The following is a 55129-nucleotide window of genomic DNA, read 5'->3' as shown; positions in this document are numbered from 1 at the left end:
CCCGGGCGTTGGAACTCGCACGGTCGATCGCCGCCCGCCCGCCCCTGACCCGTCGCTACGCGCGCGAGGTCCTCACGCAGCCCATCAAGCGCCGCCTGCTCGACGAACTGTCGCACGGCCTCGCGCTGGAGGGTCTGGCGGGAGGTGACTCCTGGCCGGCGGGGCACCGCGTCTCGCCCCCGGCGTAGCGGGCGTGGGACCGGGGCGGCCGTCGTGGCCGGCCGCCCCGCCCTTCGTCAGGCCGCCGAACGCGCGGAGAAGAACGTCGCGTTCAGTCCCGCGTAGTGCCGCCACTCCGCGGGGAGATCATCGGCGGTGAAGACCGCTCCGACGGGACAGGCGATGGCACACGCGTCACACCCGATGCACTCGACCGGATCGATGTACAACATCGTGTGCTCGCCGTAGTCGGGATCATCCCGGGTCGGGTGGATGCAGTCGACCGGGCAGACGTCGACGCAGGACTGATCCTTCGTGTCGACGCACGGCTCGGCGATGACGTAGACGGCCATCAGAACTCCAACGGCAGCGAGGTCAGGGAGCGGACGATGTTCTGTTCGTACTGCGGGACGAACCCCTCCGCGACCCGATAGTCCGGGATGCGGGCCAGGAACGCCTGGAGGCCGATGCGCATCTCGAGGCGGGCGAGGTGCGCGCCGATGCACCGATGCACGCCGGACCCGAAGGCGACGTGGCGATTCGGCGACCGCTTGATGTCGAGCGTGCCGGGATTCGGGCACACGAGCGGATCCCGGCTCGCGGCGCCCCAGCCCAGGACGACGAAGTCCCCCTCTTCGATCTTCGTCCCGGCGACCTCGGTGTCCGTCGTCGCACGGCGCCCGTTGTGCGGCGAGGCCGCGTACATGCGCACGAACTCCTCGACCGCCCGGGGGTAGGCGGCGGCGTCCGCTATCAGCGCCTGCTTGTCCTCCTCGTGCTCGGAGAGGTGCCAGAGCGCGGAGGCCATCACGTGCCCCGTCGTCGCGATCCCGGCCGCGACGGTCTGCGCCAGGGTCCCCGTGCGCATGCTCCAGTCGTACCCCTCGAGGTCGAGCGCAAGGATCTCGTCCACGACGTCACCGCGGGGCTCCTCCGTGCTGCGCTTCTTCAGGAACGCCTCGAAGTACTCGAACGACTTGACGATCTCCGCCGCGCGACCCTCACGAGGTCCGGTGAGGCCGGCGCTGAGGGTCTCGTGCAGCCACGGCATGTCCTCGAGCGGCATGCCGCACATCGTTCCGCAGAACACGTACCCGGGGAGGGCGTTGGTGTACTGCTTGACCACGTCGACTCGGCCGTCGCCGACGAAACCGTCGAGCAGGAGATCGGCGTGGGCGCGGATCTCGTCCTCGATGGTCCCGACGGCCCTCGGGGCGAAGTGGCCGTCCATGACCTTCCGCAGCTCCGAGTGCAGCGGCGGATCGCACTCGACCGGGTACCAGAACGGCTGGCCCTCGGGGCGGTTCGGCGTGAAGCCGCTCGTGCTCGAGAACGTCTTCCAGTCCTTCGCGGCCTTGGTGACGTCCTCGTAGCGGTTGATCACCCAGTAGCCCTCGCCCACGTCGCTGCGGGCCACGGGGCACCCCTGGTGCAGGCCGGCCAGGACCTCGTCCCAGTGGTCAGCCAGATCGGGGTCGTCGATGTCGTAGCTGTTCCAGAACCGCTTGGCCAGCGGGCTCACGCCCGGTGTGTCCGTGGCCGTTCCCGAGCCGTGGTCGAACGGGCAGGTCTCGTCGCTCATGGGTGTCCTTCGTGTCGTCGTCGTGTGGTGGGTCAGCGCACCAGCGCGCCGGCCTCGATGGGGATCGCCGTCCCCGTGACGAACGCGGACTCGTCCGATGCGAGCCACGCGACCGCCGCGCTGATGTCGTCGGTGCTGAGGAAGCCGGACTCCGGGAGTGGCAGCAGCGGCACGTAGGAGGCGTTGAAGAAGGTGGAGTCCGCGTCACCGTTGCCGAAGAGGTCCAGGAGGCTCCGGTCTTCGGTCATGGGCGACTCGACGCCGCCGGGGTTCAGGGTGTTGACCCGGATGCCGTGCTCGCCGAGCTCTTGGGCGAGTGCGCGCATCAGCCCTTGGATGCCGTGCTTCGAGGCGACGTACGGTCCGCAGAACGGGATCGACTTCAGGCCCGCGACGGAGCTCATGACGATGACCGAGCCACCGTTGCCCGCGCTGACCATCCGCGGGACGAACGCCTGGATGACGTTGAACGTCCCGGTCAGGTTGATGTCGATGATGGCCTGCCACTGCTCCGGGGGGCAGTCGAGGATCCGGGTGTGGCGCTGGATCCCGGCGTTGGCGACGAGCACGTCGAGCCGCGGGAACGCCTCGGCAGTCGCGGCCATGGCGGCGGCCAACGCGTCCCGATCACGGACGTCCGCCACTGCGGCGTGCGCTCGCCGGCCCTCCGCCTCGACGAGGCGGACGGTCTCGTCGAGCTCGGCCGAGGTGCCGAGCGGGTAGCCGACATCCGCCGCCTGGGCGCAGACGTCGGTGACGATCACGTCCGCACCCTCACGGGCGAGCCGGATCGCAAACGCCCGTCCCTGCCCGTGTGCCGCGCCCGTGACGAGCGCCGTCTTTCCCGAGAGTCGTCCCACTGTTGCCTCGTTCCTCGTGCGTACGTGACTGGCGTCACTCGCGCTGTAGAGGCAACTTACGAGCCGTCCCCGCGGCCCGCAATCGCTGTGGCTCGACACTTTCCGCACCGCGAGAAACGCGTATGCGGAGGATCGCCGCCGGCGTGCCGCCGGCGTCGGTCTCGCGGCCGGAACGCTCAGTCCGCGGCGGCGCGGACCCGTCCCGGCATGTTCACGACGATGTACTCGTCCTCGATCGCGATCGGGAACGTCTGAGCCTCGAACGGCCCGGGTCGCAGGCCGGGGGCCGAGAGGCCCGTACCCGCCGTCGCATCGCTGCCCGCGCAGGAGGTCGGAGCCGCGACACCCGAGTCGACGTCGGTCACGACGTCGGATCCCTGGGCGACCGCGACGGGGTAGGACCGGACAGCCGATCGCGTGTACGACTTCCCGGAGACGATGTCGAACTCCCACCCGTGCCACGGGCACTGGATGAGGTGCTGCTTCTCCTGCCAGTCGATCTCCCCGGGCGTGTCGGCCTCGATCCGACCGAGGACCGATCCGCGACACAGCTCGGCACCGCGGTGCGGACACCGGTTGAGCAGCGCGTAGTAGGACCCGCCGACGTTGAAGATCCCGACGGACCGTCCTTGGAGGGTGACGATCACCCGTCCGCCGTCGGGGATCTCGCCCACACGGGCCACGACATGTTTCGACACTTGGGTTCCTTTCGAAGGCTGATGGCGCCCCGGGGTCGACGGCCACGACGACCGTACCTCGGAGCGGCGTCTCAGGTGATGGGTTCAGGCTGCAGCACGATCGGCATAGCAGCGGCTCACGAGCCCCGCGACGGAGATGTCGGGCGCGAGGACCTCGCCGGTCAGTCGTCCCTCGCGCATCACCAGGACCCGGGAGCACGTCTCGACGAGCTCCTCGAACTCCGACGATACGAAGATGACCCCGTGCCCCTGGGCCGCGAGCTTCTCCATGCGGGCGTACAGCTCGCGCTTGCCCGACACGTCGACGCCGAGCGTCGGCTCGTCGAAGATGAAGACGCGCGCGCCGTGAATCAGCCACTTCGCGAGGACGACCTTCTGCTGGTTGCCTCCCGAGAGCGTGCCGACGACGGTCTCCGGGGACGGTGCTCGCACCGCGAGGTCGGACATCTGTTCGACCGCCGCACGCCGTTCGCGGGCGAGGCTCGGCACCGGGAGGCCCGGTACCCGCCGGAACCGGCGGATCGCCGGGAGCGTCATGTTCTGCCTGATGGACTGCTCGAGGATGAGCCCGTGGCGCCGGCGGTCCTCCGGCAGCAGGACGATCCCGGCCCGCAGTGCGTCCCGCGGCGACTTGATGGTGACGGCCTCGCCGTCGACCAGGATCTCGCCCCCGGTCGCCCGGTCCGCGCCGTAGATGAGCCGCATGAGCTCCGAGCGCCCGGCGCCGACCATGCCGGCGAGACCCAGGACCTCACCGGCGGCGAGCGAGAACGAGGCGTCCTCGACGATCCCAGCGCGGGAGAGGCCCCGGACGTCCAGGAGCTTCGTACTGTCCGCGCTCGCCATGGCCTGACGTTGCGTCTCGAGGGACGCGCGGGTCACCCCGACCCGTGCGGCCTCGGGGACGCCAGTGATGTGCTCGATCAGCTTCGTGGTGGACGCGCCGGCCGTCGGGAAGGCGCCCGTGACCCTGCCGCCGCGCATGACGACGACGCGATCGGTGAGCGCGGTGATCTCGTCGAGCCGATGGGAGACGTAGACAACGGCCGTGCCCTGTGCCGCCAGTCGCCGCAGCACGTCGTGCAGCATCTCGATCTCGTCGGCGGTCAGGGAAGCGGACGGCTCGTCCAGGACGATCATCTGCGCGTCCGCCGCGATGCCGCGGGCAATCGTGAGGAGCCGCTGGTCGACGACCGAGAGGCTCGAGGCAAGCGCCTCCGGATCCATCCTCGCCCCCAGCCGGTCGAGCACCGCGACCGCGTTGCGCTTCAGCGCGCCGCGGTCGATCCTGCCCTGGCGCTTGGGGAACCCCAGACCGAGCTGCACGTTCTCCGCGACCGAGAGGTTGGGGACGTCCGACCGCTCCTGGTGGACGAACGCCAGTCCCAGTCCCGTCGCGATGCTCGGGCGGTCGATGACGACGGGGGCGCCGGAGACGCTGATGGTGCCCTCGTCGGGGATGACCGCCCCCGCGAGCATCTTGATGAGCGTGCTCTTCCCGGCGCCGTTGGGACCGACGAGCCCGACGATCTCCCCGCGGGACACCGCGAAGTCGACGCCCTGCGCCGCCTGGACGCCGGGGTAGGCCTTCGAGAGCCCCCGCGCCTCGACGAACAGCGATGCCTGCGACACGTCGTCCCCGGTCATGCGGTGCGCTGCCCGAGGCGGCTCAGCAGGACGGCGGCGATGAGGATCGCTCCCTGCACCAGGTTGATCACGAAGGTGTCGAGGTTGAGCATGCTCAGGCCGGTGTTGATCACCTGCAGGAAGAGCACGCCCACGATCGCGCCGGGGATCGTGAACTGCCCGGGCCGGAACGCCGCGGACCCGAGGAAGACGGCCGCATAGGTCGGTAGGAGGTACGCGGACCCGACGCCCGGGGCGTAGGAGCCGGACTGGGACGCCAGGAGCACCCCGGCGATCGCGGCGGTGAAGCCGACCGCCGCGAAGCCGATGAGCCGCAGCCGCAGGATCGGGACGCCGGCGAGTCGTGCGGCCTCCGAGTTCCCGCCAATCGCGTACATGAAGCGCCCGGACTCGGTCTTGTCGAGCGCGAACCAGCCGATCGCGCAGACGATGACCGCGATCCAGAACACGTTGCTCAGCCCCAGGATCGGGGCGTTCTGGCCGATGCTGGTGAAGGCTGCGGGCAGCTCGGCGATGATGTTCTGCTGGTCGGTGACGGCGAACTCCACGCCGACGACGACGGTGCTCATCGCGAGCGTGATGATGAACGACGCCGCGCCGAGCCGGGCGATGAGGAAGCCATTGGCGAGTCCCACGGCCACGCCGGCCGCCAGGCCGACGAGAAGCGCGGGGACCCACGGAACGCCCGACTTCACGATCATCGCGATCACGAGGCCCATCGCGAGGTTCGTGGTCGCGCCGAACGAGAGGTCGAAGTCCTGCATCACGAGGACCGTGGTCAGACCGACCGCCAGGATCATCGCCGGCGCGGCCTGGGCGAGGATCGCCTGGAGGTTGCTGACCGTCGCGAAGCTGTCGGGCCGCGCGACGCAGAACGCCACGATCATCAGCACGAGGGCGATGACGACGCCGTAGCGCAGGGAGACGGACTGGATCAGCTCCCGGCTGCCCGGCCGGGCCGAGGAGGGACCGTCCGGCGCGCCCATGGGCCCGACGGACGGCACGTCCGTGGCGCTCACGTTCGCCACCTCACTCACCGTATTCCGTTCGCCACATCGCGTTGAAGAACGAGACGAAGTCGTTGTCCGGGTTCGGCTTGCCATCCGTCACGGCGGTCGCGATGTTGGCCTTGTCCAGGACCTTGTAGGTGTAGACCGGGAAGCCCTCGAGCTCGTAGGAACCGGCGAGCGACGGGTTCGCCTGCTCGCCGGTCAGCACGCGCGCGGCGGAGTCGAGGGCGACGTAGGCGCCGCCTTCGATGTTGGTCCAGGAGGAGGCCTGGAACTTGCCCGAACGGATGTCCTGCTGGTTCTCGAGCGCGCCGCCGAAGGTGATCGCCGCGGGACGATCGGGGTACTGCTTGGAGCCGAACTTCTGGTCCGTCGCCTGGATCTGGCCCGCTAGCGTCGCCTCGTACGAGTTGTAGATCACGTCGGCGTTCGGGTGCTGCTGAAGAAGCGTCGCGGTGTTCGTCTTCGCGCTGCCCAGCAGGTCCTTCGTGTCGATGTTCTTCGAAGCCGTCCAGGAGGCTCCGGGGACGCCGGCGTCTGCCAGGCCCTCGAGGAAGCCGGAGTCACGGTCGACGTAGGCGGGGCCGGGGAACGTCAAGCGGAGGAGGGTCTTGGCCTTGGCGCCGTACTCCTTGCCCGCCCACTTGCCGAGGGCGACGCCCGCCGCTTTGAAGCTCGGGGCGTAGACGCCGGTGAAGAGCGGGCTCTCCGCGACCGGTGCGCCGTAGCTGAAGACCGGGATGCCCTTCTGCTTGGCGAGCTTGAGGCCGGCGCCGATGATCGAGGGCTCGATCGCGAGGGTGAAGGCGGCCTTGACGTTCTGGCTCGTGAGGGACACGAGGCAGGTGTTCATCTTGACGGGGTCGCCCTGGCCGTCGCAGACCTTGGTCGTCCATCCGAGTTGCTTGGCGGCCAGGACGAGCGAGTTCTCGGCGTTCTTCGCGACCTCCGACTGGCCGGCGACCTGGACCAGGCCGATCGTGACCTTCGGGAGCTTGTGGGTCCCGCGCCTCTTGCCGGCTGCCTCGCCGAGCGCGGACGCCTTCTGGGCGGCGGTCCCGCTCTGGGCGACGATGATGGCGCTGCCCTTGGACGCCGACTCCGACCCGCCGGACCCGCAGCCGATGAGCCCACCGGCGGCCAGCGTTGCTGCCGACATTGAAACGGCAAACCGCGATCTCGTGAACACGAAACTCTCCACTCGTTGCACTTCAGCGCCGCATGTGCGGGCCGTTGGTCGTTGTCGTTCGGACGAACATCACACTCCAGTCCGACGGGACGTGAACGTACAACCGGTAGATCTTCGAAGGCAAAGGCGGACTTCCGCACAGTGAAACTCACGAGTCTTCGCGGATGCCTACCTCGGCATAGTGACGAACGACGGGTGCAGCCACCAAATATCTGGCGACGTGCGAGCGCCATTCGGCCAGAAGCGGCGAGGACGCGAAGTCAACGGTGTGGCGCTCCAGCGTTGTCCATTCGACCTCGACCACGTAGTCGCCCGGGGACTCGATGCACTCCAGTACCCGGACGCCGAGGCAGCCGCCCGCACGAAGGAGGACGCGACGGCCGGCTGCCAACGCACCCTTGAAGTCGGCCGCGTCCCGGGGGCGAACCCTGAGCACCGCGTGCTCGACGACCGGTGCCGGGCCACCGGCGGGCGCGGGCGTGCTCACAGGTCGAGGACGAGGCGATCGGAGTGGGCGCGGGAGCAGCAGACCATCATGGTCTCTCCGGCGTCCTGCTCGTCGGCGGTCAGGTACGAGTCCCGGTGATCGATGTCGCCGAATAGCACGCCGGTCTCGCAGGTCCCGCAGGTCCCCTCCCGGCACGACGTCGGGACGTCGATCCCGATCCTCTCGAGCGCGTCGACGACCGCCTCGTCGGGCCCCACCCGGACCGTCGCGCCGCTCGATTCGACGACGATCTCGAAGCTGCGACGCTCGCCGGCGAGCGCGCCCGGGCGCGGGTGGAACCGCTCGACGTTGAGTGTTCCGCGGTTTCCGGTTGCGCAATGCCTCTCGATCGCCTCGAGCAGCGGCTCGGGTCCGCAGGCGTAGATCGCCAGATCGCCGCCGCCCTCCGGGAGGGCACCGGCGAGGTCGAGGAGCCCGTGGGAGTCGGCCGGCCAGAACGTGACGCGGTCGCCGTGTCGAACGAGCTCGGACCCGAACGCCATCGACCCCAGGGTCCTGCCGCCGTAGAGCAGCCGCCAATCGGCGGACCGGGCATCGACCGCGGCGATCATCGGGAGCAGCGGCGTGATGCCGATCCCCCCGGCGACGAAGAGGTACCGCTCCGCCTCGACGAGGGGGAAATGGTGGCGAGGCCCGCGGATCGCGACGGCGTCGCCGACGTGAAGCCCGTCGTGGACCCACTCGGACCCACCGCGGCTCGCCGGCTCGCGCAAGACCGCGATCCTCCACGTGTACGGATCGTCGAGATCGCCGCAGAGCGAGTACTGCCGCTCGAGTTCCGTGCCGGCGCCCAGGTCGATGTGCGCGCCGGGCTCCCAACGGGGGAAGGCGGATCCGTCGGGACGGCGCAGCTCGACGGCGACGACGCCGCGAGCGACGACGGTCTTCGTGGCCACCACCGTGGCCATCACAATCAGGTCGTCCATGACACCCCAAACTTCAGACTGGTTCACCACAGGTAAACCAACATTGCAGTGCCGGTAATTCTCTCACGAGAGGCATCGAATCACGGGCCCCGTGTTCCACACGGCGGAAAGGCTCATCAACCGCAAACGAATGCAGTTCAGCGGCCACTCAGTTCGACACCGACTCACTCGGCGCCTCGCGTATGACCGCTCGGCGATCCGGTTCACTCTCAACAGGCGCACTGGCCATCGAGCGGCGCCCGACGGCGATCGCGAGGAACACCGCCCCCAAGGACGCGGCCACACCGACCCAGAGCGCTGCGGCGTAGCCGCCCACCGCTGGGAAGCGGCCGCCTGCCGCGGTCGCGTGCCCGAGGATCGCGCCGGCCAGTGCGCTTCCCGACGTGAAGCCGATGTACCGGACGACTTGGTAGAAGCCGAGCACGCTCCCGATCTCGCGCTTCGGCACGAGCTTGGTGAGGAACATCGGCAGCGCCGCGAACGACCAGCCGAATCCCAAGCCGATCAGGCCCATCGCCACGAAGGCGTGCCAGAGCGCCGAGTGCACCTCGACGTAGAAGATCCCGCCGAGGGTGATGACGGCCGACCCGGCCGCGAGCAGCGCGGGCGTCCCGACGCGAGGGATCAGCGGCCGCACCGTGCGGCTCGCCAGGACGCTGAACACCGAGAACGGGACGAGGCACAGGCCGGCCACCAACGGCGACACCTGGATTGCGCTGCCGTCCGAGCCCTGGACGAACTCGGTGACGAGGGTGAGGAACATGTACATCGCGAACCCGAGGACGAGCGCCGTCACGATCGTCAGGACTACGGCACGTTCGCGCATCTGGCGCAGGTCGACCAGCGGGTGGTCTACCGCGAGCTGGTGGCGGACCCACACCGAGAGAGCGAGACCGGAGACGACGACGAACGCCACGATCCAAGCGGTGCTCACCCCTTGCGCTCCCGCCTGCGTGATCGCGAGCAGCAGTGCCGAGAGCCCGATCGCGAGAACCAAGGCACCCATGAGGTCGAGCGGCGCCCGTTGCGCCCCGGAGCTGCGGGGGATCACGAGGACCCCGGCGATCAGCGCCGCTCCGCTGACGAGGCCGCCGAAGGCGAAGGCCGTGTGGACGTCCGCACGCTCGGCGATCAGACCGCTGATCGGGTAGCCGGCGCCCACTCCGGCCGCGGCCGTGACGGACAGCACCCCGATCACCTCGCCGGCGCGGTCCTCGGGCAGGTGATGCCGCGCGATCGCCATCGCGAGCGGCGCGAGTCCCAGTCCGATGCCCTGCATGGCTCGGCCGAGGAGGAGGAGCGGCATGGTCGAACCGAGCCCGGCGAGGACGCTTCCGGCGAACACGATGCCGAGCCCGCCGATGATCGCCGTGCGTCGGTGGGGACCGTCTCCGAGGCGTCCCAGGACGGGCGCGGCCACGGTCGCCGAGAGCAGGGCGATCGTGAGCGACCACTGTGCGTCTCGCAGCGGGACGTCGAACGCCTTCGCAACCGTGGGGATCAGCGGGGCGCCCAGGCTGCTGACGATCGAGACGATCGCCGTGATCCCGATGAGAACCGGCACGAGCAGCCGATGGGGCTGCTCGTCGTCGACCGGTTGCCCGGTCACGAGCGTCCCTGGCGACCGGGCACCCGCACCACGACGAGGTGGCTGGGAGTCTTGGGCCGTCCTCCGCCGGATCCCGGGCCGGCGCTCATTCCGTGCCGCTGAGCAGCTGGAACCGGACGCCGAGCGCGGAGGCTGCGCGCAGGAAGATCGTGCTCCGGTCGCCGAGGTCGATCGGCGACTCCGTTTCGCTCTCGGCGCCGAGCGCGCGGAGCGTCGCGAGCACGTCGTCGAGGTCCGAGACCTCGAAAGCGAGGTGGTCCAGCCGCGCCGGTGCGCCGTCGAGGGCGACTCGCCTGGCCTCGGCGTCCCCGCGTTCCACGATCTCGACCTGGACGCTGCCGACGGAGAGCATCACCGCACGCATGCCCGCGGCCTCGTCGATGATGGTCTCCACCACCTGCAGGCCGAACGCCTGCTCGAGGAACGTCACGACCGGCTCGGCATCCTGGACGACGAGGCCGACGTGGTGGAGCTGCGCCGCGACGTCCGCTCGATCCGTGGCTGGGGTCCCTGACACCGTTGACATGCCGCGATCGTAGGGCGAGGCCCGGGCCCCGACGACCCGGCCGTTCCGCATCGTGGATTCGGCCCAAGAGGAGGGACCTAGACCCCCCGCGGCGCGCTAGGCGGTGGCGTACGCCCAGTGCGACGGGCCCTCGTATCCGAGGGCCGCGGAGGCCTCCGCGGCGGCGCAGCTGATCAGCTCGCCGAACTCCTCCGCGATGTCGCGGGCGAGCCGCTCGGGCACCGCCGTGAGCACGGAGATCCCGAGCGCGCCCACGACGCCACCGGAGGCGTCGAACAACGGCGAGGCGATGCCGTGGGTCAGCTGTCCATACTCGCAGTCGCTCGTCGCGAAGCCGCGCTGCCGGATCACCGCGACCTCCGCCAGGAGGTCGTCGACGTTCGTGATGGTGTTCGGGGTGTACCGCTCGAACGCGTCGGTCCGCCGCAGCTTCGCGACCGTCTTCCGGCCGGCGTACGCCAGGCTCAGCTTGCCCGAGGCCGTCGCGTGGGACGGAAGTCGCGCTCCGACTTCCACGTTGAACGACCCCACGTCGGCGTCGCCGATCTGGTCGATCAACAACGCCGAGATGTCGTCGACGGCGAACAGGTTCGTCGTCTGCCGCGAGACACGGTGCACGCGGCCGACGAACGGCGCGACGGTCTCGGTGAACTGGGCGACTCCCGCGGCGGCACGATCCCCGAGCCGCGCGGCCCGGACACCCATCCCGTACTCGCCACTGGCCAGACGGCGCACGTGGCCGGACCTGGCGAGCGTGTCCAGGAGCCGGTGGGTCGTGCTCGGGCGCAACCCGGTGTCTCGAGCGAGGTCCGAGAGACGCCGCGGACCGTCGCTGAGGTGCTCGAGGATGTCCAGAGCACGGGCGACGGACTCGACCCCCCGATTGTCGGACCTGTCCTTCGCGTCCATTGCGCAGCCTTCCATCGGTGCAGAGCGCGAGCACCCTCTCACGCCGCATGCCGGGCGTCAACGGCCCCGGACGTCCGTCCGCTCCGGTGGGCCGCGGTTTCCCGCCAGGAGGAAACGACGGGTTCTCGTTGGCGGAGTTCGGACCTAGGGTGCGCCGAGCACATCGGAAAAGGACGACGCATGAACCCCGCAATCATCACCGCAGCCCTGACGGGACCGATCGCGACCACACGTGACAACCCGAACCTGCCGGTGACGCCCGAGCAGATCGCGGCGGAGGCGAAGGCCGCCTACGACGCCGGAGCGGCGGTCGTCCACGTCCACGTCCGCGACGAGGACGGCAACCCGACCGCCGACGTCGCCGTCGCCGAGCGCACGACCCGGTTGATCGAGGAGGCGTGCCCGGTCCACGTGCAGCTGTCGACAGGAGTGGGTCTGTCGGTGCCGTTCGAGGACCGGGCCGGGATCGTCGAGGCGCGTCCCCGGATGGCGACGCTCAACGTCTGCTCGATGACGTTCGGTGGCGGCGAGTTCCGCAACCCGCCCGAGGGCGTCCGACGCCTCGCCGCTCGCATGCGAGAGCTCGACGTCATCCCCGAGCTGGAGCTCTACGACACGGGCCACCTGGACATGGCGCTCAGCCTGCTCGAGGAGGGTCTGCTCGTCGAGCCGCTCAACGTCTCCCTCGTGCTCGGCGTGCGTCACGGCGGAATGGCGGCGACGCCCGAGAACATGCTCAAGGTCGTCCGAGAGCTCCCCGCGGGGACCGCGTGGCAGGTCATCGCCATCGGCCGCACGAACCTGCAGATGACGGCCATGGGCCTCGCGCTCGGCGGCAACGCCCGTACAGGGATGGAGGACACCCTGACGTTGCGCAGGGGTGTCCCGGTCTCGAACAACGCGGAGCTCGTGCGGCGGCTGGTCGGCGTCGCTCGCGCGCTCGAGCGGGAGCCGGCGACCGTCGAGGAGGTCGGGACACTCCTCGGATCGCATTCCGAGCGCCTCGCCGCGGGGGCGTAGCCGACGCCCTCCCAGCGCGTCGGGCCGAAGGTCGTGGCCGGCCCCGACGCGGCGCTGGCGGACGTCCCGTCGGGTGCGTCGATCGGGGTCGGTGGGTTCGGCCTGTCGGGCAATCCCGAGACCGCCATCGCGGCGCTCCGCGACGTCGGCGCGGACGACCTCACGATCGTCTCCAACAACTGCGGCGTCGACGACCAGGCCTCGGGATCCTCCTGGCCGACCGGCAGCACACGACTCGCGACGGGCGGCCACGGATCAAGGCCGAGTGCGACCTGCCGCTCACCGGCAAGGGCGTCGTCGACCGCCTCATCTCCGACCTCGCCGTCTTCGACCGCAACTCGATGGGCTGCTCCTGCTGGAGGCCCTCGGAGGCGCCACCGTCGACGAGATCCGCGAGAAGACCGAAGCCGCGCCCGGGGCCGCATCCCGTCGCGCCGGTCCCGTCGCAGAGACCGCGGGTGCTGCGTGGTGAGGGCGCCGGACCCGAGCCCGGACGACGTGGACACCGAGCGCCCCGGCCCCGCGGATCCGGGACGGCGTCGCCCGATGCGCCAGCTCAGACCGATGGTCGTCCCGGTGTGACGGGACGTGGTCGACCATTCCTCGGCAGGGCTCAGGGAATCACGACCACGTCCCTTCCAGACGGACCGACCTTGCCTATCAGACCACCAGCCCGTGGCGGACCGTGTTCTCCGTCACCGTTCGCGCCTCGACGAACTGCAGCAGGTAGTCCGGGCCGCCGGCCTTCGGACCGGTGCCGGACATCCGACCGCCGCCGAACGGCTGACGTCCGACCATCGCCCCGGTGATGTCGCGGTTGACGTAGAGGTTGCCGACCGGGGTCCGCCGGATCACCGCGGCGATGGTACGCGGGCTCCGCGAGTAGATGCCGCCGGTGAGGGCGAAGCGCGATGCGTCGACGACGTCGCACGCCGCGTGAACGGACGGCACCCGCTCGACGGAGAGCACCGGGCCGAAGATCTCGTCGGTGACGACCGGCGAGTCCCCCGGGAGGTCGACGAAGAGCGTCGGGGCGGCGTAGTAGCCGTCCCCGGGCACGTCGACCGTCGCCGCCGGCGTGCCTCCGAGCTCGATGTACCGGCGGATGCGCGACTGCGATTCGAGGTCGATGACCGGCGGGACGTCCGTCCCGAAGTCCTCCGCCGGGCCGACCTGCAGCGTGCCGAGCGCCCCCACGAGGCGTTCGATCAGGTCATCGGCGACGGCCTCGTGCACGAGGACCCGGGACGCGGCCGAGCACTTCTGGCCGGCGAACGCGAAGGCGGACTTCAGGACGCCCGGGACGACGTCGTCGAGATCCGCGTCGGAGTCGACGATGATGCAGTTCTTGCCGCCCATCTCGGCGACCACCTTCTTGATGTGGGTCTGGTCGGGTCCGACGCGCGCCGCCTGCTCCAGGATCTGGAGGCCCGCCGCACAGGATCCGGTGAACGCGATCGTGTGGACGCCGGGGTGCGCGACCAGCGCCTTGCCGATCGCGTCGCCGCCCGGGAGGAACTGGACGACGTCTCGCGGGACGCCCGCACCGTGCAGCGCGTCGACGAGCAGCCGGGCGCACGCCGGCGCCTGCTCTGCCGGCTTGAGGATCACCGTGTTGCCGGCAGCGAGGGCGGCCGACGCCATCCCGGCCGCGATGGCGAGCGGGAAGTTCCACGGAGCGATGACGGCAGCGACGCCGCGGCCGACGTACCTCAGGGTGTTGCGCTCGCCGGGCATCTGGGTCAGCGGCCGCCCGTCGTCGAGCGCCGCCGCTCCGAGCGCGTAGTACTCCAGGAAGTCGATGGCCTCGCAGACGTCGCCGTCGGCCTCCTGCCACGGCTTGCCGCATTCGCGGAGCGCCACGGCGGCGGCCTCGAGGCGGCGCTCGCGCAGGATCGCGGCGGCGCGCTGCAGGAGGACACCGCGCTCCTGCCCGCTCCGGGCCGACCACCCGGCGTACGCACGCCCGGCCTCGGCGACGGCGACCGCCGCCTGATGGACCGTCGCCTCCTGGACCTCGGCGACGACGCGATCCGGTCGACCGGGGTCCACCGAAGCGGTCGTGTCGCCACCGGGGCCTTCCCCGGCGACCGCGGAACGGACCAGCAGGGGGAGCCGCGCGTCCAGCTCGGCGAGTGCGGCGACCACGCGGGCCCGGACCTCGGGACGCCGGAACTCGAGAGCGGGCTCGTTGATGAAGGTCATGGCGTCTCCAGGAGGGTGTGGGTGTCGGCGCCCTTGGCCTGGGCACCGAGGAACGAGTCGTTGCTGGTGTTCTCGAGCAGGCGGCGGACGAGATAGGCCATGCCGGCGACGAGGTCGCCGACCGGGCAGTAGCAGCGCACGCGGTGCCCGGTCCTCACGAGCGCCCGCATCGTGTCGTCGCCCAGCCCGCGCAGGACCTGCAGCTCGATGTCCGCGGAACGGCGCTCCGCGTAGCTGACCGCGTGGGCGATCGAGCGCAGGTTGTGGGACGCGATCGCCGCGCGGACGCGACCGGAGGTCGACGCGTCGACGAGGCGTCGGGTCAGTGTCTCGAAGTTGCGATCGCAGGCCCGGCGGTCCTGGAACACGGGGACCGGCCACCCGTGCTGGGTGGCCTGGATCACCTCGTGGTCCCAGTAGGCGCCCTTGACCAGGCGGACCGTGAACGGCACGGTCCGCGGGACTCGTCCGACCCAGTCGAGGAGCCGGTCCAGATGGGCCGGCGACTCCGTCAAGTACGCCTGCAGGACGATGCCCGCGCTGGGCCCGTCCGCGAACTCGTCCTCGGACAGCAGGGCCAGGAGCAGGTCGGTGATCGACTCGCGCGTGTCGAGCGACTCCATGTCGACGTGGACGTGCGCCCCGACGTCGCGGGCGACACGCAGCAACCGCCGAAGGCGTTCCTCGGCGCCCCGGACGCCCCGGTGGGGGGCGTGCGCGCGGATCGCGGGTGTCAGGGCCGACACCTTCACGGAGAGGTTGACGCGCGGGATGGCACCTCCGGCGTCGTGCTCCAGCCGCGGACGGGCCGGCCACGATCGCGCGGCGCCGTCGAGCGCACGGAGCGTGCTCTCGCAGCGCCGGGCGTAGGACTCGGCCTCCGCCTCCGTCACGGTCGTTTCCCCCAGGAGGTCGACGGTCGCGGATGCTCCGCCGTCCCAGAGCGCGCCGATGCCGGGTAGCGCGGCGGTCGCGTCGGCCCCGATGATGAAGCGGTGCGCCATCTGCCGGACGCCCGCGGCCGCGACGGCCGCCGTCGCCGTCCGCGTCGGCGATCGACCGGCGAGGCCCGCGCCGAGACCCGCGAGGCGCGACCCCTGGGCGGCGTCGAGCAGCTCGGCGAGATGGTCCGCGAGGTCCGCGCGCGTCCGGCAGGCGGGCCGGACGTCCACGAAGCGAAAGACGGCCGCACGCAGCTCCTCGTCGTCCATCATGGCGCCCATGACGCGCCGCTCCACGATCGCCTTCGGTGCGTGGCTCCTCCGCGGAAGGGCGGCGGCGATCCGCTCCCCGTGGCGCAGGATCGCGAGCTCCGAGGCGTCGGTGTCGCTGGTGATCGACGGCATGGGACGATCATGGTCCCGCGGCCGCCTGGGCACCACCCGCGATCGTCTGGCGTCATGCGACGCTCCGCGGCCCTCCGGCCCGGCACGCTGGTCCACGTGCGGGGCCGGACTCGGACCGGTCAACGGATGTCCGATCGCGCGACGGCCGATCAAGGCTTGACACGGAGCGACTGAGATTTCTACCGTTGCTGTTGCACGAACTGTTCTTCGAACTACGGAGGTTTGAGTCATGGCCATCGTTCGTTGGGAGCCCGCGCGCGACGTCGCTTCGCTTCAGCAGGACGTCAACCGGGTGTTCGCGTCGTTCGTCGGCCCGAGCGCCTCGAGCACCAGCACGGCCCGCTGGATCCCGCCGGTGGACCTGGAGGAGATGGACGAGTCGTTCCTGCTCGTCGCCGACCTGCCCGGCGTCGCGGCGGACGACGTGGCGATCGACGTCGAGGGCGACGTCCTGACCCTCAGCGGCGCCCGGGTGCGGAGCCGTCGCGACGGCGCGGAGACCGTGCGGTCCGAGCGCGGATACGGCACGTTCGAGCGGCGCCTGACCCTGCCCGAGGGCGTGGACCCCGAGGGCATCACCGCGTCGTTCGACCGCGGGGTCCTCGAGATCGAGGTGCCGAAGCCGGCGAAGGCGCGTCCGCGCCGGGTGTCGATCCAGGTCGGAAGCACGCCGCGCACGATCGACGGCGGCCACGACGACTCCGGCGGCGAGGACGCGGGCGCGCCGGCTCGCGCGCCGCGCGGAGGTTCGCCGGAGCCGGCGGGCGCGGCCGCGTAGCGCCCCGGGTCCGGGGAGCCTGGGAGGGGCGCCCCGGACCGGGGCACGCCTGACGGCCCCTGGCTTCGGCCGGTGCTCCGGTGGGCAGTCGGCCCTTCATGCCCACGCGGACCGTCGTCATCACCGGAGCATCGGCCGGTCTCGGCCGCGCGATCGCACGGCGGCTCGCGAGCGACGGCCACCGCCGCGCGCTGATCGCTCGCGGTCGGGCCGGACTCCGAGCCGCCGCCGCGGCGGGCACGTCCGCGCGATCTGCCGCTCCCCCGCGCGCGGGGCCCGATCCGGCGGCCGCGGGGCGTCGGCCAAGACGCCTACCGCACGCGCAGCGTCCGCTTGGAGCGCAGGACCGTCCGGCCCTGCTTCACGAGGACGACGCTCACGGTGTAGGTGCCCTTCGGGAGCCCCGTCGTCGAGCCCAGGGGCAGGTCGACCGTCGCGCCCGGGACGATCGAGGTGGCGCGGACCGTGGCCGCGCGGGTGCCGCGGGCGCCCGTGATGCGCACGTCGCCCGTGACCGCGCCGATCGTGTTGCCCGTGTTCTTCACCGGCAGCCGGAGCGCGCTGCCCTTGCGTCGCAGCGACGAGGCGTGCACGGTGAGGTGGCGCCGGGACGCCGCCGGGTTCAGCCGGAGGCTGCCGATCAGGCGGTAGGCGGCGGTGATGCCGCGCTTCTTCGCCTTGCCGGTCGGGAGCCCCACGGTCTCGACCGCGCCGTAGATCGACCCGGACTTCGGGACGCTCCTGACCGTCACCGTCACGGTCCGCCGGCCGCCGGGCGCCAGCGTGAACGTGCGGGCGCTCACCTTCAGCCGCGAGAGCAGCGTGCGGTGGCGGTCGGGGACCACCGCGCCGGTGCTGCGCGACTGCGCCCACGGCCGCGGGGTGACGGTGATCTTCAGCGGTGCGTTCGTGCTGTTGACGACCGTGACGGGGGTCGTCGCGCCGCGCGCGGCGGTGTGCTCGACGATCGCCGGGCTGACGGAGAGGGCTCCGCCGGCGGCGTTCGCGGCGGCCGGGGCCATCGCGGCGGCGGACGCGGCGACGGCGGCGGTGAGGAGGAGGCGGTTCATGGGCAGCTCAGGGGATGGGGTCGTCACGGGGTGGGTGCTGAGAGGGTGACCAGGACGGTCGCCGGCTTGCTGGAGCCGGACTTCAGATGCAGCGTCGTGGCCTGGCCGGAACGGATGCCGTCCCACGTCACGAGCCGGAGTCCGAACGCCGGCTCCAGGAGGGCGTACCGGCCGCCGACCTTGGCGCGCAGCCCGGAGCGGCCGTCGAAGGACGTCACGCTCAGGCCGGAGCCGGGCTCGGTCGACGTCGAGACGACGCGCACGGTCGAGCCGGTCTGCGTGAGGTCGAGCGACAGGGTGCTGAGCACCGAGCCGCCGACCTGCGCGCCGCCGCCGTCCGGGGCGTCCGCGGCCGACGATCCGGCGGCGAGGACCGCCGTCGCACCCAGCGCCGCGAGGCCCGTCAGGAGCGTGCGCATCAGCGCACCGCCTCGGCCGCGGAGCGCTTCGTGGCGGGGCGCTTCTTCGCCGGCTGCGTCTTCGCGCGGTGCTTCGCGGGCCGCGCGACGGCGATCCGGATGCGGACGCGGGCCCGGGTGCCGTCGCCGGACGTGTAGCGGAACAGGACGACGCGGGAGCTCGGGTAGGCCAGGGCGGCGGACAGCGAGCCCTTGGACCGCGTCGTGACCCCGTGCTTGCGGACGGTCCGCTTGCCGACGATGCTGAACAGGGCGACCCGCAGGCCGGCCGGCGCGCGCACGCGCCGGGTGCCGACCGCGCAGGTCAGGGTCCCGGTGTAGCGGTAGTGCACGTTGCGGCGCACGACCGGGGCGCCGCCCTTGGTCGTCCGCAGCGGCTTCGTCCTCAGGAACACGGAGAGCCGCGGGGCCGCGCAGGCCGGCCGGCGACCGGGAGGCGGGGTCCCGGCGCCGCCGGTGCCGCCGCTGCCGGCGGGCCCGAGCGCCGATCCGTCCGGCGGGGACGTCGACCCGCCCGGGGCGTCGGGCGTCCCGCCGCTGCTGAGCGTGAGCTGCGCCGAGGTCTGCTGGCTGCGCGGCGTGTTGTCGATCTGCAACGCCTGGTCGACGAGGGTCGCGCCGTTGCCGGCCGCGTCGGTCACCGTCACCTGGAGCCGGTGCGGGCCGTCCGCGAACGCCGTCGTGGGGACCGGCAGCGTGAGGTCCGCGACCTCCGCCGGGCAGCCGCCGAGCGGCGGGGCGATCGCGGGGGCCGCCGGCGGGAGGACCTGGCACCCGGCCCCGCCGAGGGCGGTCGACGCGACGACGGTGCCGTCGATGGTCGCCTCCACGCGGGCGAGACCGACGCCCGCGTCCGTGGCCCGGACCGTCAGCGGCAAGGTGCCGGAGGCCGGGCTGACGACGCCGCCCACGGCGCCGCGAGGCGCCTCGGTGTCGGCCACCGCGGCGGACGCGGAGGAGGCCGTCCCGCCGAGCGCGAGCCCGGCGAGCAGCGGGACCGCGCCCTGCAGGCAGCGGCGCCGGAGCGGCGCGCGGTCGACCCGGATCATGCGACCGCTCCGTCGGCGGCGGGCCGCGGCGCGGTGGCGCGACGGTGTCGGCGGAGCACCGCGACGACGGCGCCCGCCACGACGACCACCACGAGCAGCAGGGTCCACGGGACGGCGACGGCGTGCGCCGTCGCGGTCGTGGCGGCCAGCGGGGCGACCGAGCCGGCCACGTCGGCGAGGAGCGGGACGAGCCTGACGGTCGCGCTCTGCCGGAACGCGGGGGCCACGTCGTGCAGCGACGCCGAGACCTGCCAGGTGCCGCCCGGGAGGAGCGGCGGGGAGTCGGCGATCGGCGCGGCGCGGCGCGACCAGCTGCCGAAGGGCCCGGACGCCGAGACGGACTGGCGGGCCGAGAGGATCGTGTTCCCCGTGTTGCGGATCCTGTACGTCACGCGCGCGTCGCCCGCCCCGACGGGGTTCGCCGTCCCGGAGTAGTGCGTCTTCAGGGCCTCGACCGCGAGGCTCGGCTTCAGCGCTCCCGAGACGCGCAGGCGGATCGGCAGCCCGGGGCCTCGCGGGGCAGCGGCCCCGCCGGCCGGGGCGGAGCCCGCGAGCGTGGCGACGATCCCGCCCACGTGGTCGCCGGCCGACGCGTCCTTCGGCGGCGAGACCGTGAACGGCACCGTGACGGCCCCGTCGGGCGGGACCGACACCTCGTCGCGCTCGAACCGCACCCAGGTGGAGACGTCCTTCGACCGCGGGCCACGGGGAACGAGGGCGAGGCGGCCGGCGCGGCTGGTCGTGGCGTCGGCGGTGCCGATCGCGAGGCGCAGCGCGGTGGTGCCCTGGTTGGTGATCTCGACGGCATCGTCGAGTCGTCCGCCGGGGCTCAGCGTGTAGGCGTAGTCCGTGCGGCCGGCGCCGAACCCGTTGGCGGCGGCCTTCACCGTCCAGCGGACGCCGTCGTCCGCGGCGAACGCCGGGCGGGCGGCCGCGCCGCTCAACACCACCGCACAGAGCATCACGACCGCCAGCACGCTGGAGCGTGGTCGCGGCGCGGGCGCCGGGCGAAGGGTGGTCGGGTGCAACGTCATCGTCATCAGGGGTGCTCTCTCCTCGGTCCCCGGCCCGGTGGTGGGCGCCGCGAAGCGCCCACCACCGGTGTCCTGCGGTGCCGTGTTCGCGGCGGCTAGGGCGTGTTCGTCGACAGGGTGAACACCAGGGTCTTGCTGTAGGACCCGGTCCGCAGCGGGTCGGTCGCGCCGATGTGCTGCTGGAACTGCACCGTGACCGGGTCGTTGCTGACCGGCGCGGAGTAGTTCAGGAGCGGCGTCGGCGACGCCGAGCCGAGGACGGTCGCGAACGCGCCGCCCGCTCCGCCCGGGCTGCTGGCCTTGACCTGCAGCGGCGCCAGGCTGTAGGTGCCGTTGACCAGGCGGCCCGTGGCGGTGGTGCTCGGGTCACCGACCGACAGGGTGCCGTCGCCGGCCGACGAGACGACGTTCGCCGTCATCGACGCGGCGTAGTCCGCGGCGACGCCGGGCGCGAAGGGGCTGAACGTCGGCGCCTGGTCGAGCTTCAGCGACAGCGTGGCCGGCACCGACCCGTTGACCGGGGCGGCGTTGCGGTAGATGACCGTCTTGTCGACGACGGAGCCGACCGGCTGGGCCGGGCCGGCGCCGCTGTCGGGACCGCACCACGGGACCTTCTTGAGCTCCACGGCGGCGTTCGGCGCGGCGCACGTGCCGCTGCGGACCTGCTGCACGGTGAGCGAGTCGTCCTTCACCGACACCTTCACGTAGGTGCGGACGTGCTCCTGGTTCTCGACCGAGTTCGCGTAGTGACGCTTGCCCGTCGGGTCCAGCGGGTCCGGCCCGTACTCGCCGGCGACCGGCGTGGTCAGGTCGTAGTACTTCGAGCCCGACGCGGAGTTGGCCGTGACGTAGATGACGCCACCGGGACCCTCGGAGACCTCGGCGGCGCCGGGCTGCTCGTTCGGGTTGGCCTTCTGGCCGTTCTTGATCGCGTAGCTGCGCGAGTAGCTGTGGTCGTGGCCCTGCAGGACGAGGTCGACGCCCAGGTTCGAGAAGGCCGTCGGGAAGTCCTGGCGGCGCTGCTTGTTGTCGCCGTCGTTGGCGTGGTCGGCCGGCGAGTAGATCGAGTGGTGGTAGACGAGGACGGTGTGCTTCGCCTCGGCCTTGTGGGCCTGCACCACGCTCGTGACGTAGTTGATGTGCGCGGCGTCGGCGCCGTTGGCGTACGCGTTGCTGTTCAGGTGGATGAACAGGACGCCCTTGAAGATGTACCAGTAGTCGCCGCCGGACTGGCTGGCCGGGCTGCCCTGGTAGAGGTTCGCGGAGCGGTCGGTGTTCGGCGTCCAGAAGTGCTGCTCGTAGGCCTTGCCGCCGACGTCGTGGTTGCCGATGGTCGGGGCGAACGGGTACTGGCGGAGGCGGTCGGACGCGAAGAACGCGTTCCACTGCGTCTCGGTGTTCGCGGTCTCGACCTGGTCGCCGCCGGACTCGAAGAGCTCGACGTCCGGGTTCGCGGCGGCCGCGACCTCGAGGGTGTCCTGCCAGCCCGCGCCGTCCTTGGCGACGTCGCCGGACGACCCGATCTGCGGGTCGCCGAAGAACAGGAAGTCGTAGTTGCCGGAGAACTTGTGCGTCTTGAACGTGTACGTCGGGGACCAGGACCCGTCGGTGCCGACCCGGTAGGAGTACTGGGTGTCCTCCTGGAGGCTGTCGAGCGTCGCGTGCCCGTTGAACCCGCCGTTGACGGCGTTGGCCGTGAGCGTCGCCGCGTAGGACGTCGGGTTCGCCGGGAACTCGCCGGCGACCAGCTGGCTGGTCGGCACGACCTGCACCGACTGCGCCGCGTTGTCCGACGCGTACCACGACACGACGCGCTGCGACGCGTTGGCGCCGACGCCGAGCACGATCGCCGACGTCGTGGTGGACCCCGCCGCCTGCGCACCGGTGATCGACCCGATGCCGATCGCCCCGGTCGCGGCCAGCGCCACCAGCGTGGCGCCCGCGGCGGCGCGACGGCCCCGGCGCGTCGCGCGACGTGGTGGCGTTCCCGAAACCCTGTTGCCTGAAGACATGTGCTTCCTCGCCTGTTCTTGGACCTCGATGACGAGACGGCAGTCTGCTTCGCGACCCCCTGCCAAGATGTCGTTCACTCGTGAACTACCGGTGACCATTCGGCGCAGCGGCGCGCCACATGAGCGGCGAGCCGCCGGTGAGGACGGCCGCCCCGGGCGTTGCGACGAGCTCGCGGGACCCGCCGCTCAGTCGATGCGGAGGACCACGCCGGTGACGCCCTCGAGCACCGCAGCCACCCCGGCGCGGACCGCCCGTCCGGCGCGCTCGGGGGTGAACGACGCCGGGTCGTAGGCCGACGGGAGCCCCAGACCCTCGCCGCGGAACGACGCGCCGGTCCAGTCCGCGGCGGTGACGTTCCCGGTCGGCTCGGCCACCTCGGCGCCGACGACGAGGAACTGCTGGTCGAGGTGGTTGGCGGTCACGAGCGCGAGCGGGTCGACGAGGTGATTGCCGGCGCTGATGATCAGGTCGGGCTTCAGGGCGAGGGCGTCGCCGATGCGCTCGAGGACCTCGACGGGCTTGGCCACCGTGACGGTCTTCAGGCTCGCGTCCACCTCGTCTGCCCACTGCGTCACGGCGTCGGCGACCGTGCGGGTGGGCGCGTCGTCGCCGAAGCGCAGGAGCACCACGCGGTAGCCCTTCTCCGGGCGGACCCGGTCCCATGATCCGGGGCGCGGCGTGATCGTCGACTCCGGCGCGGGCGTGCCGTCGGCCGCGACGAACCCGGCCCCGAGGGCGCCGACGGCGGTCGGCTTCGCGTGCGGCTTCGACCAGTCGTCCGCCGAGCCGCCACAGCCGCAGAGCAGGGCGGCGGTGAGGACCAGCGCGCCGCCGCGGCGGGCCAGGTGCGAGGGGCGACGTTGAGGACGGCGGTGCGTTCTGGGCATGTCGGCGGGCATCTTCCCGGTCGTCGCCACCCGCGTCGATCACCGCCGCGAGGTTTCACATCGCGGTCACCAGCCGTGAACCCCCGGACGCCAGGATGGCCGAGGCCCGAGGACGGCGCCGCCCCTCCCATGCGACCACGTTCACTCGGCACCGCTCTGCTCGTCGCCATCGTGGCGTGCGCGAGCCTCTTCGTCTCGACCGCCCCCGCCGGCGCCCACGGGTTCAGCTCGGTGGTCTACGCCGACATGACCGCCCCGGAGAAGGGCCACGTCCGCGTCGAGCTGGCGCTGGAGTACGACCTGCTCGTCGTCTCCGCCGCCGACGTCCAGCGCGACGACCGGCTCTTCCGCCAGGGAACGGCCGCGTTCGACTCCGGCGATGCCGGGCCCCAGGCCGCGGCGATCGACGCCCACGCCCGCACCGTCCTCGCCTACGTCGCCCGGCACCAGACGCTCACCGTGAAGGACGGCAGCGCCTGCACGCCGACGCAGGACGGCCGCACCAGGATCGAGCAGCGCGACGGCGCGCCGTACGCCGTGCTCGACCTGGACTACCGCTGCCCCGAGAGCGGCGGGGCGCACGAGCTCCGCAGCGAGCTGTTCCCGGACTCCGAGGGCTACGTCCGCGGCACGAAGACGATCGTGGGCTACGACCTCGACCTGCGGTCGGGGAGCGCCGGCCTCGACGCCGAGCACCCGTCGTTCTCCACCCGGGAGTCGCTGCTGTCGCAGTACGGGTCGTTCTACCGCCTCGGCGCCGAGCACCTCTACACCGGCATCGACCACATCCTGTTCCTGCTGGCGCTGATCGTCGGCTCGCGGCGGCTCCGCGAGATCGTCCTCACGGCGACGGCCTTCACCGTCGCCCACTCGGTGACGTTCATCCTCGCCGCGCTCGGCCTCGTCCACGTGCCGGCCGGCATCGTCGAGCCGATCATCGCGCTCTCGATCGCGGTCGTGGCGGCCCTCCACCTCAGACGGATATGGGAGCTGCGCGCCCACCCGGGCGACGTCGCCGACGTCAGCGCAGGACCCCTCGGACTCGACCGCGCGGGCTGGATCCGCCTCGGCGTGGTCTTCTGCTTCGGGCTGGTCCACGGGCTCGGGTTCGCCTCGGCGCTGGGGATCGACCAGTCCGCGTCGTGGTCCCTGCTGTCGTCGCTGCTCGTCTTCAACCTCGGCATCGAGTCCGTGCAGCTGGCGATCATCCTCCTGACCTTCCCGCTGCTCGCGGTCCTCCGTCACCGCTCGGCCCCGGCCGGCACCTGGACCACCGGGGCGGTCGCCACGAGCGTGTGCGCGGTCGGCATGTTCTGGTTCGCCCAGCGGGCGTTCGGGCTCTGAGGCGGGGAGCGGCCCGCCACGACCGGGCACGACGTCCGGGGTCATCGCCACCACGCGGACCGTCCGCGGGAGCCGGGCCCGGCGCTCGCGGACGGCACCCTCGACGCGCGTCTGCCCCGGCACGCCGCGCCCGTCACCCCGCCCCGCGTCGCGCCCCCGTCGGCCGCGCGACCCCGAGCCGCGCGGCCAGCGCCCACGCGGCCTCGCGTCCGGCGCGGTTGGCCCCGACCGTGGACTGGGACGGGCCGAAGCCGATCAGGTGGACGCGCGGCTCGTCGGCGACCTGGGTGCCCCGCATCGCGATGCCGCCGCGGGCGTTGCGCAGGCCGAGGGGGTCGAGGTGGGCGATGTGCGCCTTGAAGCCCGTGGCCCAGAGGAGCACGTCGACCCGGGTGAAGGAGCCGTCGGGCTCGCGGACGCCGTCGGGCTCGATGGACGCGAACATCGGGCGCCGGTGCAGCACCCCGCGCTCACGGGCGGCCCGCACGTAGGGCGTCTCGATCAGGCCGGTGTAGGAGACGACGCTCCCGGTCGGATTGCCGGCCTCGACGTCGGCGGCCACGCGCTCGATGACCATGCGCCCCTCCACCTCGGCCCGGAACTCGCCGTCGAGGAAGACCGGCTCGCGCCGCGTGTACCAGAGCACCGTCGACTTCCGGGAGACCTCCTCGAGCAGCTGGAGCGCCGAGATCCCGCCGCCGACGATCGCCACCCGCTGCCCCGCGAACGCGTCGGCGTCGACGTAGTCCCGCGTGTGCAGCTGGCGGCCGCGGAAGGACTCCTGCCCCGGGTAGACGGGCAGGACCGGGGTGTTCCAGGTGCCCGTGGCGTTGACGATCGCCCGGGTCCGCCAGCCGCCCGCGGTGGTCTCGACGAGCAGGTCGCCGTCGGGGTCCGCGTCGGCGCGCGTGACCGCGGTGACGGTCACGGGCCGGCGGATCGGCAGGTGCTCCGCGCGCTCGAACGCGGCGAAGTACTCCGGCACCGCCACCCTGCTGGGCGCGTCCGGATCGATCGGCGGCTTCGGGAACCGTGGCAGGTCGAAGATGCCGTTGACCGTGCGCATCGTCAGCGACGCCCAGCGGTGCCGCCACGCGCCGCCCGGCCCGTCCTCGGCGTCGAGCACGACGAAGGACGGGTCCGGTGCCGCGGCCCCTGCAGCGTCGGCGAACCCCCGGCCCCGCAGGTGGTGTCCGGCGGACAGCCCGGCCTGGCCGCCCCCGATCACGACGACGGTCGCGTCCTCGCGAGAGGGATTCCCCGGCGCATCGCTCACCGCACCAGTGTCCCGCGTCGGCCCGACGGCGCCCCGGGTGCCGGGACGTGATGCGGCCCGGGAGCGCACCCGCTCGCCCGGATCCCCGCGACCCCGTGCAAGAGTGGGCGCGTGCGCGTCGCCATCCTCGGAGCCCTGGAGGTCTGGTGCGACGAGCACCCGGTGCCCGGTCCGCCCGCCGGATCGGGCGGTGAGCGCCGGCGTCCGGTCGGCCCGCCGGATCAGGCGGTCAGCGCCGGCGTGCGGTCGGCCCGCGGCTCCGCGGACGCCTCCTCGGCCGGCTCCTCCTCCGGGTGCTCCTCGACGGACCGCGAGTCGGTCAGCGTCCAGGCGCCGTAGCCGGCGACCACGCCGACGACGATCGCGAGGATGCCGTAGGTCACGCGCTCGCCGTGGAAGAACGACTGGACGAGGTCGTGGCTCCAGGCGCCGGCGGGCAGCGCGGTGGTGACCAGGACGGCGATCAGGGTGCCGACGACGGCGGTGCCGACGCTCGTGCCGACCTCCTGGGCGGTGTCGTTCAGGGCGGTGCCCATCGACGTGCGGTTGGCCGGCATCGCGTCGACGAGGGCCACGGCGCAGATGGTCATGATCGTCCGCAGGCCGACCGTCATCACCACCATCGAGATCGCGATGGCGAGGTAGCCGTGGTAGACGCCCCACGACATGCCGCCCAGCGAGACGGCGAGCAGGGCCGCCGCGATCATGCAGGCGACGCGGTGTCCGAAGCGCTTGGCGAGGCCCTCGGAGAGGGGCGACGCGAGGAGCATCGTCACGATCAGCGGCAGGTTCGCGAGGCCGGCCTTCACGGGGCTCCAGCCGTAGGCGTACTGGAAGTGCAGGATGAGGCCGAACATCACGGCGGCCATGGCGATCGAGGTGCCGGCCTGGGCGATGGCGGCGCCGCGGACGGTGCCGTTCGAGAACAGGCCGAGGTCGAGCATCGGCGACGCCGTGGTGCGCTCGTGCCGGACGAACCAGACGGCCGCGCCGACCGCGCCGACGATCGCCGCGAGGGTGCCCGCGCCGAGCCAGCCGTGCTCGACGCCGCTGGTCAGCGAGTAGCAGGCCAGGCCGATCGTGAGGACGCTGAGGACGGCGCCCGGCAGGTCGAGCCGGTCCTTGGTCAGGTCGTCCGGGTGGTCGGCCGCGACGCCCAGCCGGATGCCGACGTACGCGATCATCGCGATCGGCGCGTTGACGACGAGCAGCCACTCCCAGCTGATGTGCGCCAGGGCGGTGCCGCCGAGCAGCGGGCCGAGGACGAAGCCGGACAGGCCGACGGTGATCATCACCGTCATGGCGCGCATCCGCAGCGCCTGGTCGTCGAAGAGCCGGAAGACGAGCGAGTTGGTGATCGGCGCCATCATCGCGGCGGCGATGCCGAGGCCGGCGCGCAGGGCGATCAGCTCGCCCGCGGAGTGGACGGCGACGACGAGGAGGCTCAGCGTGCCGAACACGCCGAGCCCGACCATCAGGACGCGTCGCCGGCCCCAGCGGTCGGCGATCGATCCGGCGGTCAGCAGCAGCCCGCCGAAGGTCAGCGAGTAGGCGCCGGTGACCCACTGCAGGTCGGTGGTGCCGCTGTGCAGGTCGCGGCCGATGGTGGGCAGGGCGATCGACAGCAGCGTGTTGTCGACCATCTCGACGAAGAAGGCGAGGCAGAGGGCGGCGAGGGGGATCCAGGCCGCGCGAAGGGAGGGATATACGCGCGACGACGACGACGTCGGGGGCGTGGTGGCGGTGGTGCTCATGGGGAGGAGCTTGCGGGGAGCCCCTCACAGCGCCCGCACACGGCGCTCACACGCGCTCACACCGGGGGAGCGGCCTCGGTCTGCCGTCCTGCTCGAGCGTGAGCTTCTCGGTGGTCTTCTATCCCCATGCCCCTGAGTGACGGTCGCGGTCAGCACCTAGCGGCCCTTCGGCGGCCGGCGCCTGGCCTTCGGCGTCACCACGAGGCGGCCGGACTTCACCGCGCCCTGGCCGGTGGCGACCGGGTCGGGTCGGGGCTCGTCCGGTCGTAGCCCTCCTCAGGCGCCGGCCGCGAAGGCCGGGATCACGTCGCGGCCGTAGCGCGCGAGCGTCCCGTCCATGTCCGCCGTCATCAGGTAGAGGTTGACCTGGTCGACGCCTACGGCCTGCAGCGCGGCGATCTTCCGCTGGTGGTCCTCGGCCTCGCCGAGGAAGCAGAAGCGGTCGCAGATCTCGTCGCTGATGTACTTGCCGTGGTCGGCGCCCATCCGGCTGTGCTCGGCGTAGTCGTAGGTCTCGATCGCCCGGACGTAGTCGGTCAGGGCGCGCGGGATGCCGCCGCCCTCGCCGTGCCGGGCGATGAGGGTCTTGACGTGGTTGGAGACCATCGCGGGGAACCAGCGGACCTGGTCGCGGGCGACGGCGAGGTCGCGCTCCAGCACGGCGGGCGCGCAGACGATCGGGCGGATCGCGTCGGGGTCGCGGCCCTCGGCGGTCGCGGCGGCGCGCGCCTGCTCGATCAGCCACGTGGTGATCTCCACGTCGGCGAGCTGGATGATCAGCGCGTCGCCGACGCGGCCCGCGACGCCGAGGACGCGGGGCCCGTAGGCGGCGACCGCCATCGGGATCTCCGGCGTGCCCTCCTCGACCCACTCGAGCTGCAGCCGCTTGTCGTTCCAGTCGACCTCGCGGCCGTTCATGAGGCCCTTGATCATCCGCAGGCGGCGCTCGAACTCGTCGACCGGCACGGGCTTCAGCCCCGTCACCCGCCGCGACGAGTCGCCCCGGCCGATGCCGAGGATCATCCGGCCGCCGGAGACCTGCTGGAGCGTCGCGTAGGCGCTGGCCGTGACCGTGGGGTCGCGGATCGCGGGGTTCGTCACGCAGTGGCCGAAGCGCATGACCGAGGTGGCCTGCACGCCCATGGTCAGGAAGACGTAGCCCTCCTGCCAGAGGATGTGCGAGTCGTACGTCCAGCCGTAGGTGAAGCCCGCCTGCTCGGCGGCCTGCACGAGCTCGACGAAGCGCCGGGCGGGAGGGTCGGGGAGCACCGTGATGCCGAAGTCCATGCGTGTTCCTCTGCTCGGGGTGGGGACGTTCAGGCGGCCGTCGAGGACGAGTCGCTCGGTCGGGCGGGGTCCGTCGAGGGCGGATCGGGGTGGCGCGCGCCGTCCGGTGGGGTCAGCCGGCCGGCGGCGGCGAGCGCGATCGCGGTGGCGGCGGTGCGGCCGAACGCGTCGATGGCGATGCGCAGCGCGAACTCCGGGCTGTCCTCGACCGCCGTGTGCGAGATCGGCGGGTCGGACTGCGCGAAGACCATCGCCGTGGGGACGAGGCGGCCGATCTCGGTCGCGTCGTGCAGCGGGCCACTCGGCACGGGCTCGTGGTCGCCGCCGCCCGCGTCGGCGACCGCGGTGCGGGCCGCGGCGACGAGCTCGGGGTGGAACGGCGTCGGCGCGGCGGAGAAGATCCGCTCGGGGCGGACCTCGCAGCCGAACTCCCGGGCCGCGTCCTCGCAGGCGGAGGTCGCGTCGGCGAGCATCGCGGCCAGCGTCTCCGGGTCCAGGTGGCGCTGGTCGAGCAGCAGCTCGCACGACCCGGCGATCGCGGTGACGACGCCCGGGTCGGCGCGCAGCGCGCCGACGGTGCAGACGCCGCCGTGCGCGATGCCGACCTCGCGGATCGCGAGGGTCGCCCGCGCCGCCGCGGCGACCGGGTCGCGCCGGGTGGCCATCGGCGTGGAGCCGGCGTGCGCGGCCTCGCCGGTGAACGTCACGACGTGGCGCTCGTCGCCGACCGTGCCGCTGACGGCCGCGGCCGGCCAGCCGTGCCCGAGCAGGACGGGGCCCTGCTCGATGTGCAGCTCGAGGTAGGCGAGCGCGCCGTCCAGCCGTCCCCGCACGCGCCCGATCTCGTCGGCGTCGACGCCGTGCTCGGCCATCGCGTCGGCCTGCACGGTCCCGTCCGCGTCGCGCAGGGCGCGCAGGTCGTCCGGTCGCAGCGTGCCGGCGCAGGCGGAGGAGCCGATCAGGCTGCGGCCGAAGCGCGCGCCCTCCTCGTCCGCCCAGTCGACGAGCCGGACGCCCACGGGCGGGGCGGCGCCGGACGCGGCGATCGCGCGGAGCGTCTCCAGCGCGGTCATCACGCCCAGGCTGCCGTCGAGCCAGCCGCCGGACGGCACCGCGTCGATGTGCGAGCCGACGATGACGAACCCGGCGCGCTCGCCCGGCAGGTCGGCCCAGAGGTTGCCCGCCTCGTCGCGGTCGACGGTCACGGGCAGCTCGGCGAGTCGCTCGAGCAGGAAGTCCCGCGCGGCGGCCCAGTCGGCCGTCCACGCCAGGCGGCGCGCGCCGGCCGGCCCGCCGGTGCGGGCGGCCAGCTCGCGGAGGTCGGCCAGGACCCGGTCGGGATCCAGGCGCAGCTCGAGCGTGCTCATGCGTCGGCCGATCCGCGGAGGCCGGCGAGGATCCGGTCGGGATCGAGCGGCGGCGCCGGGGTGGTCATGCGCCGCCCGTCGCCCCCGTCGACCGCACGCGCCGCGGCGTCCGTGCGACGTAGCGCCCGTGCCCCGGCTGCGTGCGGATCTCGCCGTCGTCGTAGACGACCGTCCCGCGGCAGAGCGTCGTCCGCACGCTGCCGGTCGCCGTCTCGCCCTCGAAGAGGTCGTAGTCGACGTTCATGAACGACGTCGCGACCCCGTAGTCGCGCGGCGCCGCCGGGTCGAAGATCACGAGGTCGGCGTCCTTGCCCGGCGCGATCGCCCCCTTGGACTCCAGGCCGAAGCGGCGGGCGATCGTGGTGGAACAGCGGTCGACGAGCTCGCTCGGGGTCAGGCGCCCGGTGCGGACGCCCTCGTCCCACATCTTCGCCAGGCGGTGCTGGATCATCGGCAGGCCGTTGGGCACGAGCGCGAAGTCGTCCAGCCCGCGCGCCTTCTGCGCGTCGGTGAACGAGCAGTGGTCCGTGGAGACGCTCTCCAGGACGCCGCGGCGGACCATCGTCCACAGCGGCTCCTGGTTGCGGCGGTCCCGCAGCGGCGGCGAGCAGACGTAGCGACAGCCCTCGATGCCGGGCTTGCGCAGGTCGTCGATCGACGTCGTCAGGTACTGGATGCACGTCTCGCCGACGACGTCCGCGCCACGCGCCTGGGCGGCCTCGATCTCGCGCGCCGCGGCCTCGCAGGTGACATGGACGACGAACAGCGGCGCACCGGTGTGCTCGGCGATCCGGGCGGCGCGGCTCGTCGCCTCGGCCTCGACGAACTCGGGGCGGGTCAGTGCGTGGTGGACGGCGGCGGTCTGCCCCGCCGCGCGCGCCCGGCCGACGTAGAGCTCGACGAGGTCGCCGTTCTCGGCGTGCACCATGGTCAGCGCGCCGAGGTCCCGGGCCCGTTCCATGACGGCGGCGAGATCGTCGTCGCGGGCCATCAGCTCGCCCTTGTAGGCGAGGAACAGCTTGAAGCTCGTGACGCCGGCCTCGACCATCGCGCCCATGTCCCGCAGGACGCCGTCGCTCGCGTTCGTGACGGCCATGTGGAACCCGTAGTCGACGTGCGCGGTCCCGGCGGCCCGGCCCTTCCAGACCTCCAGCCCGGACGCCAGCCCGTCGGGGTCCTGCTGGATCGCGAAGTCGACGACGCAGGTGACGCCGCCGGCCGCCGCCGCGCGGGTGCCGGTGTCGTAGTCGTCGGCCGACATCGTCCCCTGGAACGGGAACGACAGGTGGGTGTGGTTGTCGACGAGGCCCGGCAGGACGAGGCAGCCGGTGGCGTCGATCTCCGTCGCGCCGTCGACCGCGCCGACGTCGCCGACCGCGACGATCCGCTCCCCGCGGACCAGGACGTCCCCCGCGGCCTCGCCGTCGGCGCTGACCACGGTGCCGCCGCGGATGACGGTGGTGCTCATCGCCGGGCCTCCTGCTCGGACGACGCTTCGTGCTCCTGCTGCATCGGGCTCCTCCTGGGTCGTGCGTCGCACGCGAACGTTCGCGTCATGCTCGCCGGTCGAGCGCGTGCGGTGGTTGGACAACGGGCGGGAAGGCCCCGCGTCGGCTGGGCCGCGCGGCACGAGGAGCCGCGGGGCCGGCCGGGGCGCTCAGTCCTCGTCGTCGTCCACGGGCGCCGTCGGCTCGGCGTCGATCGACTTCAGCAGGCCCTCGGCGCCGCGCGAGAAGACCCGGCGGGCCGTGGCCGGGGTGTCGAGGTACGCGGCGCTCATGGCGCCGTCGCGGATCATCACGTAGTGGCGGGCCGCGTTGCCGGGGCGCGGGTGCCCCGCCTCGACGAATCCGCGCCGCGCCAGCTCGTAGTACCACTGCCGGTGCTCGGCGACCACGCGCCGGACCGGGCTCTCGGGATCCTCGAACTCCGACGCCGCGTTCATGACGGCGCAGCCGCGGAAGCCCGGGCGCCCGAGCTCGCCGACGACGTCCTCGCCGATCGCGCGCACGACCTCCCGGCCGTCGACCCCGGCCGTCGAGGCCGGGGCTGTCGGGGCCGGGGCTGTCGGGGCCGGGGCTGTCGACGGCCGCCGGCCTGAGCTTCATCGCGTCCTCGGGCGGCGACGATGCGCACCTGGCCGACCTCGCCGGCTACATGGCGCTCGGCGCGATCCTCTTCCTCGTGTCCCTCCGCGGCGACGGGGCGACGACGCGCTGGTCCGCGGCCCGGACGACGCCGCCCGCCCCGGAACCGCGCGCGGCAGAGGATCCCGGCCGCGCCCCCGGGCCCGGAGGTGCTCCAGATGCCCCGGCGCCGCCCTCAGGCCTGGACGTTCTCCAGGTCCTCGAGCAGGCCCGGGTGCGTCGGCTCCCAGCCCAGCGCCTCGCGGGTGTGGGTGCTCGTCGACGGCTGGTCCATCGCGAAGATCGGGCCGAACGGGCCGAAGGCCTCCTCCGGCACCCGCTCGACCGGCAGGCCGAGCCGCCGGCCGATGACGGCCGCGATGTCACGGACGGCGTCGCCCTCGTCGGCCACCGCGTGCCAGGCCGTCCCGGCCGGCGCGGACTCGAGCACCAGGCGGAAGAGGACCGCCGCGTCCCGCGCGTGGACCGCCGGCCAGCGCTGCGTGCCGTCGCCGGGGTAGCCGGCCACGCCCGTCCGGCGCGCCGACTGGGCCAGCAGGCCGGCGAACCCGCCGTCGCCGTCCTCGTGGACCGTGCGCGGCAGGCGGACGGCGGTGGCGCGCACGCCGCGCGGCCCCAGCGCCAGGTGCGCCGTGACGGCCCGGCCCCGACCGCCGACCGGACCGTCCGTCGGGATCGGATCGGCCTCGGTCGACGCGCGACCCGGGACCCACGGCGTCCCCGACACGACGACCATCGGCCGGTCGCTGCCGGCGAGCTCCTCCCCCAGCGCGGCGTTGGCGGCCGTCTCCTCGGTGATGGACGCGGCGAGCGCCTCCGGGCTCGAGTAGTCGCGGCCGAACGCCAGCGAGATCACGCCGTCGGACTGCGCCGCCCCGGCCCGCAGGACGTCGAGATCCGCGAGCCCGCCCCGCAGGGCCGTGGCGCCGGCGGCCTCGACGGCCCGGGCCGACTCCTCCGACCGGGCGAGCGCGAGGACGGTGTGGCCGCCCGCGAGCAGCTCGGCGACGACGGGGGTGCCGATGGTGCCGGTACCGCCGGTGACGAAGACGTGCATGTGATGCTCCTGCGAAGTCATGGGACCCTTGTCCCATCACCGTAGCACCCGACGGGACACAAGTCCCATCACCATGGGACCAGTGTCCCGTCACCTATGCTGGGCGGATGGCGCGATGGCAACCGGGGGCACGCGAGCGACTCGTCCTCGCGGCCGTCGACCTCTTCACCGAGCAGGGCTACGACGCCACGACGGTGGCGCAGATCGCCGAGCGCGCCGGGGTCACGAAGAGCACGTTCTTCCGCCACTTCCCGGACAAGCGGGAGCTGTTGGTCGCCGGACAGGACGCGCTGAGCCGGCTGCTCGCGGACGGGATCACCGAGGCACCGGCGGACGCGACGCCCCTGCAGGCCGTCGCCGCGGGCCTGGAGCGCGCGTCGAGCACCATGGGCCCGATGAACCGCGAGCTCGGCCCGCGCCTGAAGGCCGCCGTCGCCGCCAGCGCCGAGCTCCAGGAGCGCGACGCGCTGAAGAGCGTCGGCCTCGCCGCCGCGATGACCGACGCCCTGGTCGCCCGCGGCGTCCCCGACCCGGTCGCGCACCTCGCCGCCGAGCTCGGCGTCCTCGCGTTCAAGCGCGGCTACGCCGAGTGGTCCGAAGGCGACGACGCCGACGACGACCTCGCGCCGCACGCCCTGGCCGCGCTCGAGGACCTGCGGGCGGCGACGGCGTCGCTGGGGTGAGCGGGAGACCCCGGCGAACCGGGCCGTCGAGCCGGGCGGCACGACGCCGCACGCACGAACGGAGCCTGCAGCATGGACGTCTTCATCGTCGGGATCGCGGGTGGCATCGGCGGGCTGCTGGCGCGGGAGCTGACCTCCAGCGGCGACGCCGTCCGAGGCCTCGTGCGCCGGGACGAGCAGCGGGCGGAGCTCGCGGGGCAGGGCGTCGACGCGGTGGTCGGCAGATCCTGGAGCTCAACCAGGGGGCGACGCCGATCCGGGACGCCGTCGCGGCGAACGTCCGGCGCGGGTAGCGCGCCGCCTCCGCGACCGCGCGACGGACGTCCCGGACGCCGCGGGGACGAGCCCGATCAAGCGGACCAGAGCGTCCGCTTCGTCGCCGCGGGGAACTGTCACCATCCGCGCGTGGCCCCGGACCGCGACCCGAAGACCCGTTCGCGCCGGCCGCGCCGGGACGCCGAGGCCAACCGCGAGAGGGTCCTCCTGGCCGCGGTGCACGCGGTCCGGCGCGAGGGCCCGAAGGTGCCGATGGCGACGATCGCCGCCGACGCGGACGTGGGCGTCGGCACGGTCTACCGCCACTTCCCGACCCGCGAGGACCTGCTGGCCGCGCTGAGCGCCCGCTCCTTCGGCATCGTGCTCGAGAACCTCCGGATCGCCTCCGAGGCCGGGCCACGCGCGGGCGACCGCGTCGCCGCGTTCCTCGACGCGACGATCACCCGGCGGGCCGAGCTCGTGCTGCCCCTGCACGGCGGGCCGGTCGTCGCCGACGCCGCGGTCCTCGAGCTGCGACGCCAGGTCGGCCGCGCCGTCGAGGCGCTCCTGGCCCCGGGCGTCGCGGACGGGTCGCTGCGCGCGGACCTCACCGCGGGCGACGTCGTCCTCTTCGGCGCGATGCTCGCCGAGCCGCTGGCGACCGTCACGGACTGGGACGCGATCGCCCGGCGCCAGGCCCGGATCTACGTGGACGGCATCGCGGGACCGGATCGCGTCGACGATTGAAACGGACGATTTCGTCCGTATAGTCGGAGCACCATGCACACACCCCCGCGCCCGACCCGTCCCCGCTCCCCGACGACGACCTCGGGCGCGAGCTCGCGGTCGCCCGGCCCGACGACGACACGCTCCCGCACATCGGGCTGGTCGGCGACAGCTACACCGTCCTGGTCAGCGGGGAGGACACCGCGGGGCGCTTCACGCTGATCGACATGCTCGTGTCGCCGGGCGGCGGACCGCCGCCGCACCGCCACGACTTCGAGGAGACCTTCTCGGTGCTGGATGGCGAGCTCGAGGTGACCTTCCGCGGCGAGACCCGGGTGCTCCGGGCCGGCGAGACGGCCAACATCCCCGCCAACGCCCCGCACGCCTTCCGCAACCCGACCGGCAGCGCCGTGCACCTGCTCTGCACCTGCTCGCCGGCCGGGCAGGAGCGCTTCTTCGCGCTCGCTGGCGACCGCCTCGCGTCCCGCGACGCGCCGGCCCCGGAGGTCTCCGCCGCGGAGCGGGCCGCGCGCATGGCCCGCATGCCGGCGCTCTCCGCCGAGTACCGGACAGAGATGCTGCTCGGCGACCGATGATCCCGGAACCGGGGCCTGCTGCCGGGCCGGGCCCGCCGACTGCCGGCCGGGAACCGGAGGGTCGCAGGGGTGAGCGGCCGTCCGGCCGCGGCCCTCACGCGTCGGCGTCGAACCGCTCTCGGGCCTCTTCGACGGCCGGCAGCACGTCCGTCGTCCAGCCCACGAGCGGGTCGATCAGCCGGCATCGAGGCGGTCGAGGCGGTCGAGGCCGTGTTCCAGCGCGAGGTCGACGCGTGCGCGGACGCTGCCACCGCGCTGGTCACGGAGCACGAGCCGGGCGTGGCGCTCGCCCGGTGGATGGACCGCTACACCGAGTTCCTCTCGAGCAAGGGGGGCTGAGGAAGGGCCTGCACTCCCGCGACCCGGCGTTCCAGGCGCTGCCCGACGACTTCCGACAGCGCCTCGATCCGCCGCCCCAGGGCCTGCTGGACGCCGCGACCGCGAGCGGCGAGATCCGCTCCGGCGTCGACGCCGCGGACCTCCTGCACCCCGTGGCCAGCCTCAACCGGCCGGCCGACGGCGGCGGCGACGGCCGGCGGATGGTCGCGCTGCTGGTCGACGGGGTGTACTTCGGGGCGAGGCGGAGGAGCGCCGGGCCTGAGCAGCGCTAGGACCGCGGCGCCGCGCCCGCCGGCGCGAGGTCGAGGGACCCGGCCGCGCGGTCCGCGATCATCGCCGCGATCGCCAGCGACGAGGTCGCCGCCGGGGACGGCGCGTTGCGGACGTGCAGGGCCCCCGGGCGCTCGTCGAACACGAAGTCGTCGACCAGGCGGCCGTCGCGGGAGACCGCCTGCGCGCGGACCCCGGCCCAGCCGTCCGCCACGTCCTCGGTGCGCAGCTCCGGCACGTAGCGCGCGCACCCGGCCACGAAGGCGCGGCGGCTGACGGCGGTGGCCAGCTCGCTCGCCGCGGTCCGCCAGAAGTGCCGGGCGATCCGCCAGGTCCCCGGCCAGCGCACGATCGACCCGAGGTCGCGGCGCCGGATCCGCCCGACGTCGTAGGCGTCGCGCGCGCCGACCAGGAGTGCGGTCGGGCCGAGCAGCACGTCGCCCGACACATGCCGGGTCAGGTGGACGCCGAGGAACGGCAGCTCGGGGTCCGGCACGGGGTAGATCAGGCCACGGACGAGCATCGTCGCCTCGGGTCGGAGCCGCAGGTAGGCGCCGCGGAACGGGACGATCCGCGGGTCCGGCGAGCCGCCGTCGGCGACCGCGAGCCGGTCGGCCCAGCCGCCGGCGCAGCCGATCAGGCCGCGGGTGAGGATCGGGCCGGCGGGGGTCCGCAGCTCCCGCAGCGCGCCGCGCCGTGCGACGCCGGTGACCTCGCGGCCGAGGAGGACGTCGCCGCCCGCGGCGCGGACGTCCTCGGCCAGCGCGCGGGCCACCGTCGCGAAGTCGACGATCCCGGTGTTCGGCGAGTGCAGCGCGGCGACGCCGACGGCGTGCGGCTCGATCTCGCGCAGCCGTCCGGGCCCGACGCGCTCGATGGTCACGCCGTTGATCCGCGAGCGACGCTCGAGCTCGTCGAGCCCCGGCAGCTCGGAGGCGTCGAGCGCGACGACGAGCTTGCCGACGCGCTCGGTGGGGATCCCCCGCTCGGCGCAGTACGCGTACATCCGGCGGGCGCCGTCGACGCACAGCCGCGCCTTCAGCGACCCCGGCGCGTAGTAGATCCCCGCGTGGATGACGCCGCTGTTGTGCCCCGTCTGGTGCGCGGCCACCGCGTCGGCCTGGTCGACCACCGCGATCCGCAGGCCCGGGTCGCGCGCCAGCAGCTCGCGCGCGGTCGCCAGGCCGAGGATGCCCGCGCCGACGACGACCACGTCGTAGGCCGCGGGGTCCGGGCCGGGCGTGCCGCGCGGGGCCGGGTCGGGGGCGCTCATCCCCTGCACCGTAGTGGGGCCGGCCGGGGGCGAGGACCGCCCGCCCACGTCGGCCGCTGCGATCGCTCGCGCGGGAGGCGTGTGCGGGGATCACCCTCGGAGGCCGGACTCGACGTGTGCGCGGGGATCACCCGCGGGGTCGGGCTCAGGCCGCGACGCGCACCGCGTCGAGGGCTTCCTGGACGGCCGGCACGAGGATCTCGCCGCCGCGGACGTTGACGCCCGCCTGCAGGCCGGGGTCGACGGCCAGCGCGCCGTCGGTGCCCCGGTCCGCCAGCGCCCGGACGTGCGGCAGGGTGGCGTTGGTCAGCGCGCGGGTCGAGGTGTCGGGGACGCCGCCGGGCATGTCACGACCACACGGGCCGGGACGTGCGCCTGCTGCCGGCCGCGCCGCCGGAGCGGTTCGAGGCGTTCCTCGAGACGTTGCCGGACGTCCGGCAGTCGTGGTTCGTCACCGGGCGGTCCGACGACGTCCTGCGCATCGTCTGCGCGGACACGGACGCGATGGACCAGACCGTCCGCGCCATCCGCCAGTCCGGCGGCGTCGCCGCCACCGAGAGCCGGATGATCATGCGCTCCCGGCGGCCGCGCAGCGGGACGGGCCGCACGTCCTGAGGACGGGCGGCCTTCTCGGTCGCCGAGTAGGCGCCGACCGCCTCGGCGCTGTGGATCGTCCGGGCCCCGTCGTTCGTGAACGTGTAGCCGTAGCGCACGGGCGCCGGCCAGTCGATGATCCCGTTGGCGTACGAGCTCGTGCCGCCGGGGAGCTGGTAGACGAGGCCCGCGGCGGGGCCGGTGTCGGGCTGCGCCTCCTTGATGGGGCCGGGATCGCCTCCAGCGTCGGGGTGTCGCTCTGGAACGTCGCACGGCGGTCCGCGGGGTTGGTGCGGCCCCGCGTGCGACGGGCAAGGTCAAGACGGTCGGGGTGACCGTCTACCGCAAGGTCGGCAACCAGCAGGCCGTCGGCCACCGCCGCGTGGTGCACGTGCAGTGACACGGGGCGGAGCGCGGTCGCCGATACTCGGTTCTTGCCGCACCCCGCCGACACCGCATCCCCGACCGGCGTCCCGAGCCTCCCGCACGTCCGCCTGGTGATCGCGGACATGGACGGGACGCTGCTGGACGGCGCGGGCGAGGTGCCCGCGACGTTCTGGCCCGTCCTCCAGCAGCTGCGCGACCGAGGCGTCCTCTTCAGCCCGGCGAGCGGGCGGCAGTGCGCGACGCTCCAGCAGCTGTTCCGAGCGGCGTCCGAAGGCATGGTCTTCATCGCCGAGAACGGCACCTACGTCGTCCGCGACGGGCGCGAGGTCAGCTCGCGGACGCTGCGGACGGCGCTCGTCGAGGCCGTCGTCGGCGGCGTCCGCGACCTGGTCGCCGACGGCGCGGACATCGGCATCGTCGTCTGCGGCAAGCGCTCGGCGTACATCGAGCGCGCCGACGACGCGTTCCTCGCCGAGGTCCGCCGGTACTACGTCGCGCTCGACGTCCTCGGCGACGTCACGGATCACGACGACGAGATCCTCAAGCTCGCGGTCTTCGACTTCGCCGGCGCCGAGAACACCGCGCCGGCGGTGCGCGGGCTGGTCGTGGACGAGCAGGTCGTCGTCTCTGGCGAGCACTGGATCGACGTGATGAGCGCCGGAGCGGACAAGGGCGCCGCGGTCCGGGACCTGCAGCGCGAGCTCGGGATCACGCCGGCCCAGACGATGGCCTTCGGCGACTACCTCAACGACCTCGAACTGCTCGCCGCCTGCGAGCACTCGTTCGCGATGGCCAACGCCCACCCCGAGATCCTGGACGCCGCCCGCCACGTCGCGCCGGCGAACACCGAGGACGGTGTCGTCCGCGTGCTGCGCGCGGCGCTCGGGCTCCCCCCGGCGGTCCCGCCCGCCGGCTGACGCGCGCCGGACCGGCGCCGGGCGGTGGCCCGCGCCCGACGTCGCGTCGCCCGTCCCCGCGCGGCGACAGACTGCGGGCATGGGCCTCCCCGCCTCCCCGCCTCCCCGTCCGCCGGATCGTCGGGCCCCGAGCTCGCCTCGCACCCCATCGCGGTCGACCTGCTGCGCGGGCTCGCCGAGCTCGAGCGCACCGAGCGCGGGTGGCTGCCCCGCCGGCCGCCGGCGAGGCCTTGCGCAGCAGGGCGAGCTCCAGCAGCGTGGCGGGCGTGACGCGGCCGCCGACGTTGCGGATCGCGGCGACCTCGCCCGGCTGGAGGCCGAGGACGTCGGTGGGGTCGACGCAGCCGGCGACGATCGTCCGCAGCGACGGCATCATCCGCAGGGCGGGGTCGAATCCGTCGGTGGCGAAGGCCGTGTTGCGGTCGGCGAAGGTCTCGGGGACGTCCATGGGCTGCTCCCGGCCGCGGTCGTGGTCCAGATATTGGACCACCCGCGGTGTACCGTATTGGCGTGGGTCCAGAAGTGCTACCGAGTCCTCGCGTCTGCTCCGTCACCGACGCCGTCGCGGTCCTCGGCGACAGCCACTCGCTGCCGCTCCTGCGCGAGATCCTCTACGGCAACCGCCGGTTCTCCGAGCTCGCGACGCTCACCGGCGCCCCGCGGTCGCTGCTCACCACCCGGCTGCGCAAGCTCGAGGACACCGGCGTCATCGCGCGCCGGCAGTACTCCGAGCGCCCGGTCCGCCACGAGTACCTCCTGACCGAGGCCGGCGCGGACCTCGTCCCGGTCCTCCTCGCCCTGAAGATCTGGGGCGAGCGCCACACCGGCGAGGACGACCTCCCGACGGCGGTCTTCCGCCACCGCTGCGGCGCCGAGCTGCACCCGGTCACCGTCTGCCGCGCGTGCGGCGACGAGGTCCGGCCGGGCGAGTTCGAGGTCGTCGGCGGGACGCACCCGCCGGTGCTGCGGGGGTAGGGGCGCCGGGGCACGCGGAGTCGAGCGCGGAGACAGCACGCCCACCCCAGGCCACGCCGTCGCGGCTGACGGCGGCGCCCACCCGCACGCACGGGCCCCCTCGCGCCCCGGCCACCTCAGGCCGTCGTCGCGTAGATCGTCCGCTCCCACACCGCCGCGAGCGTCGTGACGAGGGCCTCGAGCTCCGCGTCGCTCGCGTCGGGCTCCAGGCCCAGGAGGCAGTGCACGTTCATCGTCACCAGCGCGCGGGCCGTCCGCCCCGGGTCGAGGCCGGTGCTCGTGCCGGCCGCGACGGCGTCGGTGATCGTCCGGGTGCCGAGGTCCACCACCGGGTCGACGAAGCCCGCCCACGCCACGGCGATCTCGGGGTCGCGCTCCGCCGCGGACGCGAGCGCACGCAGGACGGCGCCGTGCAGGCGGTAGGCGTGGGCGGCGCTCCGCAGCGCGGCCCTCCCGGCGACGATCGGGTCGTCGGCCGTCCGCCAGCGCTCGAGCGCCTCGTCGGCCCCCCGGCGCAGCGGGGCCACGAGGCAGGTCATGAGCTCCGCGCGGTCGCGGAAGTGAACGTAGAACGACTTCCGGGACAGCGTCGTGCGCTCCATGATCGCGGCGACGGTGAGCTCCGACCGCCGGTCGGTGAGCAGCTCCGACGCCGCCGCGAGGATCTCGGCCCGCGCCTCCTCCGGGGTGCGCCGGCGCCGGCGGGGACGATCCGGGTCGCTCACTAGTGCCACGGTGGCAGTATAGGCGCTACAGTACTGCCACCATGGCAGTAAGCCCTCGAGGAGTCACCGTGTTCGACCGACGCATCCGCCCCGTCCGCCCGGCCCAGTGGTACGCGGGCCTGACCATCGTCTTCCTCGGCGCGCGGGCGGTGAGCACCCTCGCCGCCGGGGCGAGCTTCGGCACGCCGGGCGACGGCTGGCGCTCGGTCCTGCAGCTCGCGATCTGCGCCGTGCTGGCGTTCGGGCTCGCGCGCCGGGAGCACGAGGTGCCGGCGGTCCTGCTCGTCGGCGCCGCCTACCTGCTGATGACGGGCCTCGAGCTCGTGCACGACGCGGACCTCCTCGGCGTCGTCCCCGTCGACGCGCGGGACCGCGTCGTCCATCCGCTGCTCGGCGTCCTCGCGCTCGCGCTCGCGTGGGCGACGACGCGGCGCGCGCGGACGCCGGCGCCCGCCTGACGGCCTCGCGCGGCGCAGACCGTCTCGCCGAGCGAGACTGAGCCGACAGGCCCGTCGACCACCCACCCGGAGCCTCGGCCCGTGGACGACCGAGTCGCGCCGACCGCTCAGCCGCCCACCACCGTCTGCGCGCCGTCCCGCACGAGCGCCCCGGCGAGCAGCTCGTAGGAGCGGATCCGGGCGGACAGGTCCGCGACGTTCATCGCGACCATCACCTCGTCGGCGCCGGCCTGCTTCGCGAACGCGGTCACCTGCTCGCCCACCTGGTCGGCGTCGCCGACAGCGGAGAAGTGGAGCATCTGCAGGGCATGGCGTCCGACGGGCGAGCGCAGGATCGCCTCGGTCTCGGCGCGGTCGGTGCCGTCGATCTGCCGGCCGCTGAGGGCGCGGGCCATCTTCTCGAGCGCCGTGGCGTGGAGGATCTTCGCCTGGTCCTCGGTGTCGGCGGCGAAGACGTTCATGCTGGCGATCATGTACGGCGCCTCGAGCTGCTCCGAGGGCCGGAACTCCTCGTGGTAGAGGGCCGACGCGTTCAGCAGCTCGGCGGGCGCGAAGTGCGACGCGAACGCGTACGGCAGGCCGAGCTGGGCCGCCAGGCGCGCGCCGAACAGCGAGGAGCCGAGGATGTAGAGCGGCACGTTCGTGCCCTCGCCGGGGATCGCGCGGACGGTCTGCCCGGGGTGCGACGGACCGAGCAGGCGCTGCAGCTCCTGGACGTCCTGCGGGAAGCGGTCGGACGCCTCGGGCGAGCGGCGCATCGCGCGCACCGTGTCGAAGTCCGTGCCCGGCGCCCGGCCGAGGCCCAGGTCGACGCGTCCGGGGTAGAGCGTCTCGAGGGTGCCGTACTGCTCGGCGATGATCAGCGGCGAGTGGTTGGGCAGCATCACGCCGCCCGAGCCGACGCGGATCCGCTCGGTGTTCGCGGCGATGTAGCCCGCGAGGACGGCCGGCGTCGAGGACACGATGCTCGGCATGTTGTGGTGCTCCGAGAACCAGTAGCGCCCGTAGCCCCAGTCCTCGGCGCGCTTGGCCAGCTCGGCGCTCCCGAGCAGCGCGTCCCGCGGCGAGACGCTCCCGCCCGCCGTAGCCAGATCCAGTACCGACAACCGCACGTCCATCACGACCTCCTCGCCGCCCCGGGACACCCCGGGCGCGTGACCCGGGCGACTCCCGGAACCGTCCTTCCACGGTACTCAGGACGGTGCGGCGTGCCGGTGGGACCAGGCGATGCGGGCGGGCCGGCGCCACGACCGGGACGGCGGGCGGCGACGACCGCCCGCCGCGCCCGGGCCCCTACTTCCCGCCGACGTACTGCAGGTACAGGCCGCCCTTCGAGCACGCGAAGGCGAGGTAGTTGTAGCGGGTGCTGACCGACACGTCGGTGACGTCGCCCTGGCCGGCGGGGCAGGCGCCCTGCGGGATGTCGTAGCCGCCGGACCGCGGGTCGGATCCGAGGAGCCGGACCTGCAGGCAGACGTTGGCGCCGTTGCCGAAGCCGACGCCGTTGCCGCCGCCGTTGATCGAGACGGCGCCGCCCGGCGCGTTCCCGAAGCGGACCTGGCGGACCTTCGAGCCCGCGATCTCGGCGCGCCACGCACCGCCGCCGCGCTTGAACGCGATCGCGCGGATCAGGCCGATTCCGGAGCCGCTCGGGTTGCCGCCGTCGCTCTGGGGCGCGGTGCCCTTGGCGATCTTCTTGCGGCCGCTGCCGTTGGACTTGATCGTGAAGACCGTCCCGTTCTGCTCGTACGCGGCCTGCTTGCCGTTGAGCGTCGTCGACGGCGAGGAGATGCCCGAGCCCGACACGAGCTTCTTCACGCGCGACCCGCGTTGCACGTAGAGCCCGGACTCGGTGGAGACGTAGACGAGCTTCGAGTCGCCCGAGATGCCGACGCCCGTCGCGGTGCCCGGGGCGTCGATCCGGGAGATCCCGCCGCCGTTCACCGACGCCGTGAACGCGCTCGTGCCGGTCGCGTTGCCGCCCGGCAGGTTCGTCGCCTTCGACAGGAACGCGAGCTTGCTCGGGCCCTTGGCGGCGTCGCTCCCGCCGGTGTAGCCGGAGATCGACGCGCCGAACGAGTCGCCGTTCGCCGCGGCGCCGCCCGTCCCGACGGAGATCAGCTGCGTGGCGCCGACCTGCCAGGCGTTGGCGTTCTTGGCGATCGTGCCGGTGCGGCGCACGACGAAGATGTTGCGCGTGCCGGGGGCGACCGGGGTGGCGGTCGTCGTCGACGTCGACGTGTAGGCGACCACGCGGTTGGCGCGGCTGTCGCGGGAGATCGCGGGCTGGCTCGCGACCCCGTCGGGCAGCCGGCCGGCCGGGGTCCGGCCCAGCAGCTGCTGGGCCGCGGTCAGGTCGCGGCTGCTCGAGTAGCTCGTCTGGCACGTGCCGGCGCGGGTGGTCGCCTGGTCGCCGGGCGTCGCCGCGGACGTCGAGGCGGCGGACACGCCGACCGCGACGATCGCCGCCGCGGCGCCCAGGGACGCGACGCTCGTCGTCGCCCGACGCCGGATGCGGGAGGTGGTGCTGGTCATCGAGGTCCTGCTCCTGATCGGTGAACGGAGGCAACGGGGGGTTCACCGGCCAGTCAAGCGCATCGGGGGGTGGCCGTGGGGCGGTCGTGCCCTGCGCACGGGCCGGACCCACCCGCTGACCGGACCACCACGGACCGGCGAGCCCCGCCGCAGCGGTATCCGCCGCCCCGCCCCGTCCCGCTCAGCCGACGTTGGCCGCCGCGGCCGAGCAGCAGCGCCGCACGGCCGAGCGCTTCGCCGGCCGGATGAGCGCCGGCGAGGTCCTGCAGGCCGCGACCGAGGACCTGCGCTTCGACTGGCTGAGCACCCTCTCGGCACTGATCGCGGAGCTCGACGCCGCGCGCGGCGAGGACGACGTCGCGCGCCGCACCGCGGCGCTCGACCGGCTCCGCGCGCTGCTCGTGGCACCCGACGCCGGCACGACGTTCGGCGCGCGGTACCTGAAGGCCCTGCAGGACCACCCCGCCGTGGTGTTCGCGCACCGCGACGTCGTGGCGGCGCTGCCGGTCCCGGCGGACGCGTGAACCGGCGGCGATCCTCGAGGGATCGCCCGCAGGTCGGCCGGCCGCTCCGACGCGTCGGCGCGGCCGGGCGCCAGGCGCCGTCCCCGACGACGGCGTCGCGTCCCCGGTGCGTCCCGCTAGAGCGCGGCGATGTCCGTCCCGACGAAGAGCGACGGCGCGCCGGCCAGCGTCGGCGGCAGGTCCGTGATCGCCCCGTCGCCCGCGCGCCACTCGCGGTATCTGGCGTCGGCCTCCAGCGAGGCCCACTGCTCGACCGCGACGACGTGCGCCGGGTCGTCGCGGTCCTGGACGACGGTCACGCCCTCGCAGCCGTCGAACGCGCGGGTGTCCGCCAGCGCGCGGGTGAGGATCTCGAGCGCCTGCTCGACGGCCTCCGGCTTGAAGTGCAGGTCGAGGATCGCGGTGACGGACATCGGAGGCTCCGGGTTCGGATGGCGGTTGCGCCCGGCGGGCGGCGGTCGTCATCGACCCGCCCCGGCGGACCGGCCGAGCCTCGCAGATGACGGTCGCAGGCCCGTGGCACCGCGGATCGGCGGCGTTCTGGCGCGCGGTCTCAGGCCGGCACGGCCTCCAGCAGGAACAGGTCGGTGCCCGCGTCGACCGCGGCGTCGTACGTGGGCACGTGCCCGCGGACGGTGCGGCCGAGGATCCGCTCCACCTCCTCGACCAGCTGCGGGCCGACCGCGCGCTGGAACGTCCGGCGGGCCTCGTTGACGACCTCGGCGGCGCCGAGCTGCATCAGCGTCCCCTCGAACGGTGTCGTGCTGTCCTCGATCACGCAGACCACGAGCCCCGAGGTCAGGAGCGTCGTGATGGTCGTCGGCCCGCGCCCGGTGCGCGACTTGTACAGGTGCGCCACCGCCCCCGAGATCTCCGCATGGGGTGTGGTTCGAACGTCCGACACACCGACCTCCTCGTCCCGAGTCCTGGACTCGCTGGTGCCGGAGGACCTCCGTCACGTCCTGGCGGGACCGCGCGCACGGCGTGCGCGCGGGGCTCCCCCGCCTCCACGCTAGCCCTCTGCGGCGCGGATGCAACCGCCAGGCCGTCAGAGCCGGCACCGGGAAGGTGCCCACCTGGTCGCCGCCGGGGCCGACGTCCCACGGCTCCGCGATGCGCTTCACCTGGCTGAGGACCGGATCCTGGTGGATCGTGTCGAAGAACGACGAGCGCCGGTCGACGTCGTAGAGCTGCCGCGCGAGCGCCGAGGCGAGGTCGAAGCGGAACCCGTCGACGCGGCACTCGATGACTGCCCGGTGCCGGGCCGGCGACCGTGCCTGTCACCCTCCTCCCGTGCGCGCGTTCACCTGCCCCGACTGCCGTCACCTCGTGACGTTCGAGAGCACGCACTGCCTGCACTCCGACACGGTCCTCGGCTTCGACTGGCCGACCCGCGAGATCGTCCGGCTCTGGCCCGGGAACGCGTGCGCCAACCGCGACCTGATCGCCTGCAACGGCGTTGCGGGGCCGGGCGGGCTCTGCCCCGCGTGCGCGCTGACCCGGCTGCGGCCCGACGACGACGATCCCGCGGGGCTCGCCCAGTACCGGGTCGCGGAGGCGGCCAAGCGCCGGCTGGTCTTCGAGCTGCTCGAGCTCGGCCTGCCGGTCCGCAGCTTCCGCGACCACGAGGAGGGTCTCGGCTTCGACATGCGGTCGAGCACGCCGGGGCCGGTGGTGACCGGCCACGCGTTCGGCATCGTCACGATCGACGTGACCGAGGCGGACCCCGCCTACCGCGAGTGGATGCGGAAGGACCTGGGCGAGCCGTACCGGACGGTACTCGGGCACCTGCGCCACGAGGTCGCCCACCACTACGCCACGGTCCTCGCGCCGGAGGGATCCGCCGGGGCAGCCCGCGTCGTCGCCGCGTTCGGGGACGTGACCGCGGACTACGACGCCGCGATGGAGCGCTACTACCGCGACGGGCCGCCGGCGGGCTGGCAGGACGGGTACGTCACGGCCTACGCCACGATGCACCCGTGGGAGGACTGGGCGGAGACGTTCGCGCACTACCTCCACATCCGCGACGTCCTGCAGACGACGATCGCCTACGGGGTCAGCGTGTCGGGGCCGGCGGTGCTCGCGGCCGACGCCGCGCCGCTCTACGCCTACCCCGCGGCCGCGCCCGACGACCTGCGCTCGATGCTCGACACGTGGCTGCCGCTGACCTACGCGCTGAACGCGATCAACCGCAGCATCGGGGCGGACGACCTCTACCCCTTCGTCCTCGCGCCGGCGGTGATCGACAAGCTCGCGCTCGTCGACGACCTCGTCCGCCGGGTCGCCGCGGAGCGGCCGGGCGGCTGACGGCCGGGGGGACGTCGGCGCGGCCGGGCCGGTGCCGCACCCGGTCGCCGAGGTGCCCGGACGACGGCGCTGCCCGAACGGAGCCTCGGAGCGTCGCCCGGTGCCCGGCCTCCTCCGGCTTCGCGGCAGGCGCGGGCTTCGCCGTCTTCGGCGCGCCCGGTCCCGACGCCAGGTGGCTGACCGCCGCGCTGACGACGCCGCCGATCGCCGCCTGGGCGACCGGGACGACGACATCGTGGACGAGACCCGTCTTCGGGCCCGGGGCCCCAGCGGGGTCCGAGCCCGAGGCTGCCGGGGCGTCGCCCGCCGCCGGTGCCGCGTCGTCGCGCCCGCGCGACAGCTCCCGCTCGCGGTGCCGCGGCGCGGGTACAGAGGGGTCGTGGAGACCGGGCTGCGCCGCACGGCGCCCGCCCGTCCGTTCCCCGGCCGCGGCGGATCCTCGTCCCGTCCGCCCGTCATCCCGAGCCCGGAGTCCGCCGTGCCGTTCGCCCTCATCATCGCCCTCGTCCTGCTGGTCACCCTGCCGATCGCGCTGTGGGCGATGCGCGGCGCGATCCGCGAGCTCGCCGCGTCGGACGACCCCAGCCGCATCGGGCACTTCGTCGACGACACCGGCCTCGACCGCGGGACCGGGACCGTCTTCTCGAAGCAGTCCGCGTCGATCACGGTCCCCACGGAGCGTCTGGACCGGACGTGGACCCTCCCGCACCTCGAGCGCCTGGCGAGCCTCTACTGGCTCTACATGGAGAAGACGTCGCTCGGCCTGATCCGTGTCCACGTCGAGGACGGCGCGCGCTTCGTCTGCTTCGTGACCCCGCGCATCAAGCTCCTCGGTTTCCGCGCGCCGGAGTTCGAGGTGGACGGCGGCGTCGCGACCATCCGCTGGCCGATCGACCGCGGGCTCCTCATCTCCCGCAAGGGCCGGGGGCAGGGCTCCCTCGAGCTCGAGGTCCGGCGCGAGGACGGCGTCGCGACCGAGCGGGACGCCACGCCGATGAGCACCGCCCGGCTGCAGCTGCGGGTCGAGGACTTCCGCCCGACGATGTCCTCCGGCCTGGCCTACCTCGTCTACCGGCAGACGCAGTCGCGGTACCACGTGCTGCTGGCGTACGGCTTCATCCGCTCGCTCGCGTCCGCCGACCTCGACGACGCCGGGGTCGGCCGCTACGGCCGCCTCCTCGGCCTCGGGCGCCACGAGCCGCAGGAGCGGATCGCGGACGCCGGGGCGCCACGGCCCTGAGCACGGCACGGGGCGATTGCCGCCCGGGGCCGGGGGTAGGGATGCCGCGAACGTCCCCAATCGCTCGGAGCACCCATGAAGGCCCTGACCTGGCACGGCAAGCGCGACGTGCGCATCGACACCGTGCCCGACCCCACGATCGAGCACCCGACCGACGCGATCATCAAGATCACGTCGAGCGGCATCTGCGGATCGGACCTGCACCTCTACGAGGTCCTCGGCCCGTTCCTCGACGCCGGCGACGTCCTCGGCCACGAGCCGATGGGCATCGTGGAGGCGGTCGGCCCGGAGGTCACCCACATCGCGCCCGGCGACCGGGTGGTGATCCCGTTCAACGTCTCGTGCGGGCACTGCTTCATGTGCGACCACGACCTGCAGTCGCAGTGCGAGACGACGCAGGTCCGCGAGTACGGCTCCGGCGCCACCCTGCTCGGCTACACCAAGCTCTACGGCCAGGTCCCCGGCGGCCAGGCCGAGTACCTGCGCGTGCCGCAGGCGCAGTACGGGCCGATCAAGGTCCCCGAGGGCCCGAAGGACGACCGCTTCGTCTACCTCTCCGACGTCCTCCCGACCGCCTGGCAGGGCGTGGAGTACGCCGACATCCCGGAGGGCGGGACGGTCGCGGTCTTCGGTCTGGGCCCGATCGGCCTGATGGCGGCGCAGGTCGCGCTGCACCGCGGCGCGTCGAAGGTCTTCGGCATCGATCTCGTGCCCGAGCGGCTGGCCGAGGCCGAGCGGCGCGGCGCGATCCCGGTCGACACGACGAAGGTCGAGGACCTGACGGCGCACCTGCAGGAGCAGACGAACGGACGCGGGCCCGACAGCGTCATCGACGCCGTCGGCATGGAGGCCCACGGCGCGCCTGTGGGCAAGTTCGCCCAGGCGATGGCCGGGTTCCTGCCCGACGCGGTCGCGCAGAAGCTCTTCGAGACCGCCGGCATCGACCGGATGAGCGTGCTGCACGCCGCCGGCGACGTCGTCCGCCGCGGCGGCACGATCTCGCTCTCGGGCGTCTACGGCGGCATGGCCGACCCGATGCCGATGCTCCAGCTCTTCGACAAGCAGGTGACGATCCGGATGGGCCAGGCGAACGTGAAGCGCTGGATCCCCGACCTGCTGCCGCTGGTCACCGGCGACGACGACCCGCTCGGCGTCGAGCGGCTGGCCACCCACAAGCTCTCCCTGGACGACGGCCCGAAGGCCTACGAGTCGTTCCAGAAGAAGCAGGACGGCATGATCAAGACGCTGCTGCAGCCCCACGGGCCCGCCTGAGCCGCCGGCCGGGGCCGGGTCGGCCGGCGCCGCTCGCCGCGCGATCCCTCGCCGCGGACCGCCGGGTCCTACGAACCGCCGCCGATCCCCGACGAGACCTCGCCACTGCGCCACGGGCCGCCCGCGTCCGCGTCCAACGGCGGGGTGTCGCCGCCCGCCCGGTCCCGCAGGCCCTCGAGGAGCTCCAGCAGCGTCGACGGCCCGTCGTGGCGCGGCGCCCAGCCGAGGCCGCGGATCCGGGTCGTGTCGAGCAGCGGGGACCCCATCGCGAGGTCCAGCCACCCGGGCGGCGTCGGCTGCACGCGGGCCAGCCACGTCGCCTTCGCGAGGAGGCGGAGCGCGGCGGCGGGGACGGGCACCGGGGTCCCGCGGTCGCCGCCCAGCACGCGGGCGAAGCGGCGCGGCGTGATCACCGGCTCCGCCGCGACGTTGTAGGCGCCGCGCGCGTCGTCGTCGAGCAGCACCAGGCGGTACGCCTCGGCGACGTCGTCGGCGTGGACGACCTGGAAGCGCAGCGCGGGCGGCAGCGGCACGACGGGGATGCGGCCCGGGCGGACGAGCGGGCTGGGCCAGAACGGGCCGAGGAAGTACCGGCGGACCTCCTGCGCCGCGGACCGCTGGAAGATCAGCGCGGGGCGCAGCCGGACGACGCGCACGGCCGGGTGGCGCTCCTCGAAGACGTCGAGCAGCGCCTCCGCCGCGACCTTCTCGCGGGAGTAGAACGACGTCGAGATGCCGACGGCGGGCCAGTCCTCCGCCACCCGCGCTCCCGGGTCGCCGCGGTGCGGGCCGTACGCCGCCAGCGACGACGCCTGGACGACGGTCGGGACGCCGGCGGCGGCCACGGCGTCCAGCACCCGCGCGGTGCCGCCGACGTCCGTCTCGCGGGTGATGTCGCGGCGGCGCGAGGGCTGGATCCGCCACGCGAGGTTGACCACCGCGTCCGCCCCGCGGAACAGCTCGGCGAGGTCGTGATCGCGGACGTCCCCGGCGACCCAGCGCACCTTCGGCGGCGCCGTCTCGGGCGCGCGGCGGGCGAACCCGGTGATCGCGGTGACGCGGGATTCGGCGACGAGGGCGCGCACGACCGCCGTCCCCACGTTGCCGGTGGCTCCCAGGACGACGACGCGCATCGCCGATCACTACCCCGCCGGAGGCCTCCACGCACGGTGCTCCGACGGGCCGTTCCCACGGCCCCGATCGCGGGACGCCGCAGGCGTTTCGCCACCCCGCCGCCGGGCAGTGACGGAGCCCACCACACCGAGGAGAGCGTCACATGATCCTGCGCATCGACCGGTGGCTCGCCGAGCTGCCGCCCCCCACCGATCCCGACCCCGCCCAGGCGGCCGTCGTCCAGGAGCTGATGGGCGGGAAGTTCGGCGAGATGTCGACCTTCCTGAACTACACGTTCCAGTCGTTCAACTTCCGCGAGCGGCAGAAGGCGCGGCCGTTCTTCGACCTCATCTCGAACATCGCCGCGGAGGAGTTCGGCCACATCGAGCTCGTCGCCGCGACGATCAACTCGATGCTCACCGACACGCGGTCGATCAAGGACGAGCTGAAGGTCCAGAAGTCCCCGCTGCTCGACATGCCCGGCCTGCCCGGCAACCCGCACCACTACGTCAACGGCGGCCGCGGCGCGCTGCCGCAGGACTCCCGCGGCCTGCCGTGGACCGGCGACAACGTGTTCTCGTCCGGCGACCTGCTGTCGGACCTGACGCACAACTACTTCCTCGAGACCGGCGCGCGCTCCGGCAAGCTGCGCGTCTACGAGGCGTGCGACCACCCGGCCGCCCGCGCCCTGACGGGCTACCTGCTCGTCCGCGGCGGCGTCCACCAGGTCGCCTACGCCCGCGCGGTGGAGCACCTCACCGGCGCCGACCTGACGAAGCTCTTCCCCGGCCCCCGCGTCCCCTCCGACGCGATCAAGGAGTCGAAGCCCTACATCGACATTGGCGACCACCGCCGCCTGTACCGGTTCTCCCCGGACGACTACCGCGAGCTGTCGGCGGTCTTCAACGGCAACCACCCCGAGACGGGCGAGCCGCTCGAGGTCGTCGACGAGGACCCCTCCCTGCGTCCGCTGCCGCTCGACCTGCCGCAGCAGAGCGACGTCTTCGCGCCGAGCTACGCGTTGGGCGAGATCGACGAGATCGTCGCGAAGCTGCGCAAGGACGCCGGCTTCCCCGACGAGGTCATCGGCGAGGTCCAGAACCCCGGCAAGTAGGACGGCCGGCGGGGCCCGCCGCGGTCTCTCCCCCGGGAACGGCGGTGCCCGGGGGGAGAGAGCGCGGGGCGGGGCCGGCGGTGCGCCAGCCGCGGGCGGCGACGGCCGTTCGGCGACGAATCTCCCTCCCGACGTTTGGGAGGTGCCCGGGACGGGTCTTAGGAGAGAGCGCTGCCGATCAGGCCGCCTCCGACGCCGACCGGTTCCCGGGCGAGCGTGCAGCGGAGATCCGACGGTCCCCCGGGCGGCGGCGCACCTTGCTCCAAGTGGGTTGTCCTCCGTCGCCTTCACCGGCTCGGGCGATGCGCGCTACACGGTTCAACGCATCGAGGGATCCGCCCATGTTGGAAGAGGCGACGCAGCGCGAGCTGCGCGACAAGCAGCTGCTGAAGCGGTACCGCCGGCACGGCGACGCCGAGGCGTACGACGAGCTCGTGACCCGGTTCACCCCGATGGTCCGGGCGTTCGCCCGCAAGTACGCGGGTCGCGGCGAGGAGCTCGAGGACCTGGTCCAGGTCGGCATGCTCGGCCTGGTCAAGGCGATCGAGGGCTTCGACCTGTCGCGGCCGCACCGCTTCGTGTCGTACGCGGCGCCGACGATCACCGGGGAGATGAAGCGGCACTTCCGCGACCACTGCTGGTCGGTCGCGGTGCCCCGCTCGATGAAGGAGCTGCAGACGCGCGTCACCGCCGAGGAGGCGCGCGCCGAGCACGGTGGCGGTCCGCTCACGGACGCCGAGCTCGCCTGCCGGCTGGAGACGACGGAAGACCGCATCGCCGACGCGCGCCGCGCAGCCGGGTGCTTCCGCATCAACTCGCTGAGCCACCCCACCGGGGAGGACCGCGACGTGCTCGACACGCTCGGCCGCTCCGACGCCGGCTACCAGCACGTCGAGAACGTCGACCTGCTTGAGGACGCGATGGCGACCCTCAGCGACCGCGATCGCAGCGTCGTGCGGATGCGCTTCGACGACGAGATGCTCCAGCGCGAGATCGGCGACCGCATCAACGTGTCGCAGATGCAGGTGTCGCGGATCCTCGACCAGGCCGCCGGCCGGATGCGCGAGCACCTCGAGCCCGGGACGACCCGGGAGCTGGCGGCATGAGCGCCGCCCAGGACGACCGGCTCCGGGCCACCCCGGGGACCGAGGCGACGCTCGCCGCCGCTCGGACCGTCGCGCACCACGCCGACCGGCCCGTCGACACGGCGGGTGGGAAGCGGGCGGACCGCCGGCGCGTCGCGGCGGCCCGGCGGGCGCTGCGCGCCTACGAGCCGTACGGGCCGACGGGCCCGGGTCGCGCGGCGCCCGGGACCTGAGGGCCCGCGGGCGGCCGGCCGGCTCGGGGCAGGTCGTGCCCCCGGCGCCGGCGCGGGCGCCGGCGACCAGCCGGTGCCCGCCGACAGCCCGGATCGGGACGTACCCCGTTCCGGGCCCGACCGCCCCGCTCAGGCCGACGGGACCTTGCGTCCCGCGTCGGCCAGCACCTCGTCGCGGGCCTGGTTGGCCGCCTCGTAGTCGACGACCTCCTGCGCGGCGTCCGCGTCGGCGGTCAGCAGGACCGCCCGGATCTCCTCGACGGACAGCTCGTCGTAGCCGGGCCACGGCTTCTCGAGGTCGGCGGCCGGGACCGCCGGTCCCGCCGCGACGGCCCCGGCGTCCGACACGACCTCCTCGACCTTCGCGGCGACGTCGTCGGCACGGTCGGCCGCGGCGCGGGCGGCGTCCTTCGCCGCCTGGTCGGCCTTCGCCGCCGTCTTCTCGGCGCGGTCCTTCGCCGCCTTCGCGGCGTCTCCGGCGTCGGACGCCGTCCCCTCGGTCTTGCGCGCGGCCCGCTCGACGCGCTCTGTCGCGGCCTTCGCGCCGTCCTTCGCCGCGACCCGCGCGTCGGACACCGCGTCCTTCGCCGTGCCCGCGGCCCGGCGCACGGCGTCGGCCGCGCCGGTCTCGGCGACGTCGTACGAGGAGTCGCCGTCGACCTCGGCGGCGTGCACCGCGTCGGTGAGCCCCGGGATCGCGGCGAGGACGCGCTCGAGCATCCGCTCCTCCTCGCGCCGGATCCCGACCGCGAGCACCGCGGTCCGCTGATCGCCCGTGCGCCGGGCCAGCCGCTCGAGCGCCGTGTAGGTCGCGATCTCCAGCGCCTCGGTCGCGGCGGCGTCCTTGGCGTTCTTCAGGACCTTCTCCTCGCCGCTCCCGCCGCGCACGAGGTCCAGCGGCGTCTTGCTCAGCGCGAGCGCCTGGCCGACGACGCCCTCGGCGACCCCGACGGCCAGCCGGACGGGATGGAAGCCGGGCTCGAGCTCGCCGATCCGCTCGCGCAACCGCCGGGCGTGCGCGCGGGTGTCGGTCAGGTGCTGCTCGAGGCCGGAGCGGAACGCCCCGCGCGGGGTCATCGCGATCTGCGACTGCAGGACCCGCACCAGCGCCAGCTCGCTCGCACGGGCCTCCTTCAGGTACTGCAGGACCTTCTGCTCGGATCGGGTCATCGAGCCCATCGCTTTCCCTTTGAGACTGCACGGACGCGCGCCCGGCCGGACGCGCGTCGGCGGTCACTACCCAGCGGTCGGCGAGCGACCCGGGCCGGACGACCGCGAGCCCGCGCCGGCGCTCCGCCGGCCCCACCAAGGGGCGCCGCACCGAACTCTCAGCCCATTCCCAGCAAGTTCTTCGGCTCCTCCGAGCCGCGGGGAGGATGCTCGCGCCCATGATCCGCTCCCTGAAGTCCCGGACGGTCGCGATCGCGGCCGTGGGTGTGCTCGGCCTCGGAGCCGGCGGCGTCGCGTACGCCGCGACCAGCAGCTCCGGCACCCCGACGCCCCTCACGGGCGGCATCACGGACAAGGCGTCGGACGCCGTCCTCGCCAAATACCCGGGCTCCACGCTCGTGGGGATCGAGAGCCGTCCCGACGGCACGTTCGAGGCGCGCGTGCGCAAGGCCGACGGCACCCAGGCGCAGGTCACGCTCGACAAGGACTTCCAGGTCACCGCGACCCACGAGGGCGGCTTCGGACGCGGCGGCCACGGCGGCTTCGGCGGCGGTCCGGGCGGCCCGCCCCCTACGGTGATCCGGTCGGCTCCGACGACGACGACCTGTCCGCGGATGCGAAGTCCAACCCGTTTCAGTACCAGGGCTTCTACAAGGACCAGG

Annotated in this window: 57 protein-coding genes and 3 pseudogenes (1 of these 60 cut by a window edge); 23 read left to right on the top strand and 37 right to left on the bottom strand. The window is 73.6% G+C overall.

Annotated elements, in window-relative coordinates:
* Positions 1–188, top strand: partial view of an enoyl-CoA hydratase/isomerase family protein gene (locus tag AB0L40_RS01880; protein ID WP_364348304.1) — the end only. Its footprint begins 595 nt before the window's first position; 188 of the gene's 783 nt are visible here — the last part of the coding sequence; the start codon falls outside the window, past its left edge; its stop codon occupies positions 186–188.
* Between the two features lie 48 nt (positions 189–236).
* Here the strand turns inward: AB0L40_RS01880 and AB0L40_RS01875 are convergent, their stop codons facing one another.
* The 12 genes from AB0L40_RS01875 to AB0L40_RS01820 form a co-directional block, all read right to left on the bottom strand.
* Positions 237–512, bottom strand: coding sequence for a ferredoxin family protein (locus tag AB0L40_RS01875; RefSeq protein WP_364348301.1), 276 nt, complete (start codon positions 510–512; stop codon positions 237–239).
* On the bottom strand, positions 512–1741 hold the full coding sequence (locus AB0L40_RS01870; protein ID WP_364348298.1) for a cytochrome P450: 1230 nt from the start codon (positions 1739–1741) through the stop codon (positions 512–514). The genes AB0L40_RS01875 and AB0L40_RS01870 overlap by 1 nt, the downstream gene beginning before the upstream one ends.
* A 32-nt stretch (positions 1742–1773) precedes the next feature.
* A complete protein-coding gene (locus AB0L40_RS01865; protein WP_364348295.1) occupies positions 1774–2601 on the bottom strand; it encodes a mycofactocin-coupled SDR family oxidoreductase in 828 nt (275 codons plus the stop codon).
* Positions 2602–2777: 176 nt separating this feature from the next.
* Positions 2778–3299: a Rieske (2Fe-2S) protein gene (locus AB0L40_RS01860; RefSeq protein ID WP_364348292.1), complete on the bottom strand. Its 522-nt coding sequence runs from the start codon at positions 3297–3299 to the stop codon at positions 2778–2780.
* Positions 3300–3383: 84 nt separating this feature from the next.
* Positions 3384–4946: a sugar ABC transporter ATP-binding protein gene (locus AB0L40_RS01855; protein ID WP_364348289.1), complete on the bottom strand. Its 1563-nt coding sequence runs from the start codon at positions 4944–4946 to the stop codon at positions 3384–3386.
* Positions 4943–5965, bottom strand: a complete 1023-nt coding sequence (locus AB0L40_RS01850; protein WP_364348286.1) for an ABC transporter permease — start codon at positions 5963–5965, stop codon at positions 4943–4945. The genes AB0L40_RS01855 and AB0L40_RS01850 overlap by 4 nt, the downstream gene beginning before the upstream one ends.
* Positions 5966–5975: 10 nt before the next feature.
* Positions 5976–7115, bottom strand: a complete 1140-nt coding sequence (locus tag AB0L40_RS01845) for a sugar ABC transporter substrate-binding protein (protein ID WP_364348283.1) — start codon at positions 7113–7115, stop codon at positions 5976–5978.
* A 178-nt stretch (positions 7116–7293) separates the two neighbouring features.
* Complete coding sequence (locus AB0L40_RS01840; RefSeq protein ID WP_364348280.1) at positions 7294–7632, bottom strand: antibiotic biosynthesis monooxygenase; 339 nt, start codon at positions 7630–7632, stop codon at positions 7294–7296.
* The gene (locus AB0L40_RS01835; protein ID WP_364348277.1) at positions 7629–8579 is read right to left on the bottom strand and encodes a PDR/VanB family oxidoreductase; all 951 of its coding nucleotides are present in this window, start codon (positions 8577–8579) and stop codon (positions 7629–7631) included. Before AB0L40_RS01835 ends, AB0L40_RS01840 begins: the two co-directional genes overlap by 4 nt.
* A gap of 148 nt (positions 8580–8727) precedes the next feature.
* Entirely contained in the window at positions 8728–10188 is a 1461-nt protein-coding gene (locus AB0L40_RS01830) for an MFS transporter (protein WP_364348274.1), read from the bottom strand.
* Positions 10189–10273: 85 nt separating this feature from the next.
* The gene (locus AB0L40_RS01825; protein ID WP_364348271.1) at positions 10274–10714 is read right to left on the bottom strand and encodes a VOC family protein; all 441 of its coding nucleotides are present in this window, start codon (positions 10712–10714) and stop codon (positions 10274–10276) included.
* Between the two features lie 96 nt (positions 10715–10810).
* Positions 10811–11623: an IclR family transcriptional regulator gene (locus tag AB0L40_RS01820; protein WP_364348268.1), complete on the bottom strand. Its 813-nt coding sequence runs from the start codon at positions 11621–11623 to the stop codon at positions 10811–10813.
* 180 nt (positions 11624–11803) lie between these two features.
* Here AB0L40_RS01820 and AB0L40_RS01815 point away from each other — a divergent pair, with 180 nt between their 5' ends.
* Together AB0L40_RS01815 and AB0L40_RS01810 are read left to right on the top strand one after the other, a co-directional pair.
* Complete coding sequence (locus AB0L40_RS01815; RefSeq protein WP_364348265.1) at positions 11804–12643, top strand: 3-keto-5-aminohexanoate cleavage protein; 840 nt, start codon at positions 11804–11806, stop codon at positions 12641–12643.
* A gap of 33 nt (positions 12644–12676) precedes the next feature.
* The gene (locus AB0L40_RS01810; protein ID WP_364348262.1) at positions 12677–13225 is read left to right on the top strand and encodes a CoA-transferase; all 549 of its coding nucleotides are present in this window, start codon (positions 12677–12679) and stop codon (positions 13223–13225) included.
* 78 nt (positions 13226–13303) lie between these two features.
* Here AB0L40_RS01810 and AB0L40_RS01805 read toward each other — a convergent pair whose 3' ends face one another.
* A complete protein-coding gene (locus tag AB0L40_RS01805; RefSeq protein ID WP_364348259.1) occupies positions 13304–14848 on the bottom strand; it encodes an aldehyde dehydrogenase family protein in 1545 nt (514 codons plus the stop codon).
* Complete coding sequence (locus AB0L40_RS01800; RefSeq protein ID WP_364348256.1) at positions 14845–16194, bottom strand: proline dehydrogenase family protein; 1350 nt, start codon at positions 16192–16194, stop codon at positions 14845–14847. The genes AB0L40_RS01805 and AB0L40_RS01800 overlap by 4 nt, the downstream gene beginning before the upstream one ends.
* Positions 16195–16423: 229 nt before the next feature.
* On the opposite strand from AB0L40_RS01800, the gene AB0L40_RS01795 reads away from it, so the two are divergent.
* Together AB0L40_RS01795 and AB0L40_RS01790 are read left to right on the top strand one after the other, a co-directional pair.
* Positions 16424–16972: an Hsp20/alpha crystallin family protein gene (locus tag AB0L40_RS01795; protein WP_364348253.1), complete on the top strand. Its 549-nt coding sequence runs from the start codon at positions 16424–16426 to the stop codon at positions 16970–16972.
* A gap of 98 nt (positions 16973–17070) precedes the next feature.
* Positions 17071–17196 (top strand): annotated as a pseudogene (locus tag AB0L40_RS01790) (SDR family NAD(P)-dependent oxidoreductase); the annotation flags it as partial.
* A gap of 87 nt (positions 17197–17283) precedes the next feature.
* Here AB0L40_RS01790 and AB0L40_RS01785 read toward each other — a convergent pair.
* The 6 genes from AB0L40_RS01785 to AB0L40_RS01760 all read right to left on the bottom strand — a co-directional run bounded on the left by AB0L40_RS01785 (position 17284) and on the right by AB0L40_RS01760 (position 23444).
* Positions 17284–18042: a hypothetical protein gene (locus AB0L40_RS01785; RefSeq protein ID WP_364348250.1), complete on the bottom strand. Its 759-nt coding sequence runs from the start codon at positions 18040–18042 to the stop codon at positions 17284–17286.
* A gap of 23 nt (positions 18043–18065) precedes the next feature.
* Positions 18066–18461 carry a hypothetical protein gene (locus tag AB0L40_RS01780; protein WP_364348247.1) on the bottom strand — a complete coding sequence of 132 codons (396 nt, stop codon included), beginning with the start codon at positions 18459–18461 and terminating at the stop codon, positions 18066–18068.
* Positions 18461–19510, bottom strand: a complete 1050-nt coding sequence (locus AB0L40_RS01775; protein WP_364348244.1) for a hypothetical protein — start codon at positions 19508–19510, stop codon at positions 18461–18463. The genes AB0L40_RS01780 and AB0L40_RS01775 overlap by 1 nt, the downstream gene beginning before the upstream one ends.
* The gene (locus AB0L40_RS01770) at positions 19507–20550 is read right to left on the bottom strand and encodes a DUF916 domain-containing protein (RefSeq protein ID WP_364348241.1); all 1044 of its coding nucleotides are present in this window, start codon (positions 20548–20550) and stop codon (positions 19507–19509) included. Before AB0L40_RS01770 ends, AB0L40_RS01775 begins: the two co-directional genes overlap by 4 nt.
* Positions 20551–20639: 89 nt before the next feature.
* Entirely contained in the window at positions 20640–22556 is a 1917-nt protein-coding gene (locus tag AB0L40_RS01765) for a metallophosphoesterase family protein (protein ID WP_364348238.1), read from the bottom strand.
* Positions 22557–22742: 186 nt separating this feature from the next.
* Positions 22743–23444: a hypothetical protein gene (locus AB0L40_RS01760; RefSeq protein ID WP_364348235.1), complete on the bottom strand. Its 702-nt coding sequence runs from the start codon at positions 23442–23444 to the stop codon at positions 22743–22745.
* A 129-nt stretch (positions 23445–23573) separates the two neighbouring features.
* Between AB0L40_RS01760 and AB0L40_RS01755 the strand changes: the two genes are divergently transcribed.
* Complete coding sequence (locus AB0L40_RS01755) at positions 23574–24788, top strand: HupE/UreJ family protein (protein ID WP_364348233.1); 1215 nt, start codon at positions 23574–23576, stop codon at positions 24786–24788.
* A 133-nt stretch (positions 24789–24921) separates the two neighbouring features.
* On the opposite strand, the gene AB0L40_RS01750 is transcribed toward AB0L40_RS01755, so the two are convergent.
* From AB0L40_RS01750 to AB0L40_RS01720, 7 genes are all read right to left on the bottom strand, one after another.
* Positions 24922–26064 carry an NAD(P)-binding domain-containing protein gene (locus AB0L40_RS01750; RefSeq protein ID WP_364348230.1) on the bottom strand — a complete coding sequence of 381 codons (1143 nt, stop codon included), beginning with the start codon at positions 26062–26064 and terminating at the stop codon, positions 24922–24924.
* 221 nt (positions 26065–26285) lie between these two features.
* Complete coding sequence (locus AB0L40_RS01745; RefSeq protein ID WP_364348227.1) at positions 26286–27818, bottom strand: MFS transporter; 1533 nt, start codon at positions 27816–27818, stop codon at positions 26286–26288.
* 276 nt (positions 27819–28094) lie between these two features.
* Positions 28095–29105: a TIGR03842 family LLM class F420-dependent oxidoreductase gene (locus AB0L40_RS01740; RefSeq protein ID WP_364348224.1), complete on the bottom strand. Its 1011-nt coding sequence runs from the start codon at positions 29103–29105 to the stop codon at positions 28095–28097.
* Positions 29106–29134: 29 nt separating this feature from the next.
* Entirely contained in the window at positions 29135–30472 is a 1338-nt protein-coding gene (locus tag AB0L40_RS01735) for a Zn-dependent hydrolase (protein WP_364348221.1), read from the bottom strand.
* A gap of 64 nt (positions 30473–30536) precedes the next feature.
* Entirely contained in the window at positions 30537–31940 is a 1404-nt protein-coding gene (gene hydA / locus AB0L40_RS01730; protein WP_364348218.1) for a dihydropyrimidinase, read from the bottom strand.
* A gap of 189 nt (positions 31941–32129) precedes the next feature.
* Positions 32130–32483 carry a hypothetical protein gene (locus tag AB0L40_RS01725; protein WP_364348215.1) on the bottom strand — a complete coding sequence of 118 codons (354 nt, stop codon included), beginning with the start codon at positions 32481–32483 and terminating at the stop codon, positions 32130–32132.
* 311 nt (positions 32484–32794) lie between these two features.
* Positions 32795–33676 carry an NAD-dependent epimerase/dehydratase family protein gene (locus tag AB0L40_RS01720; RefSeq protein ID WP_364348358.1) on the bottom strand — a complete coding sequence of 294 codons (882 nt, stop codon included), beginning with the start codon at positions 33674–33676 and terminating at the stop codon, positions 32795–32797.
* Between the two features lie 107 nt (positions 33677–33783).
* Here AB0L40_RS01720 and AB0L40_RS01715 point away from each other — a divergent pair, with 107 nt between their 5' ends.
* From AB0L40_RS01715 to AB0L40_RS01695, 5 genes are all read left to right on the top strand, one after another.
* Positions 33784–34359 (top strand): helix-turn-helix domain-containing protein, encoded by a 576-nt coding sequence (locus tag AB0L40_RS01715; protein ID WP_364348212.1) that lies wholly within the window; start codon positions 33784–33786, stop codon positions 34357–34359.
* Between the two features lie 405 nt (positions 34360–34764).
* Complete coding sequence (locus tag AB0L40_RS01710) at positions 34765–35361, top strand: TetR/AcrR family transcriptional regulator (RefSeq protein WP_364348209.1); 597 nt, start codon at positions 34765–34767, stop codon at positions 35359–35361.
* A 206-nt stretch (positions 35362–35567) separates the two neighbouring features.
* Complete coding sequence (locus tag AB0L40_RS01705) at positions 35568–35936, top strand: cupin domain-containing protein (RefSeq protein ID WP_364348206.1); 369 nt, start codon at positions 35568–35570, stop codon at positions 35934–35936.
* A gap of 210 nt (positions 35937–36146) precedes the next feature.
* A complete protein-coding gene (locus tag AB0L40_RS01700) occupies positions 36147–36275 on the top strand; it encodes a hypothetical protein (RefSeq protein ID WP_364348203.1) in 129 nt (42 codons plus the stop codon).
* The gene (locus tag AB0L40_RS01695; RefSeq protein ID WP_364348200.1) at positions 36230–36547 is read left to right on the top strand and encodes a hypothetical protein; all 318 of its coding nucleotides are present in this window, start codon (positions 36230–36232) and stop codon (positions 36545–36547) included. The genes AB0L40_RS01700 and AB0L40_RS01695 overlap by 46 nt, the downstream gene beginning before the upstream one ends.
* Here AB0L40_RS01695 and lhgO read toward each other — a convergent pair.
* A complete protein-coding gene (lhgO, locus tag AB0L40_RS01690; RefSeq protein ID WP_364348197.1) occupies positions 36544–37818 on the bottom strand; it encodes an L-2-hydroxyglutarate oxidase in 1275 nt (424 codons plus the stop codon). The two genes, AB0L40_RS01695 and lhgO, sit on opposite strands and share 4 nt — an antisense overlap.
* 145 nt (positions 37819–37963) lie before the next feature.
* Complete coding sequence (locus AB0L40_RS01685) at positions 37964–38164, bottom strand: hypothetical protein (RefSeq protein ID WP_364348194.1); 201 nt, start codon at positions 38162–38164, stop codon at positions 37964–37966.
* A gap of 23 nt (positions 38165–38187) precedes the next feature.
* Between AB0L40_RS01685 and AB0L40_RS01680 the strand changes: the two genes are divergently transcribed.
* From AB0L40_RS01680 to AB0L40_RS01670, 3 genes are all read left to right on the top strand, one after another.
* Entirely contained in the window at positions 38188–38433 is a 246-nt protein-coding gene (locus AB0L40_RS01680; protein WP_364348191.1) for an Lrp/AsnC ligand binding domain-containing protein, read from the top strand.
* A 413-nt stretch (positions 38434–38846) separates the two neighbouring features.
* A complete protein-coding gene (locus AB0L40_RS01675; RefSeq protein WP_364348188.1) occupies positions 38847–39716 on the top strand; it encodes a Cof-type HAD-IIB family hydrolase in 870 nt (289 codons plus the stop codon).
* Positions 39717–40226: 510 nt separating this feature from the next.
* Entirely contained in the window at positions 40227–40691 is a 465-nt protein-coding gene (locus AB0L40_RS01670) for a helix-turn-helix domain-containing protein (protein WP_364348185.1), read from the top strand.
* A 116-nt stretch (positions 40692–40807) separates the two neighbouring features.
* On the opposite strand, the gene AB0L40_RS01665 is transcribed toward AB0L40_RS01670, so the two are convergent.
* Positions 40808–41425: a TetR family transcriptional regulator gene (locus tag AB0L40_RS01665; protein WP_364348182.1), complete on the bottom strand. Its 618-nt coding sequence runs from the start codon at positions 41423–41425 to the stop codon at positions 40808–40810.
* Positions 41426–41484: 59 nt separating this feature from the next.
* On the opposite strand from AB0L40_RS01665, the gene AB0L40_RS01660 reads away from it, so the two are divergent.
* Positions 41485–41874 (top strand): hypothetical protein, encoded by a 390-nt coding sequence (locus AB0L40_RS01660; protein ID WP_364348179.1) that lies wholly within the window; start codon positions 41485–41487, stop codon positions 41872–41874.
* A 107-nt stretch (positions 41875–41981) separates the two neighbouring features.
* On the opposite strand, the gene AB0L40_RS01655 is transcribed toward AB0L40_RS01660, so the two are convergent.
* Positions 41982–42992 carry an LLM class flavin-dependent oxidoreductase gene (locus tag AB0L40_RS01655; protein ID WP_364348176.1) on the bottom strand — a complete coding sequence of 337 codons (1011 nt, stop codon included), beginning with the start codon at positions 42990–42992 and terminating at the stop codon, positions 41982–41984.
* A 175-nt stretch (positions 42993–43167) separates the two neighbouring features.
* Positions 43168–44409, bottom strand: coding sequence for a hypothetical protein (locus AB0L40_RS01650; RefSeq protein ID WP_364348173.1), 1242 nt, complete (start codon positions 44407–44409; stop codon positions 43168–43170).
* Between the two features lie 191 nt (positions 44410–44600).
* Here AB0L40_RS01650 and AB0L40_RS01645 point away from each other — a divergent pair, with 191 nt between their 5' ends.
* The gene (locus tag AB0L40_RS01645; RefSeq protein WP_364348170.1) at positions 44601–44933 is read left to right on the top strand and encodes a hypothetical protein; all 333 of its coding nucleotides are present in this window, start codon (positions 44601–44603) and stop codon (positions 44931–44933) included.
* A gap of 116 nt (positions 44934–45049) precedes the next feature.
* Here the strand turns inward: AB0L40_RS01645 and AB0L40_RS01640 are convergent, their stop codons facing one another.
* The 3 genes and pseudogenes from AB0L40_RS01640 to AB0L40_RS01630 form a co-directional block, all read right to left on the bottom strand.
* Entirely contained in the window at positions 45050–45346 is a 297-nt protein-coding gene (locus AB0L40_RS01640) for an antibiotic biosynthesis monooxygenase family protein (protein WP_364348167.1), read from the bottom strand.
* A gap of 140 nt (positions 45347–45486) precedes the next feature.
* Positions 45487–45837: a Na-translocating system protein MpsC family protein gene (locus AB0L40_RS01635; protein ID WP_364348164.1), complete on the bottom strand. Its 351-nt coding sequence runs from the start codon at positions 45835–45837 to the stop codon at positions 45487–45489.
* Between the two features lie 157 nt (positions 45838–45994).
* Positions 45995–46183: pseudogene (locus tag AB0L40_RS01630) on the bottom strand (hypothetical protein); the annotation flags it as partial.
* A 43-nt stretch (positions 46184–46226) separates the two neighbouring features.
* Here AB0L40_RS01630 and AB0L40_RS01625 point away from each other — a divergent pair.
* The 3 genes from AB0L40_RS01625 (at position 46227) to AB0L40_RS01615 (ending at position 49752) form a co-directional block, all read left to right on the top strand.
* A complete protein-coding gene (locus AB0L40_RS01625; protein ID WP_364348161.1) occupies positions 46227–47240 on the top strand; it encodes a putative zinc-binding metallopeptidase in 1014 nt (337 codons plus the stop codon).
* A 478-nt stretch (positions 47241–47718) separates the two neighbouring features.
* On the top strand, positions 47719–48480 hold the full coding sequence (locus AB0L40_RS01620) for a hypothetical protein (RefSeq protein ID WP_364348158.1): 762 nt from the start codon (positions 47719–47721) through the stop codon (positions 48478–48480).
* A 75-nt stretch (positions 48481–48555) separates the two neighbouring features.
* A complete protein-coding gene (locus tag AB0L40_RS01615; protein ID WP_364348155.1) occupies positions 48556–49752 on the top strand; it encodes a zinc-dependent alcohol dehydrogenase in 1197 nt (398 codons plus the stop codon).
* Positions 49753–49820: 68 nt separating this feature from the next.
* Here the strand turns inward: AB0L40_RS01615 and AB0L40_RS01610 are convergent, their stop codons facing one another.
* Positions 49821–50885 (bottom strand): NAD-dependent epimerase/dehydratase family protein, encoded by a 1065-nt coding sequence (locus AB0L40_RS01610; RefSeq protein WP_364348152.1) that lies wholly within the window; start codon positions 50883–50885, stop codon positions 49821–49823.
* A 143-nt stretch (positions 50886–51028) separates the two neighbouring features.
* Here AB0L40_RS01610 and AB0L40_RS01605 point away from each other — a divergent pair, with 143 nt between their 5' ends.
* The 3 genes from AB0L40_RS01605 (at position 51029) to AB0L40_RS01595 (ending at position 53297) form a co-directional block, all read left to right on the top strand.
* Positions 51029–51979: a manganese catalase family protein gene (locus tag AB0L40_RS01605; RefSeq protein ID WP_364348149.1), complete on the top strand. Its 951-nt coding sequence runs from the start codon at positions 51029–51031 to the stop codon at positions 51977–51979.
* Positions 51980–52320: 341 nt separating this feature from the next.
* Complete coding sequence (locus tag AB0L40_RS01600) at positions 52321–53085, top strand: sigma-70 family RNA polymerase sigma factor (RefSeq protein ID WP_364348146.1); 765 nt, start codon at positions 52321–52323, stop codon at positions 53083–53085.
* Positions 53082–53297 carry a hypothetical protein gene (locus AB0L40_RS01595; protein WP_364348143.1) on the top strand — a complete coding sequence of 72 codons (216 nt, stop codon included), beginning with the start codon at positions 53082–53084 and terminating at the stop codon, positions 53295–53297. Before AB0L40_RS01600 ends, AB0L40_RS01595 begins: the two co-directional genes overlap by 4 nt.
* Before the next feature lie 129 nt (positions 53298–53426).
* On the opposite strand, the gene AB0L40_RS01590 is transcribed toward AB0L40_RS01595, so the two are convergent.
* Positions 53427–54467: a DUF892 family protein gene (locus AB0L40_RS01590; RefSeq protein WP_364348140.1), complete on the bottom strand. Its 1041-nt coding sequence runs from the start codon at positions 54465–54467 to the stop codon at positions 53427–53429.
* Positions 54468–54685: 218 nt separating this feature from the next.
* Here AB0L40_RS01590 and AB0L40_RS01585 point away from each other — a divergent pair.
* Positions 54686–55129: pseudogene (locus AB0L40_RS01585) on the top strand (hypothetical protein); the annotation flags it as partial.

It is taken from the genome of Patulibacter sp. NPDC049589 (assembly GCF_040675535.1).
In the GTDB taxonomy this organism is placed as follows: domain Bacteria; phylum Actinomycetota; class Thermoleophilia; order Solirubrobacterales; family Solirubrobacteraceae; genus Patulibacter.
The sequence above is the reverse complement of the archived record's forward strand: the minus strand, read 5'-3'. Positions and strand labels throughout refer to the sequence as shown.

Excerpts from the sequence above, each read along its gene's own strand:
- AB0L40_RS01875 (WP_364348301.1), bottom strand. The coding sequence starts at position 512 with ATGGCCGTCTACGTCATCGCCGAGCCGTGCGTCGACACGAAGGATCAG.
- AB0L40_RS01870 (WP_364348298.1), bottom strand. The coding sequence starts at position 1,741 with ATGAGCGACGAGACCTGCCCGTTCGACCACGGCTCGGGAACGGCCACG.
- AB0L40_RS01855 (WP_364348289.1), bottom strand. The coding sequence starts at position 4,946 with ATGACCGGGGACGACGTGTCGCAGGCATCGCTGTTCGTCGAGGCGCGG.
- AB0L40_RS01845 (WP_364348283.1), bottom strand. The coding sequence starts at position 7,115 with ATGTCGGCAGCAACGCTGGCCGCCGGTGGGCTCATCGGCTGCGGGTCC.
- AB0L40_RS01835 (WP_364348277.1), bottom strand. The coding sequence starts at position 8,579 with ATGGACGACCTGATTGTGATGGCCACGGTGGTGGCCACGAAGACCGTC.
- AB0L40_RS01825 (WP_364348271.1), bottom strand. The coding sequence starts at position 10,714 with ATGTCAACGGTGTCAGGGACCCCAGCCACGGATCGAGCGGACGTCGCG.
- AB0L40_RS01820 (WP_364348268.1), bottom strand. The coding sequence starts at position 11,623 with ATGGACGCGAAGGACAGGTCCGACAATCGGGGGGTCGAGTCCGTCGCC.
- AB0L40_RS01815 (WP_364348265.1), top strand. The coding sequence starts at position 11,804 with ATGAACCCCGCAATCATCACCGCAGCCCTGACGGGACCGATCGCGACC.
- AB0L40_RS01805 (WP_364348259.1), bottom strand. The coding sequence starts at position 14,848 with ATGACCTTCATCAACGAGCCCGCTCTCGAGTTCCGGCGTCCCGAGGTC.
- AB0L40_RS01800 (WP_364348256.1), bottom strand. The coding sequence starts at position 16,194 with ATGCCGTCGATCACCAGCGACACCGACGCCTCGGAGCTCGCGATCCTG.
- AB0L40_RS01795 (WP_364348253.1), top strand. The coding sequence starts at position 16,424 with ATGGCCATCGTTCGTTGGGAGCCCGCGCGCGACGTCGCTTCGCTTCAG.
- AB0L40_RS01785 (WP_364348250.1), bottom strand. The coding sequence starts at position 18,042 with ATGAACCGCCTCCTCCTCACCGCCGCCGTCGCCGCGTCCGCCGCCGCG.
- AB0L40_RS01780 (WP_364348247.1), bottom strand. The coding sequence starts at position 18,461 with ATGCGCACGCTCCTGACGGGCCTCGCGGCGCTGGGTGCGACGGCGGTC.
- AB0L40_RS01775 (WP_364348244.1), bottom strand. The coding sequence starts at position 19,510 with ATGATCCGGGTCGACCGCGCGCCGCTCCGGCGCCGCTGCCTGCAGGGC.
- AB0L40_RS01770 (WP_364348241.1), bottom strand. The coding sequence starts at position 20,550 with ATGACGATGACGTTGCACCCGACCACCCTTCGCCCGGCGCCCGCGCCG.
- AB0L40_RS01765 (WP_364348238.1), bottom strand. The coding sequence starts at position 22,556 with ATGTCTTCAGGCAACAGGGTTTCGGGAACGCCACCACGTCGCGCGACG.
- AB0L40_RS01760 (WP_364348235.1), bottom strand. The coding sequence starts at position 23,444 with ATGCCCAGAACGCACCGCCGTCCTCAACGTCGCCCCTCGCACCTGGCC.
- AB0L40_RS01755 (WP_364348233.1), top strand. The coding sequence starts at position 23,574 with ATGCGACCACGTTCACTCGGCACCGCTCTGCTCGTCGCCATCGTGGCG.
- AB0L40_RS01745 (WP_364348227.1), bottom strand. The coding sequence starts at position 27,818 with ATGAGCACCACCGCCACCACGCCCCCGACGTCGTCGTCGTCGCGCGTA.
- AB0L40_RS01740 (WP_364348224.1), bottom strand. The coding sequence starts at position 29,105 with ATGGACTTCGGCATCACGGTGCTCCCCGACCCTCCCGCCCGGCGCTTC.
- AB0L40_RS01735 (WP_364348221.1), bottom strand. The coding sequence starts at position 30,472 with ATGAGCACGCTCGAGCTGCGCCTGGATCCCGACCGGGTCCTGGCCGAC.
- hydA (WP_364348218.1), bottom strand. The coding sequence starts at position 31,940 with ATGAGCACCACCGTCATCCGCGGCGGCACCGTGGTCAGCGCCGACGGC.
- AB0L40_RS01720 (WP_364348358.1), bottom strand. The coding sequence starts at position 33,676 with ATGCACGTCTTCGTCACCGGCGGTACCGGCACCATCGGCACCCCCGTC.
- AB0L40_RS01715 (WP_364348212.1), top strand. The coding sequence starts at position 33,784 with ATGGCGCGATGGCAACCGGGGGCACGCGAGCGACTCGTCCTCGCGGCC.
- AB0L40_RS01705 (WP_364348206.1), top strand. The coding sequence starts at position 35,568 with ATGCTCGTGTCGCCGGGCGGCGGACCGCCGCCGCACCGCCACGACTTC.
- lhgO (WP_364348197.1), bottom strand. The coding sequence starts at position 37,818 with ATGAGCGCCCCCGACCCGGCCCCGCGCGGCACGCCCGGCCCGGACCCC.
- AB0L40_RS01685 (WP_364348194.1), bottom strand. The coding sequence starts at position 38,164 with ATGCCCGGCGGCGTCCCCGACACCTCGACCCGCGCGCTGACCAACGCC.
- AB0L40_RS01655 (WP_364348176.1), bottom strand. The coding sequence starts at position 42,992 with ATGGACGTGCGGTTGTCGGTACTGGATCTGGCTACGGCGGGCGGGAGC.
- AB0L40_RS01650 (WP_364348173.1), bottom strand. The coding sequence starts at position 44,409 with ATGACCAGCACCACCTCCCGCATCCGGCGTCGGGCGACGACGAGCGTC.
- AB0L40_RS01640 (WP_364348167.1), bottom strand. The coding sequence starts at position 45,346 with ATGTCCGTCACCGCGATCCTCGACCTGCACTTCAAGCCGGAGGCCGTC.
- AB0L40_RS01615 (WP_364348155.1), top strand. The coding sequence starts at position 48,556 with ATGAAGGCCCTGACCTGGCACGGCAAGCGCGACGTGCGCATCGACACC.
- AB0L40_RS01610 (WP_364348152.1), bottom strand. The coding sequence starts at position 50,885 with ATGCGCGTCGTCGTCCTGGGAGCCACCGGCAACGTGGGGACGGCGGTC.
- AB0L40_RS01605 (WP_364348149.1), top strand. The coding sequence starts at position 51,029 with ATGATCCTGCGCATCGACCGGTGGCTCGCCGAGCTGCCGCCCCCCACC.
- AB0L40_RS01600 (WP_364348146.1), top strand. The coding sequence starts at position 52,321 with ATGTTGGAAGAGGCGACGCAGCGCGAGCTGCGCGACAAGCAGCTGCTG.
- AB0L40_RS01595 (WP_364348143.1), top strand. The coding sequence starts at position 53,082 with ATGAGCGCCGCCCAGGACGACCGGCTCCGGGCCACCCCGGGGACCGAG.
- AB0L40_RS01590 (WP_364348140.1), bottom strand. The coding sequence starts at position 54,467 with ATGACCCGATCCGAGCAGAAGGTCCTGCAGTACCTGAAGGAGGCCCGT.